Source organism: Acinetobacter sp. YK3 (assembly GCF_001729365.1).
Lineage (GTDB): Bacteria > Pseudomonadota > Gammaproteobacteria > Pseudomonadales > Moraxellaceae > Acinetobacter > Acinetobacter vivianii.
This window is the reverse complement of sequence record NZ_LZPJ01000003.1, coordinates 1-46,436: the sequence shown is the minus strand read 5'-3', so window position 1 is coordinate 46,436 and position 46,436 is coordinate 1. Positions and strand designations below refer to the sequence as shown.

Here is a 46,436-nt window from a genome sequence, read left to right as displayed (position 1 = left end):
CCAGCGGTAAATTAATACCCTGACGAATGGCAGCATTAAGTAACAGTTCATCTTCATGTACCGAAATAAAGAAGGTTTTTCCATCGGCAAAATTAAGTGCGACTGAATGTCCCATCATGATGCTCCCTTAAACATGATAAAAATCCAACACCGAATCAATTTTGTCATTCAGCAAAATCGTGTGCTGACGGCGAATACGGAATCCTTCAGCCGTTTGTCTTAACACGTAAGTGGCATGTCCATAGAAACAACCTTCCAGCCCTTGACGGTTATATAAGGTGCTCCAACCGACTCTGGCTTCAATCAAACCATCTGGTAGGCTTTTGACCTGTACATTTTGAATACTGTGCTGAGTGCGTGGTAATGGTGTCGCCGATGCCGCTTTCCCTGTACGGATACGGAATACACGATCTTCCAGCCCCGAACGGTCTGCATAATAGATATAAGACAAACCCTGATTTGGATCTTCGACATACTGATGATCATCAATCCATTGTGGAATGTGATATTCACTATCTTCATCATACAGTTCCAGATAGGCATCCCAATCATAACGGTCACATAGCTCTGATTTCTGATAAAGGAATTGTGAAACGGCAAAATGTAGTTCAGCAGTCATGACTTATACCTCTTCCGTTGCTGTATCAAGTTGATAAGTAATATCCTGCATTTTTAAAGCTTTGCGATTTAAACCATCCAGCATTAAACGTTGCCAATGACCATGCTGATTGACATATAAACCTTCATGCGTCAGTTCACGCCCTGTAATCACGGGTTTGATCCCCAAGTCTTGTGCATTTGGGGTCATGTCATAACACCAGTTGTGATGACCACGAGAGATATCACTCCAGCGTTCCAGACGCGCTTGGAAACCTTTTTGCTGTTCACGGAACTCCACCAGATCATCTGGCGTACCTAATCCAGAGACATTGAAAAAGTCTTCAAACTGGCGAATACGGTTACGACGCGCTTCGGTTGACTCCCCTTTTACAGCGAGACACTGGCTAATCACTTCAGTTTTATTCCATGCCACTGGACGCACAATACGTAGCTGTGAACTGATCTGATCCATAAAGAATAAACTTGGATAAAGATTCAAATTTCTTAGGCGGTGCATGGCCCATTCCGCACGCTTGGCACCATATTTTTCCAGCAGATAAGGCATGACGGTTTCATAACCAGGACGGACCGCAGGATTTGGCATATCGCTGAATAAAACGCTGTGACCATTTTTAAAACTGAACCAGCCATCATCGGTCTGGTTATCACCTGCGCCTAATTTGCTGTAATCCAGAGTATCCAGATCATCACCTTTGGCTGCATTGACTTGCTGGCGATGTTGCACGGTTGAGACATAGTTATAATGCACGGTACTGACGTGATAGCCATCCAGTCCATTTTCATTTTGCAGCTTCCAGTTTCCTGCAAAGGTATAGGCCGACTTGCCTTGTAGAACTTCTAACTCGCCAGTCGGTGACTGCTCTACCATTAAATCCAGAAAGACTTTGGCATCCCCCAAGAAGTCTTCAAGGCTATCCGTTGCCTGTGTATCCAGACTGACAAAAACAAAACCACGATAACTGGCAATACGTCCTTGTTTGAGACCACGACTGGACTTATCAAAATCTTCACAATATTCAGCAGGCGCTTTGACTTTGACCAGACGGCCATCTGACTTATAGCACCACGCATGGAACGGACAGGTAAAAGTGGATTGATTGCCTTTGGCAACGCGCGTCAAGGTCGCACCCCGATGTTCACAGGCATTGATCATGGCATGCAGTTGGCCTTGACCATCACGGCTAATGATTAACGGTTGGCGTCCAATCTGAACCGTCAGGAAATCATGATTGTTAGGAATTTCACTTTCGTGGCAGGCATAAATCCAGACTTTTTCAAAAATGAATTCCATTTCCAAATCGAAAAGTTCAGCTTCAGTGAACATATCACGTGCGATACGAAATACCCCATCCTTAGGGCGAAAGTCGAGACAGCCTGTAATAAAATCCTGCCATTCGGCAATATTACGTGTCGTCATTTTTATGTCCTCCAATCAATAAAAACCTTTTCTTGATTGAAGCGTGATTTAGTTCTTGGCTCTATCCGCTTTTTCCAGATCTCTATCCAGTTTGTGAATAATTTTGGATCAGCTCGCCATGACATGTTTCACGGGAGGACAGCAGGATTGACTCGTATAAAAATAGAATTGAAAGGAACAAAAGATGGACTTGGAAATGAAAGCCGCCTCTCACACTTTGCATGAGAGGTGCTTAATATTTTTATTTTAAGAATTAATAGGCATACGATGCGATTGCAGTCGCAATGGGTTTATCTTCATCATTCACCATGGTCATGCGCATGGTGCATCCTTTACGCCCCAAACGTAAGGTTTCGGCGCGGGCAATAAAATATTTACCACGCCCTGGCGCCAGATAATCGACACGCATATCTACCGTGGCTAAGCGTGATACTTTTTTGATGGTATCTGGCAAATCTTCTGGTGAGGCACGGCGATAAAGCTGCTCCATTGCTGCCACACCACCAATACTGTCCAGAATCGTGGCAGCCACGCCACCATGTAAAATCTGAAATGCCAGATTCCCGACCAGTTCTGGCTGCATCTCCACATAGGCTTCAATTTGATCATCGACTACTCGCATGACCATGCCACTGTATTTAAAAAATGGACAGGCATTAAATGCTTTACATAACTGTTTCAAGACCACTTGGTGATCTGCCTTTGCACCTAACTGAATATTGCCAGTCCAGTTTTTCTTTACATCATTCATACGCGGCCTACACTCAATGGAAAGAATAACTTTCCATTATTTTGCACAAATCTAAAAATATGGGGCTACAATAGCGGGGTTCGTAATTGAGCAAAGTCGCCAAGCTCTCCCTCGCGTGACTTAATACCTCAATTATTCCCCTAGTGTAATACTGAACATCGAGATTGTTATGACTTATACGTTCAATCGTCCAGCTTTTCCTGCGACTCGCATGCGCCGTATCCGTAAAAATGACCAACTTCGTGCCATGGTCAGCGAAACACATTTAACGGCAGATCACTTGATTTATCCAGTGTTTGTATTACCAGGACAACAACAAACTCAAGACATTCCAAGCATGCCAAATGTGCAGCGTTTGTCAGCTGATTTACTACTTAAAAAAGCAGAAACCCTGCTTGAACTCGGGGTATCCAAACTTGCTTTATTCCCTGTAACACCACAAGAAGATAAAAGTTTAACAGCGGAAGCCGCTTGGGACGAAAATGGTTTAGTTCAAACGACTTGCCGTCTACTCAAAAAAGAATTACCAGAAATGGTGCTAATTACCGATGGCGCTCTTGACCCTTATACCACACATGGTCAAGACGGCATTATTGATAACACAGGTTATGTGTTAAATGACGAAACTGTCGAATGCCTAGTGAAACAGGCATTGAGTCATGCTGCAGCAGGTGCCGATGTAATTGCACCCAGTGACATGATGGATGGCCGTATCGGTGCGATCCGCCAAGCGCTTGAGCAAAATGATTTTATCTATACCAATATCATGGCGTACTCAGCAAAATATGCTTCTAGTTTCTACGGCCCTTTCCGTGATGCGGTCGGCTCTGCCAGCAACCTGAAAGGTGGCAATAAATACAATTACCAAATGGATATTGGCAACCGTGCCGAAGCACTTCATGAAATCGCACTTGATCTACAAGAAGGTGCAGATATGGTGATTGTTAAACCAGGCATGCCTTATCTGGATGTGGTACGTGAAGTAAAAGATACTTTTGGCGTGCCAACTTTCCTCTATCAGGTGAGTGGTGAATATGCCATGCTTGCAGGTGCGATTCAGAATGGTTGGTTATCTGACAGCGTGATTCTGGAATCTTTAATGTGCTGCCGTCGTGCAGGTGCTGATGGGATCTGGACGTATTTTGCTGAAGATGCAGCACGTAAATTAAAAGAGATGAGATAATTTCTTTTAATCTAGAATGTTCTTAAATTTGATACGCGGAAACGTCATCTGCAACCTGAACGAGGTTTAACAAAGCAAAGCTTTGTCCGAGTGTAAGACAAACGCAGTGCGTAGTTTATATCGAAAGATAACCATGACCTTAAGTTTTGCAGATGACAATGCCTTTGCTTACTTTGGGCAAAACCAAAGTAAGTCCAGCTGAAGGCTAAGCCTAAAATAGATTGAGAACTCGGCAAGACCCTGCCGTGTATTTATTCTTATTAATTTAGATCAAATTTGGGTGCTCAACAAAATTAAGCAAATAAAACTGGTTTAACTTTATCATGCATATTGCCATCATTGGTGCGGGTATTAGCGGCTTAATGTCAGCATTGGAACTAGCTGAACAAGGCTGCTCTGTCGATATTTTTGACCAACAACTTGCAGGCCAAGCCGCATCATGGGCAGGTGGCGGTATTCTCTCCCCAATGTATCCATGGCGTTATGCACCCGAAGTCAACCAGCTGGCGCAATACGGAAAATCGCTCTACCAGACATGGAATGAGAAGCTCCTCCCCATTACTGGCATTGATTTTCAGATCCACGATACAGGCATGCTGATCTTTGATCAGGAAGATTTCGAAGTTGGCTTGAATTATGCCACTCGATATCAGGAACCAATGCAGCAATGCGAGTTGCTCAATCGCTCCAAACTTGAACAGATTAATCCTTATATTTCCCAACAATTCCAACAAGCAATCTATTTCCCCCAACTCTCGAATGTCCGCAATCCACGTTTATTACAATCCCTGATCAGCTACTTAAAACAACATCCATTGGTCCGTTTTTTTGAACATTGTCCTGTTGAAAAGTTAATTATTCAGAATAAGAAAGTGCTCGGAATTGAAATCGAAGATGGGCAAAAATTTACCGCGGATCATGTAGTCATCACTTCTGGTGCATGGAGTCAGCAATGGGCCGAGCAACTACAACGCCATATTCCTGTGCAGCCCGTACAAGGGCAAATGCTATTATTTAAAACCCCTGAAAACTGGTTACCGACCATGTGTATGAATCGGGTGATGTACCTGATTCCACGTCAAGATGGTCACATTGTTTGTGGTTCAAGTATGGCTGACAGTGGCTTTAGTACAGCAGTTGATGAGCAAACCCAGCAGGATATTTTAACGGCATGTCTGGAAATGGTGCCTGAGCTACAACACTTCCCGATTGTGAAACGTTGGGCAGGCCTACGCCCAAGTTCGCCACAAGGCATTCCTTATATTGGTGCCATGCCTGAACTGGAAAATCTTTGGGCCAATTTTGGACATTTCCGTAATGGCTTATGTATGGGTTCTGGCTCGGCCCGACTGTTACGCCAACTTATGTTAGGACAAGAGACCATTGTCGATCCTCAAGCGTATTCACCGCTGCGCCTAAAGCAACAGAATTTAATGTCTTGCTAGAATTTCGGTCAAAGCTCCATTCAAATCTGGATATTGAAATTGGAAGCCCTGTTCGAGCAAAGCCTGAGGAATCACATATTGACCATTTAAAATCAATTGCGATTGCTCGCCCAACATCAATTCGAAGATACATTTTGGAGCCGTCATAAAAGGTTTGCGCTTTAAAATATGAGCAGCTATTTGAGCAAACTGTTGTTGATTGATTCTATCTGGTGCAACAAGGTTATATACCTGTTGAGGATGAGTGGATTGCAGCAAGAAAAGGATGGCATTCAATACATCTTGAATATGAATCCACACTACCGGTTGCTGTCCTGAACCAATTTTTGCCACAGCATTCAAGCGAATTGGCAACAGCATCTGCGGCAAAATCCCGCCCTGTCCAAAAACCACACCTAAACGAATAATCTTGGTATTCTGTTGGCTAAACTTTAAAGCCGTTTGCTCCCACACTTGGCAAAGCTCAGACATAAAAATGGATTGCGGTGCTGTATTTTCATCACAAATCAGCTGCCATTGCTGTTGAGGATCAATACCGTAATAGCCAATCGCAGAACCTGAGATAATACACTTCGGAAAAATTCGCTTACGTTCCAGCCATTGATACAGTTGCTCGGTTACCGCAACACGACTATGTATTAATTGCTGCTTACGCTTTTCAGTCCAGCGTTTTGCGCCGATATTTTCACCAGCCAGATTAATCACATAATCAATCTGTTGTGTTTCAATTTGATCCAGATCATTTACCCACCGCAACGCAGAATGCTGAGCAACCCGATTTGGCTGTCGGGTTAAAGCCATGATCTGAAAGTTTCGCTCTAACAGGAAGGGCAACAAATGCGAACCAATAAAACCACTGGCGCCTGTGATTAAAACCGTCTGATTTTGCATCTTACCCTCATCCCGCATGATTTTGATTCGTTCTATATTTAAGTCTTAGCAGAATAAAACTGAAGAACAAGTAAACTTTCTTTAATTAGTGAAACATCTTATTGGCCATTCTTTGTGCTTGCGGCCCATAGAACCAGTACGTAATTAAAAATAACGGTAAGGCAATCACCAACCACATGGCTAAAACGGCAAGTAAAAATTGTGGCTGTTTTAAATAGAGTAAGAAGTTCTGCCAGATTTCAGGATCTTTACGCGCAAAAATATACAGCCCCAGTAATAAACCACATGCGTTGTAGCCCCAAAAGATCAGACTAAAGCCGATGCTTAAGCGTTTCTTCTCTTGCTGCGTCGGCGCACGGCGTTGTTGCTTGAGAAATTTAAACAAAACAAAAATGATGGCAATGAGATAAGGAATTGCGGTGAGCACACCGCCCAGACTATTTGGTAAAATCGCGGCCAGCACACCTGCGATTAAAGTCGAGGCCAAACAAATAATAAAAAACCAGAGATAATACAAACGCAATGAAATCATAAAGATAAACCTAATTGGACTGGCTTTAAGAAATAATTATAAATTTTTTTCACTTTTTTTTCATTTTTATGTCAACCAATCCTCAACTAGCAGCGTTATATAGGGTACAAGGTCGCAGCAACCGATTGGACATTGCACGGCATCCGCAATGTTTTCGGTGACCTTTCATTATGACTCTCCATCTTTAACAATGGTTGTGTTAGCAGCCAGAACCATTGAAAAAGATTTTGACCGACGATTTATCATCACTCGAATCGTCGGTTTTTATTTGCCTGCGATTTAAGTTTGATCAGGTATCGGCAACATACATTTTGATCAGCTCACCTTCATCATCTTGAACCGTGGTTAAAAATGTCCAGCCACATTTTTCATAGAAATCATTTAGCTCTGTCACCAGATACAACTTCTCAAATCCTGCCCTTTTCATATCTGTTCGAGCGAAATCTAACAACTGTTTGGCAATATTTTGCCTGCGATAAGTCTCCTCAACAAATAAAGCACATAAGTTTGGCGCAAGATCTTTGCGGTCATGGAAATCGTTTTCGATTATCCCTGCTCCTGCAATAATTTGCTGCTTGTCATTCAGAATCACATACCATTGCGGAACACCATCCTGCTGTTCAATCGACATCTGAATGCTATCACGGTACGCTTCAACAGGAATGCCCCATTGATTGGCAAACCAATTTGCCGCTTGATCTAACCATTCAGAATGATCAGCTAACTTCATTATATCCATCAATGTTTAATCAATCTCCGCTATTCGAGTTAAATTCATAAAATTTACTTGAGTGCTCAATCCAGAATGGACAAGTTTACTCATTTACATAAAGCTTCAGCACGCTCGTGCCAGTTCTATTTAGAATAAGTTAAACACAATAAAGATAAAGGAATCGAATCATGAACGCAGTCACTTATTTTGAAATTCAGTCATCCAATCCACAACGTGACGTCCATTTTTACCAGTCTGCATTTGGCTGGAATTTCGAAAAAGTGGAAGGCCTCCCGATTGAATATTATCGTATTGAAACAGAAGGGATTCACGGCGGCTTACTGCAACGCCCAGTGGCGATTCCACCAACAGGATGCGGAACCAATGCATTTACCTGCACCATTGAAGTTGAAAACTTTGATGAAACGGCAGCTAAAATTCTCAGTCTAGGTGGCATTGTGGCGATGGATAAATTCGCGATCCCGAATCGCTGCTGGCAAGGCTACTTTCTTGATCCCGACCATAATACCTTTGGTATTTGCGAGATAGATGAAAATGCCCAATAGCGGGTTTTGGGTATTTAAAGAAAGCTTCTCAATATTCCAAATAACTAAATAAAAATATTTGCTGAAAATGAACCCATATTTCTTTTGTCAGTTATTGCCCTTTAAACTGCGGTGGACGTTTTTCTAACATGGCACGAACGCCCTCTTGTGCATCTTGCGATTCAAACAGCGGCATCAAATAACTGTTCATTTTCTCAAATGCCGCTGTCTGTCCTTGCGTTAGCGCATCGGTTGCAGAGGCCAATAAAGCCTGTACCGCAAGCGGGGCTGAAATACAGATGTCTTTGGCAATTTCGATGGCACGCTGCAACTGTTGCCCATTTTCTGCAATTTCGGAAATCAGGTTCAGTTGGTCTGCCGTTTTAGCATCAAAAGTTTTACCTGTTAATAAATATGGCATGGCTTTTTGCCATCCCGCAGCTTGCACAAAACGTACCGTTGCCCCACCAAATGGCATGATGCCACGTAATACTTCAAGCTGACCAAATACTGTATTTTCACTGGCAATCACGACATCAGCATTGAGCATCAACTCAACTCCAGCGGTATAACAAATTCCCTGCACCGCCACCACAACAGGTTTGCTTCGATGTCGGCCTGCTGTTCCCCACGGGTTAATTTGTTCTTCAGCAAAGTTAAAAATGCCTTCGGATATTTTCGGTTGTAGCTCAACCAGATCCAAGCCCGCTGTAAAATGGTCACCATGCGCAAAAATCACAGCACAACGGAGTTCTGGATCATTTTCATATTCCGTTAATGCCAGCGACAAATCCTGAATCATATGGCTATCAAAGGCATTCCGTTTATCGGCGCGGTCTAGGCCAATCAACATGATCTGATCCCTAATTTCGCGGCTTACTTTACCTAAGCTCATTGATATGTCCTCATTTTTTAAATCATGACTTTATCTTCAAACTAGAGGAACGTTTAAAAATGATCAAGCGCTATCATGTAGTGCTTTTCTGCTGAGTAAGATTCTCCTTTCCACTTAAATACGTGCTACCTTATTCTGGTTCAATTCATTTTTAGATTCATTTATGACTGTGCGTTTTTTTCATACTTCTGACTGGCATTTGGGGCAATTCTTTTATAATCATTCCCGCCATTATGAACATGAACAATTTCTGGCATGGTTACTTGAGCAAATCAAACAGAAACAACCTCATGCCTTGCTGATTGCGGGCGATATTTTTGATGTCATCAATCCGAGCTCTCAGGCACAAAAGCAGCTCTACCAGTTCCTTGCCGATGCGCATGAACTTGCACCGCATATGCAAACCCTCATGATCGCAGGCAATCACGATTCAGGCTATCGAATTGAACAGGTTGAGCCATTATTAGCGAAATATAATGCCAAAACGGTTGGTGTAATTCGCTGGAATGAAGATAAAACACTGGATCTGGAACGCTTAATTTTGCCGATTTATGATGAGCAAAAACAGATTGTCGCGTGGTGTATTGCCCTACCATTCTTGCGTTCAGCCGAAATCACAGGCTTTAATGAGCACACCACCAATAGCCAAAATGCGATTGCTTATCTACACCAACAATTAATCGAAGAAGCTAAGCGTCGTAAAACCGATGATCAGGCCTTGATTCTGATGTCACATGCACATATGCAAGGTGGAGAAACTTCGGATTCAGAGCGTCCGATTATTATTGGCAATGAAGAAGCACTTTCTACCAGCCTGTTTGATGACAGTATCGATTATGTGGCACTTGGACATCTGCATAAACCGCAAAAGGTACAGCATCCCCATATTCGTTATAGTGGCTCTCCGATTCCACTGTCATTTAGTGAAATCAACTATAAGCACCAAGTGGTCGAAGTCACCGTTGATTCGACCCAACCAGAAAATAAGCTGGATTTTGAAGTATTGGCAATTCCGCGAAGTATTCAACTGCATAAAATTAAAGATGAACTCACAGCGGTCATGCAGCAGCTTAAAAAGCTACCGAGTGGCCCTATCGAAAATATTGACCATCGAGAATATGTCGATATCGAATATCATACGGCGATTCCCCCACAGCCGAATTTGCGCCAACAATTCGAAGATGCCTTGCCGAAGGATCGCTACCGTCTAGTGCGTATTTCCAGACAATATTTATCGAATGAAAGTAATGCTGAAAACAAGCAGAGCATTAGCCTAGAGCCACCCACACCAGAAAAATTATTCCAGCAGATCTGGGAGAAAAAGGGCTATCACGCTGATGATGAAGTCACCAAAGATTTTTTAAGTCTGGTGAATGAAGCACAGAAAAAACTTGAAGATGATCAAAGTTCTTAAGGATTTGCCATGAAAATTTTATCGATTCGACTAAAAAATCTGGCATCTCTTGCGGGTGAGCACTTTATTGATTTTGAGTGTGATCCTTTGGCCAATGCGGGCTTGATCGCGATTGTCGGGAAAACAGGTGCAGGTAAATCCACCATTTTAGATGCCATGTGTCTGGCACTCTTTAATAAAATTCCCCGCCTCAAAGAAAGTGATGGCAAACTTCTGGACGTGGACGGTTCGGAGCTGCTGACCAACTCTCCCCTGACCGTTTTACGTCGTGGTACAGGACATGGCTTTGCTGAACTGTGTTTTGTGGCACAAGATCAAAAACATTATCAGGCACGTTGGGAAATTAAGCGTGCCCGTGAAAATGCCAGTGGCAAACTGCAAAGTGTACAGCGCTCACTCAAATGCCTGACCGATGGCGTGGTGGTTGCAGACAAAACTAAAGCCGTCGAAAGCCATATCCAGCAAATTACCCAACTCAGTTTTGAACAATTCACCCGTGCCGTTTTACTGGCACAATCGGAAGTTACCGCTTTTTTAAAGGCGCGTGATACTGAACGAGGCGAATTGCTAGAATACCTGACCAACTCCAGTATCTTTGCCAAAATTGGGCAACTGGCGTTTGAAAAAACCCGTGAAATGACCAACCAGCGCAAACAGCTGGAAAATGTTTTAGGTCATATTGAAATTCGTTCTGATGAGGAAGTTGCTGCCTTACAAACTCAATTTCAACAGATACAACAACAGGTCCAGCAGCTTGAAACCGAACGGACTCAACTCAAGCAACAACAGCAGTGGTTTGAGCAACAACAAAAGCTTGAAAGTGAAATTTTCTTCAAACAACAGCAGCATGAAACGCAGCTCAATGCCCATACCGCCCTCGCAACAGATCGCCAGTTGCTTGAACAATTGGAAATCTTTTCCGAGATTCGTCCTGTTGTGTTTCAACAGCAGCAAATCCAAAAAACACTGCAACAACTTGAGCCACAGCTTCAACAAAAACAACAACATTTTAGTCGCTTAACCACAGAGTTCGAGCAAGAAAAAGTCCGCTATACGCAAGCGGAAACAGCACTGCAACAGTTTCAAAATTTTGAGCTGCAACATCAAGATGAGTTGAGTCAGGTGCGTAAATACGTTCAGGAACGTGATTATATAGCCGAAGATTATAAAAAAACCAAAAGCAGACTGACGCATATCGAAACTCAGCAGCAACCTTTGCTACAACAGCAACAACAGCTTGAGCAGAGCCTCCAGAATATAGGCACACAACAGACATCCTGCCTTGAGCAATTACAGCAAAGTGCCCACTTCTCAACTTTAGATAAGGGCCTGCATGCTCATGTACAACAATTAGAGCAGTTTATTCTGCATTATAAAAAAGTTGAAAATACGCTGGGGAATATTCAACAGGCTCAAAGCAAACTTGAGCAAGATAAAAGTCAACTTGAGCAATTGATCACGCAGTTTGGTACAACACAGCAGATTGATCATACCCTTGAGCAGAAACAGGCACAGAAAGAGCAAGTGTTGACTCAGCTGAATCAACTGGATGTGATTCAACAAAAACTACAGCATCATTTTCAATTAAAAAATGAAGTCTCAGAGCTGCAACACACATTAAATACGATACAATTCCAATATCAACAGCTCGAGCAAAATACTCAAAAAGCAGAAAGTGAATTTCAGGCAGCAAAAACCGAGCGGGAAAAATTACAGCTTATCCTGCAACAGCAACGCTTACTCCATGCCGAGAATATTGAACATTTACGGGCTGAACTAAAACAAGGTGAAGCTTGTCTGGTCTGTGGCAGTACTGAACATCCCTATCGTGAGGATGAAAGTCCAGTTTCGAAAGCCTTATATGCATTACAGCAACAGCAGGAACAACAGGCGCTACAACAAGAGCAACAGTGCTTCCAGCTTTGGCAGAATACTCAGCAACAATTTACCCAACTGCAATCTGAGCAAAAACAGCGCCAAACAGCCTTGCAACAAACGCAGGAAAAATTAAACGCTCAACAGCTAGAGTTACAGCAATATTTGACTCAAAGTCATATTCAACTCGATTTCAATTTAGCTCAACACGAGCTTGAGGCATCCTTAAAGCACTTAAGCGCTCAATCTACACAAACAAAACAACAGGTTGATCAGCAATTACAACAACTCAATCAGGCCAGTAAACAGCTGGTTAATTTAAATCAGTCTATCCAGAACACGGCCTACCAATTGGAAACCGTACGGCAGTTACAGCGACAGATTCAGCATATTGTGGATTGTCTAGAGCCACATGAGAAAACACTTTGGCTGGAACAACCACTTAGCCAAGCACAACAGATTGTGCAGCGCTTAAAACAACGCCTGCAACAGCTTGATCATGCCGATGGACTGAGCAAACAACAACAGCACAGCACACAACAACTCAATTTATTAATATCAAATCTAAATAGTTTAAGCACGCAACATACTGAGCTAAATCAGCAATTGCAGGAAATTGCGAAAAAGGGTCAACAAAATAGTGAGGCTGCCAATCAACTCATTCTGGCAATGGCTGGTTCAACTGAATTGAAAGCCAATGAATGGTTGCATCAACATGATCAACAACGTCAGCAAGTGCAGCATCAATATCAGCAAGTAAAACAGAATTTTGAACAGGCACGACAAAACTTTGAGCAACACAAGAATGAACTAGAGCAGCTCAAAGCACAGCACCAGCATAACCAACAATCATTCACACAATGCACAACAGAAATCGGTGCATGGCTGAAGCAGCATGTGCATTTTGAAGAACAGCAACTCAGTCAGTTGCTAGCCATTTCTTCAACGCAGGAACAGCAGATTCGCTTAACGTTACAAAATGCAGATCGTGTCTTGAGTGAAGCAGACTATGCGCTTAAAACTGCACAACAGCTATTCAATGAGCACCAGCAACAACAGCCCGAGATTCAACATCAACAGCTGACCGAATTGATTCAGCTAAATCAGGATAAACTACAACAGCAACTTGAACAACGCGATCAATATAAAGTTCAACTCGAATTACATCAGCAAAACCTTGCCAAGCAAAAACAGTTTGCCGACCAGATCCAGCAAATTCAGCAACAGGAACATCGCTGGAATAAGATTTCGAGCTTGATTGGCGATTCTAAAGGCAAAGATTTCCGTGATTTAGCGCAGCAATACAATCTGGATATTTTGCTGGAATATGCCAATCAGCAATTGGCGATGTTATCGCAACGTTACACATTAAAGCGCTTGGAAAACTCACTCAGTCTGGCAATTATCGACCATGATATGGATGGTGAAACCCGTTCGGTTGCCTCTCTCTCTGGTGGAGAATCATTCCTCACTGCCCTTGCGATTTCATTAGCGATTGCCAATATGGCTTCTGGTTCGATGAAAATCGAATCCCTGTTCATTGATGAAGGTTTTGGGACACTGGATGCCTCATCTTTGCACATGGTGATGAATGCACTGGATCAATTACAAAGCCAAGGTCGTAAAGTAATCTTAATTTCGCATATTCAGGAAATGCACGAACGGATTCCTGTACAGATTCAGGTACAACCTGTTGGATCAGGTTCGAGTCGGATTGAAGTAGTTGGTTAAAGCATTTTATGATGATTGAATAATCACGGTATTGAGATCTAATGAATCAGAAGAAAGCTGTTATCTTTGACCTTGATCAAACCTTACTGGATAGAACAACCTCCTTAAAAAAATTCTTAAGGTGGCAGATCAATTTTTTCCAATTAGTTCCTACTATGAAAAAGGAGTTCTTCATTCAGCGTTTTCTTGAACTGGATGATAATGGCAAAATTTGGAAAGATAGAGTTTATGAACAACTCATTCATGAGTTTTCAATTACTCACGTTTCACAAAATACCCTCTTAGCAAGCTATATTAATGATTTTAATAAATTTTCATGTTGTTTTCAGAATGTGGAAAATACGATTATTAAATTGAAAGAGCAAGGTTATCTGATTGGATTAATTTCTAATGGTAGAACCCCCTTTCAAGAACATAATTTTTATGCCCTAGGTCTGACGGAGTTCTTTTCAAGCATTATTGTTTCTGAGGCCGTTGGACTTAGAAAACCAGACCCCGCAATTTTTCTCTTATCATGTCGGCAACTTAACGTCAGTCCTCAAGATTGCACCTTTGTCGGCGATAATGAATTAGCAGATATCCAAGGTGCAAAAGCTGTAGGAATGAAAACAATTTTCTTTCATCCTGATCCACGGATATCATCATTAATGGCCGATGCAAATTTACACGATTATGCAAGACTCATCGAAATTCTGGAAAACCTCTAACCATACTTTCAAGTGAATATCAGCAAATAATCATTTTTAGCTTTTAGTTAAATAATCCCTTGCACCAAACAATGCTGTCCCCACTCTCACCATGGTTGAACCCGATGCAATCGCAGCTTCTAGATCAGCCGACATCCCCATACTCAAGGTATCCCAATCTTGCGGCTGTGCATGCTGGGACTTCACCTGATCAAATAGTGCTTTGGCATCTGCAAATGCAGCATAATTTTCAGGCGCTGGAATGACCATCAAACCACGTAAACGGATGTGTGGAAGTTGGCTGATGTGCTGAACCAGTTCAGCCACTTCTTCTGGCTGGCAACCATCTTTAGAATCTTGTTCATCAATATTCACTTGCAGACAGATGTTCAATGGCTGTTGAGATTCTAAACGCTGACCAGATAAACGCTCGGCAATAATCAAACGGTCAACCCCGTGTACCCAATCAAATTTCTCAGCCAGATGCTTGGTTTTATTACGTTGCACATGACCAATAAAATGCCACTCGATCTCCAGCTCTTTGAGTTCTTCAATTTTTTCTAGCGCTTCCTGTAAATAATTTTCACCAAAACAGCGCTGTCCCACTGCGTACATTTCACGCAGGCTTGAAGCAGGATGGGTCTTTGAAACGGCTAACAATTGCACAGTCGCAGGATCACGTTGAACACGCTGACAGGCTTGTTCTATTTGATTTAAAACAGTTTGGCGGGATTGTTGCGATTGATTCATTGACACAGTTCTCATTTACGAAATGTTTTTTTGCTTTCCCATTCTTTAAGGTGTTGGTAAGCCTGAATGAAAGCCTTATATTATTCTACAAAATAATGAGACTTTTGAGTTTGTTTCGGGGAAATTATGGATATTACAGAATTACTCGCCTTTTCGGTTAAAAACGGTGCATCAGATTTACACCTTTCAGCGGGTATGCCTCCGATGATTCGTGTAGATGGTGAAGTACGTCGTATCAATTTACCAGCACTTGAACATAAAGATGTACACCGTTTAGTGTACGACATTATGAATGATAAACAACGTCGTGATTTTGAAGAAGATCTAGAAACTGACTTTTCATTTGAAGTACCGAATATTGCCCGTTTCCGTGTCAACGCATTTAACCAGAACCGTGGTGCTGGAGCGGTGTTCCGTACCATTCCATCGAAAGTGTTGACCATGGAAGATTTGGGACTCGGTACAATTTTCAAGGAAATTTGTGATTATCCACGTGGGATTGTGCTTGTCACAGGCCCAACAGGTTCGGGTAAATCGACAACGCTTGCAGCGATGATCGACTATATTAATGAAAACCGTTATGACCATATTTTAACGGTAGAAGATCCTATCGAATTTGTACACCAGTCGAAAAAATGCCTGATCAACCAGCGTGAAGTACACCGTGATACGCATGGCTTTAATGCCGCACTTCGTTCTGCCCTCCGTGAAGACCCTGACATTATTCTGGTCGGTGAGATGCGTGACCTTGAAACCATTCGCTTGGCATTAACCGCAGCGGAAACAGGTCACTTAGTTTTTGGTACCCTGCATACGACTTCTGCCGCAAAAACCATTGACCGTGTGATCGACGTCTTCCCTGCTGAGGAAAAAGACATGGTTCGTGCCATGTTGTCTGAATCTTTACAAGCGGTCATTTCACAAACGCTATTAAAGAAAAATGGCGGTGGTCGTGTGGCTGCACATGAAATCATGATCGGGATTCCTGCAATCCGTAACCTTGTGCGTGAAAATAAAGTCGCACAAATGTACTCTGCCATTCAAACTGGTGCCAACTATGGCATGACCACTTTGGATCAAAGTTTAAAAACATTGGTGTCTAAAGGTTTAATTAGCCCGCAAACGGCTCGTACGGTGGCGAAACAGCCTGAGTCATTCCTATAAAAATAAAGGGATTAGAGAGATATCATGGACTTTAATGATTTACTCAATTTGATGATTCAACAGAATGCCTCGGACTTATTTGTCACGGCAGACGTTGAACCTTCAATGAAAATTAACGGGCAGATTGTGCCTGTTTCAAAAACCAAGTTGTCAGGGGAAATTGTCGGTCAACTTGTACAGTCCATCATGACGGACAAACAGCGTAAAGAATTTGCCGATACACGCGAATGCAACTTTGCCATCATGAATCGTGAAAAGACGGCACGTTTCCGTGTCAGTGCTTTTCAGCAGCGTGATATGCCGGGCATGGTGTTACGTAAAATCGAAACCCATATCCCAACCATGGATGACCTGAAACTGCCTGAAGTTCTGAAAGAACTGGCAATGACCAAACGCGGCATCATCATTTTTGTAGGGGCAACAGGTACAGGTAAGTCGACTTCCCTCGCTTCGATGATTGGTTTCCGCAACCAGAATTCTAAAGGTCATATCATTACCATTGAAGATCCGATCGAATTTGTACATCAGCATGCAGGTTGCATTGTGACACAGCGTGAAGTGGGCATTGATACCGATTCATTTGAAGTGGCATTGAAAAATACGCTACGTCAGGCACCAGATGTGATCCTGATTGGTGAGATCCGCTCTCGTGAAACTATGGACTACGCGATTGCCTTCGCAGAAACTGGTCACTTGGTACTCGCGACCCTGCATGCCAACAATGCCAACCAAGCCTTAGACCGTATTATTCACTTCTTTGAAGCGGATCGTCATAGCCAGCTGTATATGGACTTGTCGTTGAACTTAAAAGCATTGGTGGCACAACAGTTAATTCCAACGCCTGACGGCAATTCGCGTCGTGCTGCGATTGAGATTCTGATTAACACCCCGCTTCTGGCCGACTATATCCGTAAGGGTGAAATTCATGAGATTAAAGATCTGATGAAACGTTCACGCGAGCTAGGCATGCAGACCTTCGATCAGGCTTTATTTGACCTTTATAAAGCAGGTCAGATTACCTACAAGGATGCATTGAAGCATGCAGACTCACCAAACGATCTACGTCTCACCATCAAACTTTCAGAAGAAGGCGCAGACCAGTTATTAAGTGCCAGCCGCAACATTACCTTTGATGGTCAATAATTCAAACTAAGCCATTAAAAAAAGGGAAGGTTTTTGTAACCTTCCCTTTTTATTTGTTCAATTTTCGTGAACTTTAAATTTTTAACTCAACTCAGCTTATTTTTTACGATAAGCCTCTTGGCATTCTGCATCACTGCAATAACCATAAAGGTTTAAAGAATGGCCAGTTAAAGCAAATTGATGTTTATCAGCAACAGCATGTTGTTCTTGCTCGATAATATCATTAGTAAATTCAACAACTTTGTTACAGTTCAAGCAAACGAGGTGATCATGGTGATCTTCTTGCATGATTTCAAAAACAGAATGGTTGTTTTCAAAATGGTGACGCTGAATGATACCGGCAGCTTCGAATTGTGTTAACACACGGTAAACCGTTGCTAGACCCACATCTTCACCCTGCTCAAGCAAAGTTTTATAAATATCTTCAGCACTTAAATGATGTTGTTTTGAATTTTCTAATAATTCCAAAATCTTAATACGAGGAAGGGTAACTTTAAGTCCAGCTTTGCGTAAGTCTTGATTGGAAATCGGCATAAAAAAAGGTCTCTCAACAAATCTTAAGTTGGAATAGGCAATAGAGTTTAGATGCAGTATGATCTATCCTTGAACCAAATGCATCATCATTTATCAGGATAGTGTAGCAAAATGCAAAAAATCATGCTGGCGTTGTTCGTCACTTCAGTACTTAGCGGTTGTTCAGTCTTTGGTGTTTATAAAGTCGATATTCCACAGGGAACACCATTAACCAAAGCACAAGCATCTCAAGTACAAGTGGGCATGAGCTTTCAGCAAGTCCGTTTCTTGCTTGGTAGTCCAACGGTTACAGATCCTTTGAATCCGTTACGTTGGGACTATATCTATAACTACATCCCAGGAACTTATGCCAAAAAAGCGAAAATACCTGCGGCACATGGCCAGCATTTGAAAATTTATTTTGATGCGAATGGTAATGTTGAGCGCCTGGAAGGCTTAGAAACGATTCCAGAATCACAACCTGGTTTACCGGCATCAAAAGAAGCGATTTTGACTGCGCCCCCACTATAACGGCTTTGCAGTAAAAAGAAACCCCTCATCGAGATAATCGTGAGGGGTTTTCTTTATTAGCTTGATGGTCTAAAACGATTACCTTTGATAAATCGCCCAACAGGATTCTTTTCAGCCCGTTTACGGCGGATATCTTTGGGATTGATGGTCAAAGGCCGATAAATCTCAACACGATCACCAGCTTGTAGCAAAGTCTCTGCTTCAATCTTGTTGCCAAAAATCCCCAAGTGTAAAACTTCTGGCAGGCTCACCTGCTCGGCTAAGCCACTGGCATCAATCGCCTGCTGAGCCGTCATTCCCTCACTGAATGCAACAGTCAGATGAAATTGCTGTTCAGGCGTTGTATAAGCCACCCAAACTTGTTTTGCCTGTTCCATTAGATCACTTGCCCAACAACCGCAATAATTGCGACCACAATTGAAAGCGGTAAGATGATACGGATCGCAATACGCCAGATGTTATAGAACAATTCATTGCTAAAGCCCATCGCTTTACGTAGATGACTGATCTTCATGATCCAGCCAGCAAACAACGCATAGACTAGGCAAATGATGAGACCCCATAACATCAACAAGGTATTAAAAATTTGCTCAACTTGCGGCACAGCCCATACCGCAACCGCTGCAAGCAAAATTGCCCATTGAACCACAACTGCCAGCTGGCGCTGCGCCAGTTGCTCTTTTGCAAACTGAATTAATAAGGCAGCCGACATCAGTGCAGCAAAACCCCATGCTAAAGCAGGAAGCTGGGCCTGAACAGAGAAGAAGCCAAATGCAATCACGGCAAGAAGCTGAGCAATCCAGATGGGTAAAACTGAAGTGGTTGCAGCTTCCTGCTTTTTCACCACAGCTAGGCTACTCTGCCAATATAAGCCCAAACCTAAACCACTTGCGACCAAGGCAAGTACTGTCGCATTGCCCCACTCGCTAAACTCCACACCTGTCCAGTGCCATGCCTGTAACTGGGTACCCATCACATTGGCAAGGATAAACGCAGCAACGACACCGATGGTTGTCAAAGCAATGAGGAATTGACGAGGGATAAAAGAAAGTGCAAATGCAACAACAGCAAGAATCGCGAATAGAATCTGGCTAGAAATATTTAATGCCAGTTGCTCATTCACCACATGGCTTGCAGTATTTAATACACTACCTGCAAAAAACGGGACGAAAACAACTGCTAACCACCCGACGACACGCCATCTTGGTGAAGCATCGGCATCACGTGTAAGACTTGAAAGCGCTTGTAATGCGGTCGTTTGTGAACGCTTTGCTAAAGCGATTTCAAGATAACCGATTGGCAGTGCCAATAAAATCATGGTGCCTAACCACAGCAACCAGAAATCGAACTGACGATCAATCTGGATACCTACAGTTGGTGCCAATGTGGTAATCATGACAAAAGATAGGCAAAACGCCATCACTGGGGCAAACCAGCGTGACAGAGTTGTGTCCTGCATAATGCATTCCTTGAAAAATCTTTGAACTCATTGCGCTTTATGGTGTTTGCAATGAAATATTCAATCTATTTTGCCTTTCTCACGCTTGAAAATCAAAACAAAAGATATCGAAAGAAAAAAGCAAATCACCCAGTCAAGATGATTTGCTGCGCACCAGTTATTATTTTTTAATTAGATCCCTTGTATATCACTCATACCAACCTTATTATTTTTTATAACAAGGGATCTTTTTTTATTATCTTTTTATTATGAGAAGAATCGAGAAAACCAGTTCTTCCCTTTTTTCTTTTCATTTTCTTTAATAATACCAATCATATTTTCTTTGACAGCACCAACATAATCAGCATCATCATGACGAATATGATTAATCAACCACTTTGATAGTGCTTCATGCAACTCACTATCAATTTCCTGCCCCAACTCAAAACGCTGACGATAAGTCTCTATCTTTTTGATAAATAAGTCATGTACTCGCTTGTGTGGTACACGATACTTATAGTTTGCTTCTTCCTGCAAACTTTCTTCAAAGGTAAAATGAGACTGGGTATAATCAATAATATTATCCAGAATCCCCTTTAACTTCGCACGGTCATCGTCTTCTTTTAATTCATCAATTTCATTAATATAATCTAGAATACGACGATGTTGATCATCAATTACTTCTATTCCTGTATTATATTCGACAGACCATTTCATCCCCATATCAAACCCCAAACCATATTTGATTTATTGAATACAAATATAATATCGACAAAAGATTTAAATAAAAACGCAGCATTTTTGTCAGGTTTGCAATTTTTATGTATAAAATAAAATAAGCTGTTGTTTTATATTTAATTTAATATTTTCACCCACCAAAACGCTCAAGTATTTTTTAACCAACAAGAAAAACTATCTATCTAATTTTATTGATATAACCAGAAAAATGAGAACTAATTTTTTAATAAAAAACAGTTCAAACATATATTCTGATTATATCTTCTATATTAATACTGATCTGCTTTAGTTATTCGTTTTAATGCAGGATTTTTAGCTTCTCGGATTAAACGCTCTACTCGTGTTAAAGCATGCAAAATCGGTTTACCGCACTGGAATAAGATCATTTCCCCAGGCTGGTATGCAGTCCATGCTTCGTTATGCGTTAAAGGCTCAGTGGTAATCACCGCCACACGATCTTCAGGTGTCGTGACCTGACTAAAATCGACCTCTACGTCCAGATCAATTAAATGTGCATGTTGAAAAGGATATTCACGTACCAGCCAGTGCAATTTAGTGGTGGCATAGCTATACAGGGCCTTACCATTCGACAAGCAGAAATTAAACGTTCCATGCTCTGCAATTTGTGGAGAAATACGCTCTAATAGTGAAAAAATCTCTTCTAAGCTTGGCTCGGTATAGCCAAATGCCTCAACCATCTGATCTAGTAAATAGCAAAATGCCAGCTCACTATCCGTATTGCCGACAGGTTCAAAACGCCCGCTAAGCTCAGGTTTAAAGTCATGCAAATCGCCATTATGGGCAAAAATCCAATGTCTGCCCCATAACTCACGCAAGAAAGGATGTGAATTCTCTAAGTTGATTTTGCCTTGTGTCGCTTTACGGATATGGGCAATGACATTACGAGACTTGATCGGATAGTTACGAATCAGATCTGCAATTGGAGATTCTACCGCCGATTGATTATCGACAAACAGACGGCAGGCTTTGTCTTCAAAGAATGCGATACCAAAGCCATCACAATGATCAGACGTGACCCCTGCTCGTTGGGAGAACCCACGAAACGAAAAGGTAATATCTGTGGGGGTAGCACAATTCATTCCTAATAGCTGGCACATATCTTTTAACTATCTAACATCTACGCCTATTGTGCATGAGGTTGAGATCGCTTGTAAATCTTAATATGTGCTCACTATTGGACGAGGAACGATATAAGATTAACGTTGCACCATTTTGTTCATGACAAAAGACATGGCAATCTTATTCACTTCCAAAAACACAAAATAATCCAGACATTTAAAATCTTCATCATAAAATGCCTGTTTTGAAAGTTTCGATTGCATACCTAAATAGGTCTGAAATAATTTTGGCATCCGTTCATCTTGCGGAAAACTATAATCAGGGCGTTCTGGTTCAAAAATACGCTTTGAACGGATATCAATACTTTGATGCTCACCCAATTGTTGAATCTGGCGATGGGTGTAATAAGCACGCGCCAGATTATCGTCTAAATGAATACTGACACAGCCCATTAAATATTTGGCACGCATTGACCATAATACTTTAGGCACCAGATTCAACCACAGCATGGAAAGTGCTTTACCAGAACGGAATTGAGGGTGAACGCAAGTTCGACCAATTTCTAAAACACTCGGTAAATGTGATAAATGTGGAACAATTTCGAATTCCTGAGCGCTATAACTCTGCCCGATTTCATGGCCTTGAAATAATTTTAATCGAGTATAGGCAACAATTTCACCTGTCCACTTCTCACGTAAAACGGCATGTTCACAGCCAAAATCATAAAGGTCTTGATCTAAACCATCTTCAAAATGCATCCCAAATTGATGGCTAAATTGTGTAGCTCTAAAACGTTGTACATCTTGTAATTCTTTTAAATTATCCACCCATTCAAAACGGAACTGGTTTTGAGCTGGTTTGTGGCGTAAAGGTAAAGTCAATGTCTGGCGATATTGATTTAATTTTTCTAGCATAATGAAAGCTCCTTATGGCTAGATTTACCTTAAAGCGCTTAAATGACATTGAGATGACTAAAACATGAACAACACATGACGAAAAAAGAGGCCAATTTAAGGCCTCTTTTGTTTTCATCAGCAGAATTAATGCTTGACGCGATTGGTAATTAAAGTACCCACACCATGATCAGTAAAGATTTCTAACAAACTTGCATGTGGTACACGTCCATCAACGATATGCGCACTGACCACACCACCTTTTACCGCATCGAGTGCACAACCCACTTTTGGAATCATGCCACCATAAATCACGCCTGTTTCAATCAGACGATCAACTTCTTGCGTGGTCAGCCCCGTTAACAAGTTTTTATTTTCGTCCAGTACACCAGTGATATTGGTCAATAAAATCAGTTTTTCTGCGCCTAATGCTTCTGCAACTTTTCCAGCCACAAGGTCAGCATTGATATTATAAGTATTGCCATCCTCATCTACACCGAGTGGCGCAATAACAGGAATAAAATCACTTTGGGTAAACATTTCAAGGACGTCAGTTTTTACACCTGTGACTTCGCCAACCATGCCCAAGTCAATCTGTGAAACGGAACCATCTGCTTCCTGTTTTTCCATCAACAATTTACGTGCGCGCAGCAAATTACCATCTTTACCCGTTAAACCAATGGCACGACCGCCATGTTTATTGATCAGGTTAACGATCGATTTATTGACGCTACCGCCGAGTACCATCTCAACCACTTCCATGGTTGCTTCATCGGTCACGCGCATGCCATCAATACGGTCAGATTCTTGCCCTAAACGTTTTAATAATGAATCAACTTGTGGACCACCACCATGTACAACGATCGGATTTAAACCTACTGTTTTTAACAACACAATGTCGCGGGCAAATGAACTTTCCAACTCAGGATCAGTCATCGCATTACCACCATATTTTACAACCAACGTTTTTCCTGCAAATCGTTGGATATACGGCAAAGCTTCAATCAAAATTTTTGCTTTATCAATGCCGATATGTTCATGTGGCATGCGTCTCTCCTTATTAAGCCTGTGCGAGTTCTTGTGCAATCTGTGGATAATGGTCTTGCAACATAGCAACAAATGTCTGGCGAATTTCAACTAACCGATCCGGATTGTCTGCATCGAAGCGGACGGTAAAATATTCACCAGTATTTGATGCTCGAATAATGCCAAAACCATCATCAAAATCAAGTCTTACACCATCTATTTTACTTAAACGTGCACCTAAACGGTGACTTAAAATCTCGATCTCATCTAAAACCTGTTTCGGATTGGCATCATGTGTGCTGATATAAGTATCTTCGGTGCAGTAACGTTCAGGATAAATACTCAATAATTCAGACAAGCTTTTTGCTGTTGATTGTGTGAGATATTCCATCACACGCAAAGCCGCATAGAGACCATCATCATAGCCATAACCACGTCCGTCGTTAAAGACATAATGGCCTGCATATTCGCCACCAAAGACCGCTGCACCTTTGGATTGAGATAAATAAGCCCGTAAAAAACTGCTTCCTGTACGGATCATTTTGGCCTGTCCCGCAAGTTGCTGAACCGTGTCAGACACCATACGCGAACATTTCACATCAAAAACAATTTCTTTTTGTGGATGCTGCTGTAAACATATTTGTGCAAATAAGGACAGCAAGCGATCAGGGCTAATAATCATGGCCTGCTCATCTAGCAAAACGACACGATCCCCATCCCCATCTAAAGCAATACCAAGATCGGCCTGTTCTGACAAAATCGCTGCCTGTAATTGCTTTAAATGCTCAGCATGAGAAGGATCTGGTGCATGATCGGGGAAATGTCCATTGGCTTCGCAACGCAATGCAACCACCTCACAACCTAACTGTTCCAGCACCAGTTTTGCACAATGGCCTGCTGAACCATGTAAACCATCAAGAGCAACTTTTAACGGTCGAGCCAATTGAATATCATCAATTAATGCGTGTTGATACTGTAAACAATATTGCGGAATAGTGTGATGCGAGCGGATATCTGAGGAAAAATATTCTTTGGCAGTCGGTAGAGAAATTTGCGCGAGTTGACCAACGGATTGAATCGTTTCAGGACTCGGAGGCTCCCCTTTGACAATCCACTTAATTCCGTTATCAGACTTTGGATTATGGCTTGCAGTCACCATAATGCCATTCCCACCAAAATCACGGGCAATATAATACATCATCGGTGATGAACAGCAACCAATACTGGTCACTTGCAGACCTTCTTGTTGAAGCGCGTGCTGAATAATTTCAGCATAATGAGGGCTGGTTAATCGCGCATCATAACCAACAACAACCTGATTCTGTCCAGCGTTTTTATAGTGTAAAGCTAAGGCGTGGGCAATTGAACAAATAATATTTGGCGTGAGATTTGAAAGTTTTCCGCGAATATCATAAGCACGAAAAATATTCAAAGGAAATGTTTGTTGTATATTCACAGCAAGCCCCTATTTTTATAATCATTCGATTATTCAAAAATGGCGAAATTATTAAGTAATTAATTAACCCTTGTTCAGAAAAATTAAAATAATTAATCAGTTGCTTTGTAATATACTTTAAACAAACAATCAATATGAAAAATGCAATGTTTTCCAGTAAAACATTGCATTTTAAGTGATATTTACCGGAAAATTATTGCTTACCCGTATGTCCGAAACCACCAGCACCGCGCTCAGTTGCAACAAATTCACTCACTTGTTCAAACTCGGCTTGTACGACTGGTACAAGAACATATTGTGCCAAACGCTCGCCTGGTTCTAAACGGAATGTATTTTGACCACGGTTCCAGACAGATACCATCAATTCACCTTGATAATCTGAATCAATCAAGCCAACCAAGTTACCTAAAACGATACCGTGTTTATGGCCTAGACCTGAACGAGGCAAAATCAAACCAGCAAAGTTTGGATCTTCGATATAAATCGCCAAACCAGTTTTAACCAAAACAGTTTCACCTGGCGCAATATCAATCGCTGCATCTAAACATGCACGTAAATCTAAACCTGCTGAACCTGTGGTTGCATAAGAAGGCAAAGCCCACTCTTGACCTAAACGCGCATCTAATACTTTAACTTGGACTTTCATTACAACTTCCTACTTACAAACTTTTATCGTTTCAACAATGCTTTTAAATTGGCAAGATACTGCTGCGCTTGCTCTTTTGGATCAACATTCGGCGCCAGTTTCTTTTTACGACCATGCCATTCCAGATCATCTTGTGGCATTTCGTCTAAGAAGCGACTTGGTGTCATCTGACGCATTTGTCCACCGTTCTTACGCTGTTCTGCCAGTGTCAAAGTCAAACCTTGACGCGCACGGGTAATTCCCACGTACATCAAACGACGTTCTTCTTCGATGGTTTCTGATGCAATCGAGTTCTTGTGTGGTAACAGTTCTTCTTCCAGACCAATCATATACACATAAGGGAACTCCAGACCTTTTGCCGCATGCAAAGTCAACAAGTTCACTTTATCGGTGTCTTCTTCTTCCTGTTGCTGCTCAAGCATATCCAGCAGTACCAGTTTACGAATCACGCTTTCAATATTTTTCTCATCGACATCGTCAGTACGATTCAATAAGTTTTGAATACTGCTATATAAACTTTCGATGCTATCGAGCTTGGTTTTTTCCTGAGCAGGTGTTGCCGCCTGTTCACGAATATAATCGATATAACCTGCTTCATTGATCATCTGACGAACCTTTGGCATCGGCTCATCATCGTCAAGTAACTCACGGGTAAATGTCGCAATAAAATCAGCAAACTCATGCAATTGTGTAGCAGCTTTCTTCGGTAACACCATGCTTAATCGCTGGTCAGAAGATGCTGTGAGCAAAGACAAGGTATTTTCTTGGGCAAATAAACCCAGCTTTTCCAAAGTTACAGGCCCAATCGCACGTTTTGGCGTATTAATAATACGTAGGAATGCACTGTCATCTTCAGGGTTAATGATGAGACGTAAATAGCTCATCACATCCTTAATCTCTGCACGCGCGAAGAACGACTGACCACCCGACAGTTTATAAGGGATTTGCATCTGACGTAATTGGGTTTCAATGACACGCGCCTGAAAGTTACCGCGGTATAGCACCGCATAGTCTTTCCAGTTTTTACCGTTCATCAATTTGTGCGTGATCAGGTCTTTGACCACGCGTTCTGCTTCGTCATCGTCATTTAAACAGGTAATGACACGAATGGTTTCGCCATGACCTTTATCACTCCACAATTTCTTATCGAAAATATGCGGATTGTTCTCAATCACGGCATTGGCCGCTTTTAGAATACGACTGGTTGAACGATAGTTCTGCTCAAGTTTGATGACTTTTAGATTATGGAAGTCATCCTTCAATAACGCCATGTTTTCAGGCTTTGCACCACGCCATGCATAAATGGACTGGTCATCATCACCTACGGCGGTGAACTGCCCCATAACCCCAACCAACAGCTTAACTAGGGTATATTGCGCAGTATTGGTATCCTGATATTCATCGACCAGTAAATAGCGAACGCGGTTTTGCCATTTGTCACGTACTTCAGCATTTTCCTGAAGTAAACGTGTCGGCATCACGATCAGGTCATCAAAGTCTACGGCGTTATAGGCACGTAAGTTACGTTCATAAAGCTGATAAAGATGTGCAAACTGGACATCTTCAACCGTTTCACAAGTGGAATGTGCTTGTTCTGGAACGATAAGATCGTTTTTCCAGTCTGAAATTTTCTTCATTGCCTTGGCAAGAAGTTCTTTACTCTCTGCCCCTGACAAATTATCGCGCTGCATCAAATCCATCAGGATTCGCTTACAGTCATCCGCATCTAAAATAGAAAAGTTGTTTTTAAGCGGTAAATGTTTTAATTCAAGACGAAGTAAATTCAAACCAAAAGTATGGAAGGTCGAAACCGAAAGTCCTTTTGCCTCTTCACGTGAAAGCAATTTACCTACACGTTCTTTCATTTCACGTGCAGCCTTATTGGTAAAGGTCATTGCCGTAATACGATAGGCTGGAATACCACATTGTTGTACCAAGAAAGCCACTTTTCGGGTAATTACTGAAGTTTTACCCGAACCTGCACCTGCGAGTACCAACAAAGGCCCCTGAACATATTTCATGGCTTCAAGTTGCTTGTCATTAAGTTGACTGGCAGATGACATTGGTTATTCCTCTCTCGTTTCCGAGCCTGATTTTTCGAGCACAATTATAGACATCTATGTTTTAGAATCCCAATAGTAAATCTAGGGATATGTATAAATTATGATGTTTCAATTTTTAATAACGACACTGATTGTCGCTCAACATAAAAAGTATCGTTAGTATCTTGATTTTAATTATCTTAAAATAGCTTTTTGACTCAAAAATAAATCAAGATTAGCTTCAAACGTCTATACTTATTAAGGATTTGACATGAAATTTCTAGCGGTAATTGCCCTAATAACAGCTCTCTCTGCTTGTGCAACAACCCCCACAACAATTGAAAGTGCAAATGTTGTGCCTCCCCAAAGAATCTATCAACAAACGTATTTTACAGAACATAAAAATAGTATTGAGGCTAAAGTTGTTTTCTTCCGGGATAAAGGACTAACAGGCTTTGGTTGCTCATATGATCTATATATTAATAATCAAAAATCTTTTTCACTCAAACAAAATGAACAAGCAACAATTTTCTTAAAACCTGATTCATATATTTTTAGACTTGAGACTAGCAAAAATAGTCTTTGCCCCACTATTGTAGATTCACAAGAAGCAAATATTAAGTCGAATGCTGAATTAGAATACAGAGTATCTCTACCCTCGGATGCAAATGCCCGTCTAGTCAGAATCAAATAGTCAGTTGATAAAGTTCTTAGAAAAGTATTCTTCATTTGACAAAACATTCCTTTTCAAATCCCAATAAAAAAAACCACCCGAAGGTGGTTTTTTAGAAATCAGTAAAAATTACTGTTTTGCATAAATGCTGATTTCTACACGACGGTTTTGCTCTTTACCAGCAGCAGTCGCGTTTGAAGCGATCGGGTTAGAAGAACCATAACCTTGCGCATCGATACGGCTAGAAGATACACCTTGACCAGCTAAGTAGTTTTTAACTGATTGAGCACGTGCTTGAGATAATGGGATGTTGATTGAATCGTTACCCGTATTATCTGTATAACCAGTTACAAGAATCGCACTCTTGTTATCTTCACCTAAAGTTTGCGCTACTTTGTTTAAAGTGCTGTAGAAGTTAGGTTTGATGTTTGATTTGTTTGTATCAAAGGTAATGCTACCAGGCATGATTAACTGAACAGAACCATCTGGGTTACGGCCTACTTCTACGCCTGTACCAGCCATTTGCTCACGTAATTTTTTCTCTTTATTGTCGAGATATAAACCACCAGCAGCACCAAGAACAGCACCGATTGCCGCAGCACGGTTGTTTTGTTTACTTGTATTTGCGTTACCTTTAGATACGCCATAACCTGCAGCTGCACCAATTAATGCACCTAGAGCAGATTTGTCATATTCTACGCCACCGATGTTATTACCTGTAGTTTGGCAACCAGAAAGTACCAATCCAGCCCCTACGAGTGTTGAAATTACTAATGCACGCATTGCGTAGCTCCTGTCTATGTATTTTGTTGTCTGGACAAATAATGAATGAGAAAACTGGCCTAGACCATTGATATTTTGTTAATAATAAACACTTTATTTGTATTTTTGTAATATTTTGATGCATTTTACTTGAATAAAGCACCATAATTTCTTCATGTTCATGGTTTTCACACAATAAATATTTTATGTGACAATCATCACATACATGAAAATCCGCTTTCCCTCCTTCAAAAATCACATTTAATCGGAAAAAGCAGTGTTAACCCGCCTAAATATATAAAAATTGTCAACATCTGAAAATATACAGTTGTATTTCAACATCTGTTGTTTATAGTTGGAACATCTCTTTTTTCAAACATCTGCACTCAAGGCTCGATTTATGTCTAACGCCAATAAAAAAGCGTCCTTATTGCAAAAAGTCAGTAAAGGATTAACCGTTAGTTCAGTCATTACAGGAAGTACATTTTTTCATGGCCCACCTGTACTGGCATTAGGTTTAACGAAATTATTTAAAAAATCATCAAAAGTAGACGAAACCAATATTCAGATTACCAACAGTTGGTTAGGGGTAAATAACTGGTTAATTGACAATGTATTGCCAGATTTACACTGGGATATCAGTATTGATAAAAACCTCGACCTGAATCTGCAAGGTCGATATATGATGATGTGTAACCATCAAAGCTGGGTCGATACTACAGTCAATCAGTATTTTGGCCTAACCCGTATGCCACTGACCCGCTTCTTTACCAAATGGGAACTTATTTTTATTCCATTTGTCGGGCAAGCATTTAAAATCCTCGGCTTCCCGATGATGAAACGTCATACCAAAGAGCAAATCGCGAAGAATCCCGAACTAAAATCACGCGATATGCTGGAAGCACGTAAAGCCTGTGAACAGTTACTTAGTCAGCCTTTTACCTTACTCAACTATTTAGAAGGGACCCGTTTTACTCCTGAAAAACATGCTGCACAGCAATCCCCTTATCAAAACCTGCTTAAACCTAAAGCAGGCGGTCTTGCATTAGCATTAAATATTCTTGGGGATAAAATTGATGCATTGGTCGATATGACTATTGTTTATCCAGACGGTGCGCCTGGTTACGGCGAATTCTGGCTCGGTGATGTGTCTCGTATTGCAGTAGATTTACGTAAAATAGATATTCCAGAGTGGGTACTTGGTGGTAATTATGAGGATGATCCCGTTTATCGTGAACGCTTCCAGAAATGGGTGGATCAGATCTGGACTGAAAAAGACCAGCTCATTAGCCAAATGAAAGCCAAATACCAGCAATAGTTTCAAAAGGAATTGTAGTAAGACATGACCCAGCAGGACTCAGGAAAGAACTCTAAATATAACTATGTCAATCCGAACAGCAAATTCTTTAAGCTGTTTTTGGTCTATGACATTTTTATGGTCTTTATTATTGTTTTTAACCTGTTCTGCTTAGGCATGAACTTTTTCTTGATGAGCAATATCGGGTCTTGGTTTTTTAATACCATCCAACTCCCGACGGTGCTGGAGTTTTATCGAACCCATTTACACCCGTGGGTAATTACTACTGAAGCGTGGTTTATTATATTTTTAATTGTAGAACTGGTCATTCGCTGGTTTCTTTCAATTGTACAAAAACACCATGCACGCTGGTGGTTCTTCCCTTTCATTCACTGGTATGAAATTCTTGCGGTGATCCCGCATTTCCGTTTTTTACGTTTATTCCGTGCCGGGATCATCGCTTATCGTTTATATGAGCTGGGCTACAAAGTCGTACCAGATGGAATCCGGATTAAAGCCGTCTTTTATTATCGCGTGGTCATGGAAGAATTATCAGATCGTGTCGTCATCACCGTGATTGATGGCATTCGTCATGAGCTGCAAACCAGTTCACAGCACAAAAAAATCATTCATGATCTGGTTGATCATCATCGACAACTGTTTACGGTCACCTTGGCTTCTCTGCTACAAGAGTCTCTTGCAACAGCGTTACAACAACAGCAACCTTTAATTACTGAAAAAGTCGGCATTATTGTCAATCAAGCCATTGAAGATACGCCTGAACTGACGCAACTCTTACGCCTGATTCCGATTGTTGGGGGAAGAATCGAGCAACAGATTCAAAGTATTGGTCAACGTTTAGGTGAAAATATCAGTGCGGGTTTGATCGAGCCATTTACGGCAGGCTCAACTCAACGACCAAATGAAAATTATCAATATATTGCAGAGCAAGTCAGCCAGTTGAATATTGATAATCAATATCTGGAAGAACTGGTCGAATCTGTCGTATTTGAAAGCCTTGAAGCGATAAGAAAACAAGTAAAAGTGAAGCAATGGCAGCAGATTTTGCAAGAATCTGATCAATTGGATAAAAAAGCGGAATGATTACAAGAAAAATTACCAATCGAGCTAGAGAATTCGTGTAATTTGTTCTAGCATTTGCTTTTATTTACAACTGCTTTAACACAATAGAGCGCTTAAAAAGCCCTGAAGGATAAATTATGGCTGATATACGGATTACGGGCAGAATGGTGAATTTTAGTCGACTCACGTTCGACACAAATGACCATAATGCAATCCGACAGCAACTTACCAGCACGCTGAATGAAGGTTCTTATATCGGTACATTGGTCATTATTGACAGTACTGTTGAGCAAGAACTGATTGCATTAATTCAGCTTTTGATTGATCTAGGTTTACAGCCTATGGCTGTGATTGATGGCATTCTGGGTGATGAAGCCCGCGCCATTCAATTCCCTGTTCTACCCGTAGATCAGCCATTGCAACGTATCAAGGCATCTAAAGAACAGGTGGTTGATCCAGCTCCAGCGAAAGCAGCGGATAATTCAGCAATACAAACACCACAAAAAAACACATCGAATGCATATATCACCTCGTATCATGATGAAATTTTGCGTACAGGCCAATGTTTGGTGCAAGATCAGGGTGATATCATTTTAAATGCAGGCATGAATAGTGGTTCGGAAGTCATTGCATCTGGAAATATTCACATTTATGGCAATGCTCGTGGTAGAGTCATTGCAGGTGCAGGTGGACAAGCTGCAGCACGTATTTTCTGCCACTCGTTAGAAGCCGAATTAATCTCGATTGCAGGAACCTATTGTGTTGCAGATGATATTCCAAAAGATATGATCAAAAAGTCTGTACATATTTATTTAAATAACAAGCAAGAACTTGAATTTGAGGCCTTGCAGTTTTAATTTATCTCATTAAACACCAAAAAAGCCCTTTTAGGGGCGTATGACCATAAATAGGAGTGGATTCGGTGGCCAAAATTGTTGTCGTAACGTCAGGCAAAGGTGGTGTAGGTAAAACTACAACAAGCGCATCTTTTGCAACAGGTTTAGCCCTACGTGGTCATAAAACTGTTGTGATCGATTTCGATGTGGGTTTACGTAATCTTGATTTGATCATGGGCTGCGAACGCCGTGTAGTTTATGACTTTGTCAATGTCATCAATAATGAAGCTCGCTTACAACAAGCACTCATCCGTGATAAAGATATTGAAAACTTATATATTCTCCCTGCGTCACAAACCCGCGATAAAGATGCGTTGAGTGATGAAGGTGTTGCACGTGTGATCGACGAACTTTCTCAAGAATTCGACTACATCATCTGTGATTCACCTGCTGGTATCGAGCGTGGTGCGATTTTAGCAATGTATCATGCAGATGAAGCGATCATTGTGACGAATCCTGAAATCTCATCAGTACGTGACTCTGACCGTATTATTGGTATGCTTGATAGCAAGACCAAAAAAGTTGAACAAAACGAAGGTCGTATCCGTAAGCATTTATGTATCACCCGTTTCAATCCGGAACGTGCTGATAAACAGGAAATGTTAACGATCGACGATATTTCTAAAGATATTTTACGTGTGCCGACTCTGGGTGTAATTCCTGAGTGCCCAAGCGTACTTCAAGCATCAAACGAAGGTAAACCAGTGATTCTCTATTCAGAAGAAAAAGCTGGACAAGCGTATGATGACTTAGTGGCTCGCTTCCTTGGCGAAGACCGTCCTTATCGACACATTGCAGTACAGCCAAAAGGTTGGTTAGCTAGACTATTTGGAGCGTAATTATGGCAGGATTCTGGAGTAAACTTTTTAGCAGTGATGAAAAACCATCAAGTGCACAAACTGCCAAAGATCGTTTAAAAGTTATTGTTGCCTCTGAACAAGGCTTGGGTCGTCGCTTAGGCCAAGACAAAATCGACCAAATGAAAAAAGAAATCATGCAGGTCGTGAGTCGTTATGTTCGTGGGGTGGATGAACAGCATATTCAAATGCAGGTTCGCTCAGAAGCAAACATTGAAATGCTAGAAATGAATATCAATTTACCTGAAGATCGTTAGAAGTTTTTTCATTAGCGATTTTTCGTAAATAAGGGCAAAATACGTCGTAGAATTTGAAAAGTATAACTTTTCTTTTCCCTCCCCACTTGAAGCCTAGCTTCTAGTGTTGCGGCAGGGAAAAGCGATACTTCTCTCATCCTGCCTCATATTTTGCCTTTATTATTTTATAAGACTGAGGAGATTGTCATGGCATTATCACAGCCAGCAACTTTCAATGAAGAATGGTCAGATGAGCGTGTGTTTGCCTACCTTAACCAGCTTCCTCCAGCTGGCGTAAATGCCGACTTTCATGTACTTTATCATGCCTTCAAACATATGCGCCCAAATGACTATGAGCGCTTGATTACCAAGTTTTTGGCAGATGGTCGTGACTTGAATGCAACCAATCCTGAAGGCCAACGCATTCATGATGTGATTGCACAATTTCCTCGCCAGAAAGAGGGTTTTCTGGAAGTTTTAGCGAAATTTGCTTAATCAATTCTAGAATAAAGGCCACATAATTTATCAATATCAACAAATTGAAGCGTAAATTATGTGGTTTTAATTTAAATAATGATATTTTTGACATGCTCTGATTAATAACTCCAACTCATAATTTTTATATTTTTAACCTCTCTATTCTAAGAAAGACAATGACTGACCAAAACACAAGCGTAATTGAAAATGCTCCTGTAAATCATCATCTAGCAGATTTAACCATCATTAGCCTAAAGAAATTTATCTTTTTATCGGTTATCTCTTTAGGATTATATGAACTGTGGTGGATCTTTAAAGCATGGCGTTTTCTGGCACTAAAAGATAATTTAAATATCATGCCTGCTGCCCGAGCTATTTTTTCTATTTTCTTCTTATATTCACTCTTCAAGAGAATCAGGGAATATGCCAAAGAAAAAGATTATGCTCAGGATTTCTCTCCAGGCTGGATGTATGTCGGCTATCTCGTTTTCGCTCTCTTGCTGGCTCGCTTACCTGACCCTTATTGGTTAATTTCTTCGCTCAGTTTTGTTTTCCTTGTCCCCGCATTTTTAGCACTCAATGATGCAAAAAGACAGTCGCATGAATTCAATGTAGTAATACAGGAAAAATTTAATACTGCTCAAATTATTGTCATTATTATTGGCTCTATCTTCTGGATACTCTTATTGATGGGGTTGTTTCTTAATATTGAATAATGAAAGCATGACGAATAATCCATTTATAAAAAAGCCTGCATGATGCAGGCTTTTTGATGTTTTGATTAACGACTTCCAATCAGATAAACACCCAATAAGGTAAATATCCCACCAGACACGCCATCAATCCATTTTGCAAAATTTTGGTATGCATTGCGGAATGTCGGTAGAGAAAATACAAAAGCGACCAAGACAAACCATAGAATTGTCTCAATCGAAACAATAATAAAAAGTAGAGAATGGTGCTGATCAAATAAAGGATTTGCCAAAAACAGTGAGAAGACACTGCCGAAGTAGATAATCGCTTTAGGATTGGAAAGGTTGGTCAACAAGCCTTTCATAAAGAATAAATAAGGTGACTGAGGTAAGCTAATTGGGTTTATGGTTTGATTATTTTTAGAGAAGGCAGAGCGAAGCATTTGAAAGCCGAGCCAACACAAGTATAGGCCACCCGCAATAAGCAGTCCTTGTTTAAGCCACGCCATTTTTTCAAAAATAATATTGAGTCCCATCAAAGCAAGGAGTGACCACAGCATTGCCCCTAAACAAATGCCTAGTACCACCAGAAGCGCTTCTTTACGAGAGCGGCTAATAGCCGTTTGTGAAACCAGAAAAAAGTCTGGTCCTGGTGTAATCAATGCACAGAAATGAATAAAAATTAGTGTACTTAATGCAACTAACACGACTCACCTCAACGTTGAGATTTTAAAGGGCAAGCTTAAATAAAAAATGTGATTTTTACCACATAAAAATACGAAAATCTAAAGCAAAAAAGCCTCTATAAAGAGGCTTTTTTTAGTCATAATTTTCGTTAAACGAGAATATCTCGCTTACCATTGGCACCCATCGAGCTTACGATTCCATTCTCTTCCATCTGGTCAATGATCCGTGCTGCGCGGTTGTAACCTAAACTAAATTTACGCTGCAATGAAGAGGTTGATGCTTTACGTGTTTCTAAAACGAAAGAGACACATTGATCATAAAGTGCATCTCGGCTCGGATCACCATCACCATCTTCGAAACCACGCGATGAAGGCTCTTCATCAAATGGCGTGAGAATCTCATCCACATAATCAGGCTCACCACGTTCGCGCCACGCGTCACAAATACGGTTCACTTCATCATCGCTAATGAAGGCCCCATGTACACGCTCAGGCTCAATTTTACCAGGGCCGAGGAACAACATATCACCATGACCGAGCAAGTCTTCTGCCCCACCCGCATCCAGAATGGTACGCGAGTCAATCTTACTGTTCACACGTAATGCAACACGCGTTGGAATATTCGCCTTGATCAGACCCGTAATAACATCCACAGAAGGACGTTGTGTCGCAAGTAAAAGGTGAATACCTGCGGCACGGGATTTCTGTGCCAGACGGGTAATCATTTCTTCAGCCTTTTTACCGACCTGCATAATCATGTCAGCAAACTCATCGGCCACGATCACAATTGAAGGTAACGGCGTTAAACGCGGCGCACGCTCACCCACAACTGAATCACTGGCTTTCCACGTTGGATCAATCAGGTCTTCGCCGTTGGCAATCGCTTCTTCAACTTTACGGTTATAATCACTGAGCTTACGGATTTTCAGGAATGACATCAATTTATAACGGCGTTCCATCTCATTTACACACCAGTTTAATGCGCTAACAGCATCTTTCATGTCGGTTACAACAGGTGTAAGTAGATGAGGAATATCGTTATAGTTGGCTAATTCAAGCTGTTTTGGATCGATCAGAATCAAGCGAAGCTGGTCTGGTGTATATTTCAGCAACATCGACAAAATCATCGAGTTCACTGCAACCGACTTACCAGAACCTGTCGTTCCCGCAACCAACATATGCGGTGCTTTGCCGAGGTCAGTAATGACAGGATTGCCTGAAATGTCTTTACCCATCGCCATAGAGAGCAAACCAGCAGGGTCTTCAAAAGCTGGCGTTTTTAACAGCTCAATCAACCGTACCATTTCACGGCTACTATTCGGTACTTCAATTCCGATATACGGTTTTCCTGCAATCACTTCAACCACACGAACAGATGCCATCGACATTGAACGTGCCAAATCCCGTGAAATATTGGTCACTTTAGAGGCTTTTACACCCGGCGCAAGATCCAGTTCAAAACGGGTAACGACTGGGCCAGGTTGAGCTTCGACCACTTGCGCTTTGACATTAAACTCTTGCAGTTTGATTTCTAGCAATTCAGAAAGACGTGCTAATTGCTCGGCAGTGAAGTTCACCTTTTTGTTTGGATCAACTTCATCCAGCAATTCCAGACCTGGTAAGGTTGGCAAATCAAGACGTTTTTTCGCCACTTGCATCGCACGCGACATCGGACGACCAAATGCATCTGTTAATGGTGCATCTAAATCAAAATCTTCTTCAATATCCAAATCGGTTTCAGGCTCTGCCTTACCCGCAGTTTCTTGCCATGCTTCGATAAAGGCTTCTTTAGACAATGCTTCTTTTGGTGCATTTGATACTTCAATCGGCGCTTTTACAAAAGCAGACGATTGCGCATAACTTGTGGTACGCGGAGTGGTTTGTTCACGCTCCTCTTCGACCAGAAGATCATTAAACTCATCAGTCTCTTCAGCAACAAAATTATGTTTGTCTTCTTGAAGTGGATTTTGCACAGCAGCGCTGTGATTTTGAGTCGTATTCACCTGATTAGACTCACTAATCAAAGCTTCAATATCTGCTTCAAACTCGTTTTCCTGCTCAACAGGTGTGTGTGTCATTGCTGGCACAGCCTGAATGATCGGTGTATGCGCATCTGTTGCTATTTTACTGTTTGGTACCGCAGCCAATAATTCATCAAAGATCTGGTCATCATTCCAGTCCAGATTGCTAGGATTGGCTTTTTGCGTGACTGCTTCAGCATGTGCTGCGGGTTCAAGCTGAGGCGCTACATGGGCTGACTCATCAGCAGCACGCAGTAATGCATCAATTTCCTGTTTATGGCTGGCATCATCATGTTGTAATGCACGCCATACTTCACCTGTTTTCACTAAACGCTGGCTTTCAGTTTCAAATTGATGCGCACGCTGTAAAGTTTGCTCAAAGTCATCATCAGGCGCAGTTGTTTGTTGTGGCTCAGCGCTTTGTTGCTGTTCTTTCGCAACCACATCGGCAAATAATTTTTCTGCCATGAGTTGATGATGTGAATCATCAATTTTAATTAGCTTGGCTTGAACCTGATTGGTCTTGGTCTGGTTTTGATCATCCGAGCTTTCAGTCGCAGCTTGGGCTTTACTTGTTACAGCTGGAGTTTCAGCGGGCGTCAACTGCTCCGTTAAATCATATGCAGATTCATTTTGTGGTACGTTTTTATAGAATAGATCTTGAAGATACGCTGGGGTATTTTTCAATGTTACCCAAGTCTTGTTCCACTGAATGCCAAAAGCCAAAGTCAGCAACAAAATACTGAATGCGAGTAAAAACAAGGTCGCGCCATAAATCGTCAGCAACTGAGATAAGCTAGCACCCAGCTCATAACCAATGATACCGCCAGCTGCATTGTCCAAAGTATCTGCGGGCATGTTCCAGTGCAAATACAACAAACTTGAAATCGAAAGAATTAAGAAAAACTGGGCAGCATAACGAAATGGGCGGTTCAGAAAGCTTCTTGGCCACCAGACCTGAATGGCTTCTATAAACAGGAACAAAGGAATAAGCAAACTCGCCCACCCCAGAAATCCAAAGAGTAAATCTGCGATCCAAGCACCTGCCACACCGCTTGCATTCGAAACCTGTTGGGTATCACTGGAAATGTGCATCCACCCAGGATCAAACGGTGTATAAGTTACTGTGGCAAGAAATAAATAAATGCCAAAGGAAATCAAAAATAATGTCATTAAAAAGCGTTGTGCATAAACACTTGACACCGCAGTCATATACAGTCCTGTAACCCAATTCGTTATTTGTTGGTATCTTTTAAGGTCTAACTTACCTTAATCAATAAGTTTTATATTATGCACTCGTTCTTACAAAAAAGATGCACGATTGTTTACTGTTGTTGTTAACATTCTGCACTGATATAGCCCAATTCGATTGAGTTAATCAATATTATCCGGATCGATTTACCCCACTCCCCTCTCGATTCACGTATAATTTTAGCAGTTTCAATATAAAAAGGATGTTCTTTAATGAGCGCTCGTCACTCACGGTTAATTATTTTGGGTTCTGGTCCTGCAGGTTATAGCGCAGCAGTCTATGCAGCACGTGCTAACCTCAAACCGACACTCATTGCTGGTATACAACTTGGTGGTCAATTAACGACGACGACTGAAGTTGATAACTGGCCTGGTGACCCTGAAGGATTAACTGGTCCTGTACTTATGGAACGTATGCAAGCTCATGCAGAACGTTTTGGTACAGAAATCGTCTATGATCATATCAATGAAGTTGATCTTAAGACTCGTCCATTCGTCCTCAAAGGTGATATGGAAGAGTACACATGTGATGCGCTGATTATTGCAACAGGTGCAACTGCACAATATTTAGGTCTTGAGTCTGAAGCAGCTTTCATGGGTCAAGGTGTAAGCGCATGTGCAACCTGTGATGGTTTCTTCTATAAGAACCAGAATGTCATGGTTGTTGGTGGCGGTAACACAGCAGTTGAAGAAGCACTTTATCTTTCGAATATTGCAGCACATGTCACACTAGTTCACCGTCGTGATAGCTTACGTTCAGAAAAGATCTTGCAAGATCACCTTTTTGCCAAAGAAAAAGAAGGCAAAATCAGCATTATCTGGAATCATCAGGTCGATGAAGTCTTGGGCGATAATACAGGCGTAACCGCTGTTCGTATTAAATCAACTCAAGATGAAAGCACTCAGGACGTTCAGGTACAAGGTCTGTTTGTTGCAATCGGCCATAAACCAAATACGGGTATGTTTGATGGTCAGTTGAATTTACGCGATGGCTATATTCAAGTACACAGTGGCACGGCGGGTAATGCAACGGCTGCTTCAATTGAAGGTGTATTCGCTGCAGGCGATGTTGCAGATAGCGTTTACCGTCAAGCGATTACTTCAGCGGGTTCAGGTTGTATGGCAGCCCTTGATGCAGAGAAATATCTCGATAATTTAAACTAATCGGGCCACAATTTAAAAACCACCAGACATTGGTGGTTTTTTTATGGCAGCATCCCTACAATCAAAAATGATGACTTTTTAGACAAAGCTGCTTTTTTAATAGATAGAAATACATTGATGAATAGGATAGATAAATGACAACGACCTGGACAAATGGCTATCAAACAGAAGTGAATTATACCTACGGTTATTATCGAGATCTCAGCCCGAATTTCCAAAAGTTTTGTTTATTGCTCAATGGGATCGATAGTCCAGACTTTCAGGAAAATCAGAATCACTGCGAACTTGGATTTGGGCAAGGCGTCAGTATTAATATTCATGCCACCAGCAACCAATCCAGCTTTTATGGCACCGACTTTAATCCAGCACACGCTGCGCATGCCAATCAACTGGCAGAACAAAGTAAGGTTGAGCATTATTTTTATGACGACAGTTTTGAAGAGCTACTCAACCGTCAAGATTTACCCATGTTTGACTCGATCAGCTTACATGGTATCTGGAGCTGGATTAGCCATGAAAACCAGCACATTATTTTAAAATTTATCCGTCAGTTCTTAAAGCCCAATGGCATTGTCTATATCAGCTACAACTGCGTCACAGGCTGGGCAGCCAATATGCCAATCCGTGAACTGTTTCATAGTCATTTCAAATTTAATAGCAAAAGCACCAATCCCCTACAAAAGGTCAATGAAGCGCTCAGCTTTAGCGAGGACCTGCTCAAACAGAATCCGATTTTTGCACAACGTAATCCAAATGCGGTTCAGAAAGTTGCCGATCTTAAACAACAAAATCCCAACTACTTGATCCATGAGTATCTCAATCAAGACTGGCAATGCTTCTCTTTCCAGCAAGTCGTACGGACTCTAGATGAGATCAAATTATCTTATGCAGGCTCTACTGATTTAAATACCCATTTAGATAGCATTAACTTCTCAGAGGAACATCAGAACTTTTTAAATGCGATAGAACATCCTATTTTCAAAGAACAATGTCGCGATTATTTTGCCAATACCCAATTTAGACGCGATTTATTTATCCGTGGCAAGAATAATTTGACCCCATTGCAAGTTCAGGAGCGTTTGAGAAAGACCGCTTTTGTCTTACTGACCGCTAAGGAAAAACTGCCTCATAGTATCAATGGACTTTTAGGAACATTTAATTTAATTGAAGATATCTATACCCCGATCGGCAATAAATTTGCAGAAGAAAACTATCGTCCAATCACCATTGCTGAACTAGAACAAAGTTTTCCTGAACTGAATTACGCCCAAATTCTCAATGCTTTGGTGATTTTATCGCATCTAGGTTTGGCTCAACCCTGCCAGACACTAGAACCGAATAATGAAATAATGCAACAAAGTCATCGCTTAAATCATTATTTATTGGAACAGGCGAGTTTTCATCAAAACTATAATGTCTTAATTAGCCCGATTACAGGTATCGGTATTCCAGCCGATCATTTCCAGCAATTGTTCTACCGCGCACATTTCATTGATGGCTTAGAATCAGCAACTGAGTTTGCAGAGTATGTTCAAAATGTCATTAGCCAACTCAACTGGCTGGTACTGGATAGTGAAGGCAAAACTGTATCTGATCGAGAAAAGAGTCTAGCGGTCATTCAAGCCAAGGCTCAATTTTTCCTAGACAGCAAAAAGCTGCAAATTGCCAAACAACTGCGCCTGTTTAGTTAAAGGCATAGTGCGAATGGCAATCTTCAAGATTGCCATTCCTACTCAGTTCAGTTAGTTTAGAATCATTCCTATTTACTTTCTTTGCTATGCAACAACTTCCACCCTCACAATATATTTTTCCAGATCCTGTAGAAGCAGATCCAGAAGGCCAAGGCTTTATCTGTATCGGTGCTGATCTCAGTCCGTCTACATTATTTGAAGCCTACACACACGGTCTGTTCCCCTGGTTCAATGAAGATGAGCCGATCTGCTGGTGGAGTCCTGAACCGCGCTGTGTGATTGAACCACAACAGTACAAGCCGAGTAAGTCACTCATTCGCAATATGAAAAAGCATGATTACCGAATTACCATTAACCATGCTTTTGAAGATGTTATTCGTTCCTGTTCCTTACCGCGCAGTTACGCCAATGAAACTTGGATCAGTGAAGACATTATTCAAGGCTACTGTGACTTATTTAAAGCGGGTTATGCCTATAGTGTGGAAGTCTGGCAACAAGAGAAACTGGTAGGTGGCTTATATGGTGTCACCATAGGCAAAGGCTGTTTTGGTGAGTCGATGTTTAGTACTGAAACCGATGTTTCGAAAATGGCGTTCTATACCTTGATGCTGATCGGGCAGGAAAATCAGCTTCCGTGGATTGATTGCCAACTGGTCAATGATCATCTTTTAAGCCTTGGTGCGAGTACACTTTCTCGCCAAGCCTATCTTAAATCGTTACAAGATGTAATTATTGCCCCCTCTATCAATTGGAAAAGTTATCAAGAACGTGTATTTTCAAGTAAAACAATAGCAGTTTTTAGCACATTAGACGGTTAACGGATTAACACCTTGGAGGGACAGATTAATGAAATCATACCAACCCAAGTCCCTTTTAAATGACTTACAGTACTACATTACACCACCGCATGATTGTAGTTATCTCGATAATAAATCTGCACGGATGGTATTTCTTGACCCGATTCACCGTATTGATGTGGTGACATTATCAGAACTTTCTCGGGTCGGTTTTCGTCGTAGCGGTGATTTTGTTTATCGTCCTGAATGTCACTTATGTCGCCAATGTCTATCTTGCCGCGTCCCTGTTCAGGAATTCAGCATGAATAGCAGCCAGAAAAAGGCATGGAAACGTAATCAAGATTTAGAAATGAGTATTTTGCCGACCTCGCAAGCCACTCAGCAACACTATGACTTGTACGAACGTTATATCAATGAACGCCACTCAGATGGTGATATGTATCCCGCCAGTCTAGATCAATTTGAAAAATTTCTGGTGCATAGCTGCACAGAAAGCTTCTTTATCGAACTCTGGAAAGACCAGAAATTAATTGCCGTCTCAACCTGTGATTTGATGGATGACGGTCTTTCTGCAGTTTACACCTTCTTTGATCCAGATGAACAACGCCGTTCACTGGGCGTATTCGCCATCCTTAAACAGATTGAATATGTACGCAGCTTGAATCTGGATTATTTATATCTGGGTTATTGGGTACCGCATTCAGATAAAATGAATTATAAATCGCAATATACACCACTCGAATTATTACTGGATGGACAATGGCGCAGACTGAATCGTCCACTCTCAGACAATGAAATTCATCAATTAGGAAATTCATTGATGAGTACATTACCTTCCGAGTGGAATAATTTAATTATTAAATAACGCCGCAAAATCATCTGTGCATGTCTTGACCATAATCACGGCATGCTCTCTGGAACCATCAGGATTAGGATAATAATTTTTGCGCAAATCAATTTGATGAAACCCAGTCTTTTCATACAGTCGAATAGCCGCTGTATTACTTTCACGCACTTCTAAAAAAATCTGAATCGGATTGTTCTTTAACTGCTGAATAGAATCATCCAATAAAGCATAACCAAGTCCTTTGCCCTGCTGACTTGGATGAATTGCCATAAGTAACAGGTTTGCCTCGTCCAGCACAGGTTGCAAAATACAAAACCCCACCACCTGATTGGCTTGCTCATACACAGTACATTGATATGAAGCTAAAGATTCCTGAAATTGTTGCTTGCTCCATGGATGTGTTTGCACTAAGCGCTCAATGGCTACCACACTTTCCAGATCACGCTCCTGCATCAATCGAATCACAATCTTTCACTCTATAAAATACTGATGCAGATTATCGACAATTTCAGCTAAAAATTGAATAAAAAAATGGGCAGTTTTACTGCCCGTTAGAGTTAACTCAGATTAAAACCTAATTCGGCCCGCCATTTATTCAGTAATTCAGTCGTATCATCGTCATTTGGATGGAACTTCGGTCTCAAGAACGAAAGTAAAGTTGGAATCTGACGCGTCATAAAACCTTTATAACCATACATAAATTTCAACATGTATCGGGTATCACGCCATGTCAACTTACCATCGACTTTCAATAGCTTTGCGGTGAAATAAGATTGGGTAATAAAGATCAGGCCCATCGCGATAACCAAGGCCAATGACCGCATAAAATAGGCTTTAGCGCCCTGCCCATACATCGATTCATACACATCAAAGGCTACTGCTTTATGTTCATTTTCTTCGACCGCATGCCACATCCATAAATGGTACATGGTCTCATCCATAAACATCGCTTGAATGTCTGGATTACTCAATAATTCTTCAGCAATGGTCGAGGTAAAGTGCTCTAAAGCACACGTACCAGTCAAACTGATCATTTCTTTGGTGAAGCCGAAAGGCTTTAAGAGTTTAGATGTTATACCGATGGTTCGATTAATCAGGCGCCCTGTTTGCTCTTCCATCTCACGGACATTGTATCCATAAGCCTGTGCGGACGCATTGAAGGCCAAATGCTCTTTCGAATGCATAGCTTCCTGACCAATGAAAGCACTGATTTCTTTCTGCAATCTAGGATCAGCCAACTTAGGATCGTTACGCACTGCACGCGTACTATTCACAAAGAATTGTTCACCTTCTGGAAATAGTGCTGAAAGCGCAGTCATAAAATGTGTTAAGGCAGCATCTCCATTTGCCCAATAACGTGGCACTTCACCAAATTCAAAATCCATTCGGCGTACAGGAAAACTGGCGCCAGCTCGGTTTGAAATATTGACTTTAGCATTCATACCCTTTTCTCCTATCCGTGAATATTCTTCATAAACCATATCTGATACTTCTTTTATACGCCCTTTTCAGTGCATCGAATAAGTGCAGATAAGGTCAGAAAAGCATCATCTTAGGACATGTCGTCACACTGAAAATCATGCATGAAATGAAAGAGTAAAAAAGAAAAAGGGCAATTAAAATTGCCCTTTTAAATCGATTTATTTGAAGATAAGAAAATTAGAAACCGAGTTTCGCTTTCCAGTCTTTTAACAACTGTACCGTATCCAGATCATTTGGATGGAAGCCTGGTTTAAAGTAAGCCAGCATCTCGCCTGCCATACCAGTAATAATCCCTTTTGAAGGACTATAGCCATATTTATAAATCATCGCCAATTCTTTAAAGTTCAGCTTTTTATCTTGTTGAAGCAAACGTAGAGTAAAATAGGATTGAAGAATAAAAATCAGGGCCATCGCAAAAACCAGCGCAGAGGTACGCAAGCTATAAGCTTTTAAACCTTTGCCAAATACGGCTTCATAAACATCATAAGCTACGGCTTTATGCTCATTTTCCTCGACTGCATGCCAGAACCACATATACGACATGGTCTCATCGGTCATTAAGTCCTGAATATGCTGATTACGCAATAATTCAGAAGCAATGGTCGCGGTGAAATGCTCTAAGGCTGTTGTTGCGGTGAGGTTGACCATTTCTCTGGTCATACCAAATGGTTTAACCACTTTAGAAAAATTCTTTAAGGCAAATTGAATATAACGCCCAGTGATTTGCTCTAAAGTTCTTACATCATGACCATATTTTTGTGCAGAAGCATTAAAGTTAACATGCTCTTGTGTATGCATGGCTTCTTGACCAATAAACGCACTGATTTCTTTTTGTAGTTCTTCATTGTCTTTAATCGCTGGGTAGTAACGAACTGCACGTACCGCATCAATAAATAATTTCTCACCATCTGGAAACAGTGCAGATAAACCTGTCATGAAATGGGTTAAACCTGCTGAACCATCCATCCAGTATTCTGGTACTTGATCGAAATCAAAATTCATACGACGGACTGGGAAGCTTGCACCCGCACGATTTGAAATATTTACTTTAGCATTCATGCTGCCAACTCCTTTTTCAGTGAAACATTCCACTGAGCACTTTTATTTGTTTCTTGCGTTTTATATTACGTTTTTATGCAAATCAAATAAGTGCAGTTTGGGACAGCAAGCTATCAGTTAAGGACACTCTTACAAAAGGATTGTCTAACAATAGGCAAAAAAAAAACACCCCAAAGGGGTGTTTTTTTATCACTCTAGGCGATTATGCAGTTACTTTAGCAACAACACCAGCACCTACAGTACGACCACCTTCACGGATCGCAAAACGTAGACCTGGGTCCATTGCGATCGGGTGGATTAACTCTACTGACATTTCTACGTTGTCACCAGGCATTACCATTTCTACG

45 protein-coding genes and 2 pseudogenes are annotated in these 46,436 nt (G+C 41.2%); 21 read left to right on the top strand and 26 right to left on the bottom strand.

Going from position 1 to position 46,436, the window contains the following annotated elements; all coding sequences use genetic code 11:
• The 4 genes and pseudogenes from antC to A9Z07_RS00850 form a co-directional block, all read right to left on the bottom strand.
• A pseudogene (gene antC / locus A9Z07_RS17785) lies at positions 1-121 on the bottom strand (anthranilate 1,2-dioxygenase electron transfer component AntC); the annotation flags it as partial.
• Positions 122-127: 6 nt separating this feature from the next.
• Positions 128-619 (bottom strand): anthranilate 1,2-dioxygenase small subunit, encoded by a 492-nt coding sequence (antB, locus tag A9Z07_RS00860; protein WP_004771000.1) that lies wholly within the window; start codon positions 617-619, stop codon positions 128-130.
• Between the two features lie 3 nt (positions 620-622).
• The gene (gene antA / locus A9Z07_RS00855; protein WP_069576216.1) at positions 623-2,038 is read right to left on the bottom strand and encodes an anthranilate 1,2-dioxygenase large subunit; all 1,416 of its coding nucleotides are present in this window, start codon (positions 2,036-2,038) and stop codon (positions 623-625) included.
• 253 nt (positions 2,039-2,291) lie between these two features.
• Entirely contained in the window at positions 2,292-2,789 is a 498-nt protein-coding gene (locus A9Z07_RS00850; protein ID WP_004770998.1) for a thioesterase family protein, read from the bottom strand.
• A gap of 169 nt (positions 2,790-2,958) precedes the next feature.
• Between A9Z07_RS00850 and hemB the strand changes: the two genes are divergently transcribed.
• A complete protein-coding gene (gene hemB, locus A9Z07_RS00845; protein WP_069576214.1) occupies positions 2,959-3,972 on the top strand; it encodes a porphobilinogen synthase in 1,014 nt (337 codons plus the stop codon).
• A 323-nt stretch (positions 3,973-4,295) separates the two neighbouring features.
• Positions 4,296-5,417, top strand: a complete 1,122-nt coding sequence (gene thiO / locus A9Z07_RS00840) for a glycine oxidase ThiO (protein WP_069576212.1) — start codon at positions 4,296-4,298, stop codon at positions 5,415-5,417.
• Here thiO and A9Z07_RS00835 read toward each other — a convergent pair.
• The 3 genes from A9Z07_RS00835 to A9Z07_RS00820 all read right to left on the bottom strand — a co-directional run bounded on the left by A9Z07_RS00835 (position 5,403) and on the right by A9Z07_RS00820 (position 7,579).
• The gene (locus A9Z07_RS00835) at positions 5,403-6,308 is read right to left on the bottom strand and encodes a TIGR01777 family oxidoreductase (RefSeq protein WP_004770994.1); all 906 of its coding nucleotides are present in this window, start codon (positions 6,306-6,308) and stop codon (positions 5,403-5,405) included. The genes thiO and A9Z07_RS00835 overlap by 15 nt on opposite strands.
• A gap of 85 nt (positions 6,309-6,393) precedes the next feature.
• Positions 6,394-6,840: an ABZJ_00895 family protein gene (locus A9Z07_RS00830; RefSeq protein WP_004770993.1), complete on the bottom strand. Its 447-nt coding sequence runs from the start codon at positions 6,838-6,840 to the stop codon at positions 6,394-6,396.
• Between the two features lie 289 nt (positions 6,841-7,129).
• Positions 7,130-7,579, bottom strand: a complete 450-nt coding sequence (locus A9Z07_RS00820) for a GNAT family N-acetyltransferase (protein ID WP_069576211.1) — start codon at positions 7,577-7,579, stop codon at positions 7,130-7,132.
• Between the two features lie 161 nt (positions 7,580-7,740).
• Between A9Z07_RS00820 and A9Z07_RS00815 the strand changes: the two genes are divergently transcribed.
• Positions 7,741-8,118: a VOC family protein gene (locus A9Z07_RS00815; RefSeq protein WP_004770991.1), complete on the top strand. Its 378-nt coding sequence runs from the start codon at positions 7,741-7,743 to the stop codon at positions 8,116-8,118.
• 91 nt (positions 8,119-8,209) lie between these two features.
• Here the strand turns inward: A9Z07_RS00815 and A9Z07_RS00810 are convergent, their stop codons facing one another.
• Positions 8,210-8,992: a crotonase/enoyl-CoA hydratase family protein gene (locus tag A9Z07_RS00810; protein WP_069576210.1), complete on the bottom strand. Its 783-nt coding sequence runs from the start codon at positions 8,990-8,992 to the stop codon at positions 8,210-8,212.
• A 163-nt stretch (positions 8,993-9,155) separates the two neighbouring features.
• Between A9Z07_RS00810 and A9Z07_RS00805 the strand changes: the two genes are divergently transcribed.
• Genes A9Z07_RS00805 through A9Z07_RS00795 form a run of 3 tightly spaced genes read left to right on the top strand, consistent with a single transcriptional unit; the run spans position 9,156 to position 14,719 of the window.
• Entirely contained in the window at positions 9,156-10,406 is a 1,251-nt protein-coding gene (locus A9Z07_RS00805; RefSeq protein ID WP_069576209.1) for an exonuclease SbcCD subunit D, read from the top strand.
• Between the two features lie 9 nt (positions 10,407-10,415).
• Entirely contained in the window at positions 10,416-14,012 is a 3,597-nt protein-coding gene (locus A9Z07_RS00800) for an AAA family ATPase (RefSeq protein WP_069576208.1), read from the top strand.
• A gap of 41 nt (positions 14,013-14,053) precedes the next feature.
• A complete protein-coding gene (locus tag A9Z07_RS00795) occupies positions 14,054-14,719 on the top strand; it encodes an HAD family hydrolase (RefSeq protein ID WP_069576207.1) in 666 nt (221 codons plus the stop codon).
• Between the two features lie 36 nt (positions 14,720-14,755).
• Here the strand turns inward: A9Z07_RS00795 and A9Z07_RS00790 are convergent, their stop codons facing one another.
• The gene (locus A9Z07_RS00790) at positions 14,756-15,448 is read right to left on the bottom strand and encodes a YggS family pyridoxal phosphate-dependent enzyme (RefSeq protein ID WP_069576206.1); all 693 of its coding nucleotides are present in this window, start codon (positions 15,446-15,448) and stop codon (positions 14,756-14,758) included.
• Between the two features lie 126 nt (positions 15,449-15,574).
• Here A9Z07_RS00790 and A9Z07_RS00785 point away from each other — a divergent pair, with 126 nt between their 5' ends.
• Positions 15,575-16,612, top strand: a complete 1,038-nt coding sequence (locus A9Z07_RS00785; RefSeq protein ID WP_004770978.1) for a type IV pilus twitching motility protein PilT — start codon at positions 15,575-15,577, stop codon at positions 16,610-16,612.
• Between the two features lie 24 nt (positions 16,613-16,636).
• Positions 16,637-17,755 (top strand): PilT/PilU family type 4a pilus ATPase, encoded by a 1,119-nt coding sequence (locus tag A9Z07_RS00780; protein ID WP_004770977.1) that lies wholly within the window; start codon positions 16,637-16,639, stop codon positions 17,753-17,755.
• 96 nt (positions 17,756-17,851) lie between these two features.
• Here the strand turns inward: A9Z07_RS00780 and fur are convergent, their stop codons facing one another.
• The gene (gene fur, locus A9Z07_RS00775) at positions 17,852-18,289 is read right to left on the bottom strand and encodes a ferric iron uptake transcriptional regulator (RefSeq protein WP_004770976.1); all 438 of its coding nucleotides are present in this window, start codon (positions 18,287-18,289) and stop codon (positions 17,852-17,854) included.
• Between the two features lie 111 nt (positions 18,290-18,400).
• Here fur and A9Z07_RS00770 point away from each other — a divergent pair, with 111 nt between their 5' ends.
• The gene (locus A9Z07_RS00770; protein ID WP_069576205.1) at positions 18,401-18,799 is read left to right on the top strand and encodes an outer membrane protein assembly factor BamE; all 399 of its coding nucleotides are present in this window, start codon (positions 18,401-18,403) and stop codon (positions 18,797-18,799) included.
• A gap of 56 nt (positions 18,800-18,855) precedes the next feature.
• Here A9Z07_RS00770 and A9Z07_RS00765 read toward each other — a convergent pair whose 3' ends face one another.
• From A9Z07_RS00765 to rep, 9 genes are all read right to left on the bottom strand, one after another.
• The gene (locus A9Z07_RS00765; RefSeq protein WP_005256404.1) at positions 18,856-19,176 is read right to left on the bottom strand and encodes an RnfH family protein; all 321 of its coding nucleotides are present in this window, start codon (positions 19,174-19,176) and stop codon (positions 18,856-18,858) included.
• A complete protein-coding gene (locus A9Z07_RS00760) occupies positions 19,176-20,258 on the bottom strand; it encodes a hypothetical protein (RefSeq protein WP_004770973.1) in 1,083 nt (360 codons plus the stop codon). Before A9Z07_RS00760 ends, A9Z07_RS00765 begins: the two co-directional genes overlap by 1 nt.
• Positions 20,259-20,504: 246 nt before the next feature.
• Positions 20,505-20,960 (bottom strand): bacteriohemerythrin, encoded by a 456-nt coding sequence (locus tag A9Z07_RS00755; RefSeq protein WP_004770972.1) that lies wholly within the window; start codon positions 20,958-20,960, stop codon positions 20,505-20,507.
• 284 nt (positions 20,961-21,244) lie between these two features.
• Positions 21,245-22,093, bottom strand: a complete 849-nt coding sequence (locus tag A9Z07_RS00750) for a class II glutamine amidotransferase (protein ID WP_032810468.1) — start codon at positions 22,091-22,093, stop codon at positions 21,245-21,247.
• A gap of 99 nt (positions 22,094-22,192) precedes the next feature.
• Positions 22,193-22,969 (bottom strand): GNAT family N-acetyltransferase, encoded by a 777-nt coding sequence (locus A9Z07_RS00745; protein ID WP_004770970.1) that lies wholly within the window; start codon positions 22,967-22,969, stop codon positions 22,193-22,195.
• A gap of 126 nt (positions 22,970-23,095) precedes the next feature.
• The gene (gene argB, locus A9Z07_RS00740; RefSeq protein WP_004770969.1) at positions 23,096-23,995 is read right to left on the bottom strand and encodes an acetylglutamate kinase; all 900 of its coding nucleotides are present in this window, start codon (positions 23,993-23,995) and stop codon (positions 23,096-23,098) included.
• 13 nt (positions 23,996-24,008) lie between these two features.
• Positions 24,009-25,430 (bottom strand): phosphomannomutase/phosphoglucomutase, encoded by a 1,422-nt coding sequence (locus tag A9Z07_RS00735; protein ID WP_069576204.1) that lies wholly within the window; start codon positions 25,428-25,430, stop codon positions 24,009-24,011.
• Between the two features lie 193 nt (positions 25,431-25,623).
• A complete protein-coding gene (gene dut, locus A9Z07_RS00730; RefSeq protein WP_004770966.1) occupies positions 25,624-26,076 on the bottom strand; it encodes a dUTP diphosphatase in 453 nt (150 codons plus the stop codon).
• Positions 26,077-26,099: 23 nt separating this feature from the next.
• Entirely contained in the window at positions 26,100-28,139 is a 2,040-nt protein-coding gene (gene rep / locus A9Z07_RS00725; protein ID WP_004655168.1) for a DNA helicase Rep, read from the bottom strand.
• 250 nt (positions 28,140-28,389) lie between these two features.
• On the opposite strand from rep, the gene A9Z07_RS00720 reads away from it, so the two are divergent.
• Positions 28,390-28,812: a hypothetical protein gene (locus A9Z07_RS00720; RefSeq protein ID WP_005256391.1), complete on the top strand. Its 423-nt coding sequence runs from the start codon at positions 28,390-28,392 to the stop codon at positions 28,810-28,812.
• A 108-nt stretch (positions 28,813-28,920) separates the two neighbouring features.
• Here A9Z07_RS00720 and A9Z07_RS00715 read toward each other — a convergent pair whose 3' ends face one another.
• Positions 28,921-29,574 (bottom strand): OmpA family protein, encoded by a 654-nt coding sequence (locus tag A9Z07_RS00715; protein ID WP_004770962.1) that lies wholly within the window; start codon positions 29,572-29,574, stop codon positions 28,921-28,923.
• Positions 29,575-29,953: 379 nt separating this feature from the next.
• Here A9Z07_RS00715 and A9Z07_RS00710 point away from each other — a divergent pair, with 379 nt between their 5' ends.
• The 7 genes from A9Z07_RS00710 to A9Z07_RS00680 all read left to right on the top strand — a co-directional run bounded on the left by A9Z07_RS00710 (position 29,954) and on the right by A9Z07_RS00680 (position 35,115).
• Positions 29,954-30,871, top strand: coding sequence for an acyltransferase (locus A9Z07_RS00710; RefSeq protein WP_069576203.1), 918 nt, complete (start codon positions 29,954-29,956; stop codon positions 30,869-30,871).
• Between the two features lie 24 nt (positions 30,872-30,895).
• Positions 30,896-31,954: a hypothetical protein gene (locus A9Z07_RS00705; RefSeq protein WP_069576202.1), complete on the top strand. Its 1,059-nt coding sequence runs from the start codon at positions 30,896-30,898 to the stop codon at positions 31,952-31,954.
• Positions 31,955-32,070: 116 nt separating this feature from the next.
• Positions 32,071-32,790: a septum site-determining protein MinC gene (gene minC / locus A9Z07_RS00700; RefSeq protein ID WP_047431926.1), complete on the top strand. Its 720-nt coding sequence runs from the start codon at positions 32,071-32,073 to the stop codon at positions 32,788-32,790.
• Positions 32,791-32,855: 65 nt separating this feature from the next.
• Complete coding sequence (gene minD / locus A9Z07_RS00695; RefSeq protein WP_004770954.1) at positions 32,856-33,668, top strand: septum site-determining protein MinD; 813 nt, start codon at positions 32,856-32,858, stop codon at positions 33,666-33,668.
• 2 nt (positions 33,669-33,670) lie between these two features.
• The gene (minE, locus tag A9Z07_RS00690; protein WP_004655180.1) at positions 33,671-33,943 is read left to right on the top strand and encodes a cell division topological specificity factor MinE; all 273 of its coding nucleotides are present in this window, start codon (positions 33,671-33,673) and stop codon (positions 33,941-33,943) included.
• A 186-nt stretch (positions 33,944-34,129) separates the two neighbouring features.
• Complete coding sequence (locus A9Z07_RS00685; protein ID WP_004770953.1) at positions 34,130-34,417, top strand: PA4642 family protein; 288 nt, start codon at positions 34,130-34,132, stop codon at positions 34,415-34,417.
• Between the two features lie 158 nt (positions 34,418-34,575).
• On the top strand, positions 34,576-35,115 hold the full coding sequence (locus tag A9Z07_RS00680; protein WP_069576201.1) for a hypothetical protein: 540 nt from the start codon (positions 34,576-34,578) through the stop codon (positions 35,113-35,115).
• A gap of 65 nt (positions 35,116-35,180) precedes the next feature.
• On the opposite strand, the gene rhtC is transcribed toward A9Z07_RS00680, so the two are convergent.
• Positions 35,181-35,798 (bottom strand): threonine export protein RhtC, encoded by a 618-nt coding sequence (gene rhtC, locus A9Z07_RS00675; protein WP_005256380.1) that lies wholly within the window; start codon positions 35,796-35,798, stop codon positions 35,181-35,183.
• A gap of 128 nt (positions 35,799-35,926) precedes the next feature.
• On the bottom strand, positions 35,927-39,010 hold the full coding sequence (locus A9Z07_RS00670; RefSeq protein WP_069576200.1) for a DNA translocase FtsK: 3,084 nt from the start codon (positions 39,008-39,010) through the stop codon (positions 35,927-35,929).
• A 252-nt stretch (positions 39,011-39,262) separates the two neighbouring features.
• On the opposite strand from A9Z07_RS00670, the gene trxB reads away from it, so the two are divergent.
• From trxB to A9Z07_RS00650, 4 genes are all read left to right on the top strand, one after another.
• A complete protein-coding gene (gene trxB, locus A9Z07_RS00665) occupies positions 39,263-40,213 on the top strand; it encodes a thioredoxin-disulfide reductase (protein WP_005256378.1) in 951 nt (316 codons plus the stop codon).
• Positions 40,214-40,347: 134 nt separating this feature from the next.
• Complete coding sequence (locus A9Z07_RS00660; protein WP_069576199.1) at positions 40,348-41,904, top strand: class I SAM-dependent methyltransferase; 1,557 nt, start codon at positions 40,348-40,350, stop codon at positions 41,902-41,904.
• A gap of 86 nt (positions 41,905-41,990) precedes the next feature.
• Positions 41,991-42,722 carry a leucyl/phenylalanyl-tRNA--protein transferase gene (gene aat / locus A9Z07_RS00655; RefSeq protein ID WP_062846865.1) on the top strand — a complete coding sequence of 244 codons (732 nt, stop codon included), beginning with the start codon at positions 41,991-41,993 and terminating at the stop codon, positions 42,720-42,722.
• A gap of 28 nt (positions 42,723-42,750) precedes the next feature.
• A complete protein-coding gene (locus A9Z07_RS00650) occupies positions 42,751-43,566 on the top strand; it encodes an arginyltransferase (RefSeq protein ID WP_005256372.1) in 816 nt (271 codons plus the stop codon).
• Here A9Z07_RS00650 and rimI read toward each other — a convergent pair.
• From rimI to A9Z07_RS17520, 4 genes and pseudogenes are all read right to left on the bottom strand, one after another.
• A complete protein-coding gene (gene rimI, locus A9Z07_RS00645; RefSeq protein ID WP_171254691.1) occupies positions 43,552-44,013 on the bottom strand; it encodes a ribosomal protein S18-alanine N-acetyltransferase in 462 nt (153 codons plus the stop codon). The two genes, A9Z07_RS00650 and rimI, sit on opposite strands and share 15 nt — an antisense overlap.
• Positions 44,014-44,105: 92 nt before the next feature.
• Positions 44,106-44,990: a metal-dependent hydrolase gene (locus A9Z07_RS00640; protein ID WP_047431905.1), complete on the bottom strand. Its 885-nt coding sequence runs from the start codon at positions 44,988-44,990 to the stop codon at positions 44,106-44,108.
• 217 nt (positions 44,991-45,207) lie between these two features.
• Entirely contained in the window at positions 45,208-46,089 is an 882-nt protein-coding gene (locus A9Z07_RS00635) for a metal-dependent hydrolase (RefSeq protein ID WP_004770935.1), read from the bottom strand.
• A gap of 202 nt (positions 46,090-46,291) precedes the next feature.
• A pseudogene (locus tag A9Z07_RS17520) lies at positions 46,292-46,436 on the bottom strand (elongation factor Tu); the annotation flags it as partial.

Excerpts from the sequence above, each read along its gene's own strand:
- antB (WP_004771000.1), bottom strand. The coding sequence starts at position 619 with ATGACTGCTGAACTACATTTTGCCGTTTCACAATTCCTTTATCAGAAA.
- antA (WP_069576216.1), bottom strand. The coding sequence starts at position 2,038 with ATGACGACACGTAATATTGCCGAATGGCAGGATTTTATTACAGGCTGT.
- A9Z07_RS00850 (WP_004770998.1), bottom strand. The coding sequence starts at position 2,789 with ATGAATGATGTAAAGAAAAACTGGACTGGCAATATTCAGTTAGGTGCA.
- hemB (WP_069576214.1), top strand. The coding sequence starts at position 2,959 with ATGACTTATACGTTCAATCGTCCAGCTTTTCCTGCGACTCGCATGCGC.
- thiO (WP_069576212.1), top strand. The coding sequence starts at position 4,296 with ATGCATATTGCCATCATTGGTGCGGGTATTAGCGGCTTAATGTCAGCA.
- A9Z07_RS00835 (WP_004770994.1), bottom strand. The coding sequence starts at position 6,308 with ATGCAAAATCAGACGGTTTTAATCACAGGCGCCAGTGGTTTTATTGGT.
- A9Z07_RS00830 (WP_004770993.1), bottom strand. The coding sequence starts at position 6,840 with ATGATTTCATTGCGTTTGTATTATCTCTGGTTTTTTATTATTTGTTTG.
- A9Z07_RS00820 (WP_069576211.1), bottom strand. The coding sequence starts at position 7,579 with ATGGATATAATGAAGTTAGCTGATCATTCTGAATGGTTAGATCAAGCG.
- A9Z07_RS00815 (WP_004770991.1), top strand. The coding sequence starts at position 7,741 with ATGAACGCAGTCACTTATTTTGAAATTCAGTCATCCAATCCACAACGT.
- A9Z07_RS00810 (WP_069576210.1), bottom strand. The coding sequence starts at position 8,992 with ATGAGCTTAGGTAAAGTAAGCCGCGAAATTAGGGATCAGATCATGTTG.
- A9Z07_RS00805 (WP_069576209.1), top strand. The coding sequence starts at position 9,156 with ATGACTGTGCGTTTTTTTCATACTTCTGACTGGCATTTGGGGCAATTC.
- A9Z07_RS00800 (WP_069576208.1), top strand. The coding sequence starts at position 10,416 with ATGAAAATTTTATCGATTCGACTAAAAAATCTGGCATCTCTTGCGGGT.
- A9Z07_RS00795 (WP_069576207.1), top strand. The coding sequence starts at position 14,054 with ATGAATCAGAAGAAAGCTGTTATCTTTGACCTTGATCAAACCTTACTG.
- A9Z07_RS00790 (WP_069576206.1), bottom strand. The coding sequence starts at position 15,448 with ATGAATCAATCGCAACAATCCCGCCAAACTGTTTTAAATCAAATAGAA.
- A9Z07_RS00785 (WP_004770978.1), top strand. The coding sequence starts at position 15,575 with ATGGATATTACAGAATTACTCGCCTTTTCGGTTAAAAACGGTGCATCA.
- A9Z07_RS00780 (WP_004770977.1), top strand. The coding sequence starts at position 16,637 with ATGGACTTTAATGATTTACTCAATTTGATGATTCAACAGAATGCCTCG.
- fur (WP_004770976.1), bottom strand. The coding sequence starts at position 18,289 with ATGCCGATTTCCAATCAAGACTTACGCAAAGCTGGACTTAAAGTTACC.
- A9Z07_RS00770 (WP_069576205.1), top strand. The coding sequence starts at position 18,401 with ATGCAAAAAATCATGCTGGCGTTGTTCGTCACTTCAGTACTTAGCGGT.
- A9Z07_RS00765 (WP_005256404.1), bottom strand. The coding sequence starts at position 19,176 with ATGGAACAGGCAAAACAAGTTTGGGTGGCTTATACAACGCCTGAACAG.
- A9Z07_RS00760 (WP_004770973.1), bottom strand. The coding sequence starts at position 20,258 with ATGCAGGACACAACTCTGTCACGCTGGTTTGCCCCAGTGATGGCGTTT.
- A9Z07_RS00755 (WP_004770972.1), bottom strand. The coding sequence starts at position 20,960 with ATGGGGATGAAATGGTCTGTCGAATATAATACAGGAATAGAAGTAATT.
- A9Z07_RS00750 (WP_032810468.1), bottom strand. The coding sequence starts at position 22,093 with ATGTGCCAGCTATTAGGAATGAATTGTGCTACCCCCACAGATATTACC.
- A9Z07_RS00745 (WP_004770970.1), bottom strand. The coding sequence starts at position 22,969 with ATGCTAGAAAAATTAAATCAATATCGCCAGACATTGACTTTACCTTTA.
- argB (WP_004770969.1), bottom strand. The coding sequence starts at position 23,995 with ATGCCACATGAACATATCGGCATTGATAAAGCAAAAATTTTGATTGAA.
- dut (WP_004770966.1), bottom strand. The coding sequence starts at position 26,076 with ATGAAAGTCCAAGTTAAAGTATTAGATGCGCGTTTAGGTCAAGAGTGG.
- rep (WP_004655168.1), bottom strand. The coding sequence starts at position 28,139 with ATGTCATCTGCCAGTCAACTTAATGACAAGCAACTTGAAGCCATGAAA.
- A9Z07_RS00720 (WP_005256391.1), top strand. The coding sequence starts at position 28,390 with ATGAAATTTCTAGCGGTAATTGCCCTAATAACAGCTCTCTCTGCTTGT.
- A9Z07_RS00715 (WP_004770962.1), bottom strand. The coding sequence starts at position 29,574 with ATGCGTGCATTAGTAATTTCAACACTCGTAGGGGCTGGATTGGTACTT.
- A9Z07_RS00710 (WP_069576203.1), top strand. The coding sequence starts at position 29,954 with ATGTCTAACGCCAATAAAAAAGCGTCCTTATTGCAAAAAGTCAGTAAA.
- A9Z07_RS00705 (WP_069576202.1), top strand. The coding sequence starts at position 30,896 with ATGACCCAGCAGGACTCAGGAAAGAACTCTAAATATAACTATGTCAAT.
- minC (WP_047431926.1), top strand. The coding sequence starts at position 32,071 with ATGGCTGATATACGGATTACGGGCAGAATGGTGAATTTTAGTCGACTC.
- minE (WP_004655180.1), top strand. The coding sequence starts at position 33,671 with ATGGCAGGATTCTGGAGTAAACTTTTTAGCAGTGATGAAAAACCATCA.
- A9Z07_RS00685 (WP_004770953.1), top strand. The coding sequence starts at position 34,130 with ATGGCATTATCACAGCCAGCAACTTTCAATGAAGAATGGTCAGATGAG.
- A9Z07_RS00680 (WP_069576201.1), top strand. The coding sequence starts at position 34,576 with ATGACTGACCAAAACACAAGCGTAATTGAAAATGCTCCTGTAAATCAT.
- A9Z07_RS00670 (WP_069576200.1), bottom strand. The coding sequence starts at position 39,010 with ATGACTGCGGTGTCAAGTGTTTATGCACAACGCTTTTTAATGACATTA.
- trxB (WP_005256378.1), top strand. The coding sequence starts at position 39,263 with ATGAGCGCTCGTCACTCACGGTTAATTATTTTGGGTTCTGGTCCTGCA.
- A9Z07_RS00660 (WP_069576199.1), top strand. The coding sequence starts at position 40,348 with ATGACAACGACCTGGACAAATGGCTATCAAACAGAAGTGAATTATACC.
- aat (WP_062846865.1), top strand. The coding sequence starts at position 41,991 with ATGCAACAACTTCCACCCTCACAATATATTTTTCCAGATCCTGTAGAA.
- A9Z07_RS00650 (WP_005256372.1), top strand. The coding sequence starts at position 42,751 with ATGAAATCATACCAACCCAAGTCCCTTTTAAATGACTTACAGTACTAC.
- A9Z07_RS00640 (WP_047431905.1), bottom strand. The coding sequence starts at position 44,990 with ATGAATGCTAAAGTCAATATTTCAAACCGAGCTGGCGCCAGTTTTCCT.
- A9Z07_RS00635 (WP_004770935.1), bottom strand. The coding sequence starts at position 46,089 with ATGAATGCTAAAGTAAATATTTCAAATCGTGCGGGTGCAAGCTTCCCA.